This is a genomic window from Acinetobacter sp. BIGb0102, assembly GCF_003815055.1.
Classification (GTDB): domain Bacteria; phylum Pseudomonadota; class Gammaproteobacteria; order Pseudomonadales; family Moraxellaceae; genus Acinetobacter; species Acinetobacter vivianii.
The window spans coordinates 346,029-403,699 of record NZ_RKQE01000011.1 but is presented as its reverse complement, the minus strand read 5'-3'; the positions used below and the strand labels follow the sequence as shown (position 1 = coordinate 403,699).

General features: G+C 40.3%; 47 protein-coding genes, 1 tRNA gene and 2 pseudogenes (2 of these 50 cut by a window edge). 25 read left to right on the top strand and 25 right to left on the bottom strand.

From position 1 onward, the window contains the following. Positions 1 to 1,065, bottom strand: partial view of an acyl-CoA dehydrogenase family protein gene (locus EC846_RS08140; RefSeq protein WP_123774824.1) — the 5' portion only. It extends 90 nt beyond the left edge of the window; only the first 1,065 of its 1,155 coding nucleotides appear in the window; it begins with the start codon at positions 1,063 to 1,065; its stop codon lies off the left edge, out of view. Positions 1,066 to 1,376: 311 nt separating this feature from the next. Between EC846_RS08140 and EC846_RS08135 the strand changes: the two genes are divergently transcribed. The 6 genes and pseudogenes from EC846_RS08135 (at position 1,377) to EC846_RS08110 (ending at position 7,989) form a co-directional block, all read left to right on the top strand. Continuing rightward, on the top strand, positions 1,377 to 2,165 hold the full coding sequence (locus EC846_RS08135) for an enoyl-CoA hydratase (RefSeq protein WP_123774823.1): 789 nt from the start codon (positions 1,377 to 1,379) through the stop codon (positions 2,163 to 2,165). A 29-nt stretch (positions 2,166 to 2,194) separates the two neighbouring features. After that, positions 2,195 to 2,956, top strand: coding sequence for an SDR family oxidoreductase (locus tag EC846_RS08130; protein ID WP_123774822.1), 762 nt, complete (start codon positions 2,195 to 2,197; stop codon positions 2,954 to 2,956). A 61-nt stretch (positions 2,957 to 3,017) separates the two neighbouring features. Then, complete coding sequence (locus EC846_RS08125) at positions 3,018 to 4,541, top strand: 3-hydroxyacyl-CoA dehydrogenase (RefSeq protein ID WP_123774821.1); 1,524 nt, start codon at positions 3,018 to 3,020, stop codon at positions 4,539 to 4,541. A gap of 14 nt (positions 4,542 to 4,555) precedes the next feature. Further along, positions 4,556 to 5,761: a 3-oxoadipyl-CoA thiolase gene (locus tag EC846_RS08120; RefSeq protein ID WP_123774820.1), complete on the top strand. Its 1,206-nt coding sequence runs from the start codon at positions 4,556 to 4,558 to the stop codon at positions 5,759 to 5,761. Between the two features lie 109 nt (positions 5,762 to 5,870). Continuing rightward, positions 5,871 to 6,713, top strand: a complete 843-nt coding sequence (locus EC846_RS08115) for an IclR family transcriptional regulator (RefSeq protein WP_005258328.1) — start codon at positions 5,871 to 5,873, stop codon at positions 6,711 to 6,713. A gap of 63 nt (positions 6,714 to 6,776) precedes the next feature. Next, a pseudogene (locus EC846_RS08110) lies at positions 6,777 to 7,989 on the top strand (MFS transporter). Here EC846_RS08110 and EC846_RS08105 read toward each other — a convergent pair. Both EC846_RS08105 and EC846_RS08100 read right to left on the bottom strand, forming a co-directional pair. After that, positions 7,982 to 8,827: an IclR family transcriptional regulator gene (locus tag EC846_RS08105; RefSeq protein WP_005258332.1), complete on the bottom strand. Its 846-nt coding sequence runs from the start codon at positions 8,825 to 8,827 to the stop codon at positions 7,982 to 7,984. The pseudogene EC846_RS08110 and the gene EC846_RS08105 sit on opposite strands and share 8 nt — an antisense overlap. A 161-nt stretch (positions 8,828 to 8,988) precedes the next feature. Continuing rightward, positions 8,989 to 10,206 (bottom strand): CaiB/BaiF CoA transferase family protein, encoded by a 1,218-nt coding sequence (locus EC846_RS08100; protein ID WP_123774818.1) that lies wholly within the window; start codon positions 10,204 to 10,206, stop codon positions 8,989 to 8,991. Between the two features lie 328 nt (positions 10,207 to 10,534). Here EC846_RS08100 and EC846_RS08095 point away from each other — a divergent pair, with 328 nt between their 5' ends. After that, positions 10,535 to 11,689: an acyl-CoA dehydrogenase family protein gene (locus EC846_RS08095; protein ID WP_123774817.1), complete on the top strand. Its 1,155-nt coding sequence runs from the start codon at positions 10,535 to 10,537 to the stop codon at positions 11,687 to 11,689. Positions 11,690 to 11,745: 56 nt separating this feature from the next. Then, positions 11,746 to 12,996 (top strand): MFS transporter, encoded by a 1,251-nt coding sequence (locus EC846_RS08090; protein ID WP_123774816.1) that lies wholly within the window; start codon positions 11,746 to 11,748, stop codon positions 12,994 to 12,996. Positions 12,997 to 13,201: 205 nt separating this feature from the next. Here the strand turns inward: EC846_RS08090 and EC846_RS08085 are convergent, their stop codons facing one another. Both EC846_RS08085 and EC846_RS08080 read right to left on the bottom strand, forming a co-directional pair. After that, entirely contained in the window at positions 13,202 to 14,353 is a 1,152-nt protein-coding gene (locus EC846_RS08085; RefSeq protein WP_123774815.1) for a winged helix-turn-helix domain-containing protein, read from the bottom strand. 90 nt (positions 14,354 to 14,443) lie between these two features. Then, positions 14,444 to 15,220 (bottom strand): AraC family transcriptional regulator, encoded by a 777-nt coding sequence (locus EC846_RS08080; RefSeq protein WP_004772917.1) that lies wholly within the window; start codon positions 15,218 to 15,220, stop codon positions 14,444 to 14,446. A gap of 150 nt (positions 15,221 to 15,370) precedes the next feature. Between EC846_RS08080 and EC846_RS08075 the strand changes: the two genes are divergently transcribed. Next, positions 15,371 to 16,594: an MFS transporter gene (locus EC846_RS08075; RefSeq protein WP_123774941.1), complete on the top strand. Its 1,224-nt coding sequence runs from the start codon at positions 15,371 to 15,373 to the stop codon at positions 16,592 to 16,594. 68 nt (positions 16,595 to 16,662) lie between these two features. Here the strand turns inward: EC846_RS08075 and EC846_RS08070 are convergent, their stop codons facing one another. Together EC846_RS08070 and EC846_RS18615 are read right to left on the bottom strand one after the other, a co-directional pair. Beyond that, positions 16,663 to 16,869 (bottom strand): hypothetical protein, encoded by a 207-nt coding sequence (locus EC846_RS08070; protein WP_228200673.1) that lies wholly within the window; start codon positions 16,867 to 16,869, stop codon positions 16,663 to 16,665. After that, positions 16,868 to 17,026, bottom strand: a pseudogene (locus EC846_RS18615) (putative toxin); the annotation flags it as partial. The gene EC846_RS08070 and the pseudogene EC846_RS18615, both read right to left, overlap by 2 nt. A gap of 67 nt (positions 17,027 to 17,093) precedes the next feature. Here EC846_RS18615 and EC846_RS08060 point away from each other — a divergent pair. The 3 genes from EC846_RS08060 to xseB all read left to right on the top strand — a co-directional run bounded on the left by EC846_RS08060 (position 17,094) and on the right by xseB (position 20,054). After that, on the top strand, positions 17,094 to 18,452 hold the full coding sequence (locus EC846_RS08060) for an amino acid permease (protein ID WP_123774814.1): 1,359 nt from the start codon (positions 17,094 to 17,096) through the stop codon (positions 18,450 to 18,452). Positions 18,453 to 18,604: 152 nt separating this feature from the next. Beyond that, on the top strand, positions 18,605 to 19,882 hold the full coding sequence (gene xseA, locus EC846_RS08055; RefSeq protein ID WP_123774813.1) for an exodeoxyribonuclease VII large subunit: 1,278 nt from the start codon (positions 18,605 to 18,607) through the stop codon (positions 19,880 to 19,882). Beyond that, on the top strand, positions 19,857 to 20,054 hold the full coding sequence (gene xseB / locus EC846_RS08050) for an exodeoxyribonuclease VII small subunit (protein WP_004772936.1): 198 nt from the start codon (positions 19,857 to 19,859) through the stop codon (positions 20,052 to 20,054). Before xseA ends, xseB begins: the two co-directional genes overlap by 26 nt. A 415-nt stretch (positions 20,055 to 20,469) precedes the next feature. Here xseB and EC846_RS08040 read toward each other — a convergent pair whose 3' ends face one another. Then, positions 20,470 to 21,159, bottom strand: coding sequence for an LrgB family protein (locus EC846_RS08040; RefSeq protein WP_004772938.1), 690 nt, complete (start codon positions 21,157 to 21,159; stop codon positions 20,470 to 20,472). 11 nt (positions 21,160 to 21,170) lie between these two features. Continuing rightward, the gene (locus EC846_RS08035; protein WP_123774812.1) at positions 21,171 to 21,602 is read right to left on the bottom strand and encodes a CidA/LrgA family protein; all 432 of its coding nucleotides are present in this window, start codon (positions 21,600 to 21,602) and stop codon (positions 21,171 to 21,173) included. Positions 21,603 to 21,712: 110 nt separating this feature from the next. Between EC846_RS08035 and EC846_RS08030 the strand changes: the two genes are divergently transcribed. Together EC846_RS08030 and yghU are read left to right on the top strand one after the other, a co-directional pair. Beyond that, a complete protein-coding gene (locus tag EC846_RS08030; RefSeq protein WP_123774940.1) occupies positions 21,713 to 22,630 on the top strand; it encodes a LysR family transcriptional regulator in 918 nt (305 codons plus the stop codon). A gap of 113 nt (positions 22,631 to 22,743) precedes the next feature. Continuing rightward, complete coding sequence (gene yghU / locus EC846_RS08025; protein WP_123774811.1) at positions 22,744 to 23,595, top strand: glutathione-dependent disulfide-bond oxidoreductase; 852 nt, start codon at positions 22,744 to 22,746, stop codon at positions 23,593 to 23,595. Between the two features lie 99 nt (positions 23,596 to 23,694). Here yghU and EC846_RS08020 read toward each other — a convergent pair whose 3' ends face one another. The 4 genes from EC846_RS08020 to ptsP form a co-directional block, all read right to left on the bottom strand. Next, positions 23,695 to 24,843, bottom strand: a complete 1,149-nt coding sequence (locus EC846_RS08020; RefSeq protein WP_123774810.1) for a DUF1624 domain-containing protein — start codon at positions 24,841 to 24,843, stop codon at positions 23,695 to 23,697. A gap of 252 nt (positions 24,844 to 25,095) precedes the next feature. Next, a complete protein-coding gene (locus EC846_RS08015) occupies positions 25,096 to 26,808 on the bottom strand; it encodes a fructose-specific PTS transporter subunit EIIC (protein WP_123774809.1) in 1,713 nt (570 codons plus the stop codon). Beyond that, positions 26,795 to 27,745 (bottom strand): 1-phosphofructokinase, encoded by a 951-nt coding sequence (gene pfkB, locus EC846_RS08010; RefSeq protein ID WP_123774808.1) that lies wholly within the window; start codon positions 27,743 to 27,745, stop codon positions 26,795 to 26,797. Before pfkB ends, EC846_RS08015 begins: the two co-directional genes overlap by 14 nt. Further along, positions 27,738 to 30,599, bottom strand: a complete 2,862-nt coding sequence (gene ptsP, locus EC846_RS08005) for a phosphoenolpyruvate--protein phosphotransferase (RefSeq protein ID WP_123774807.1) — start codon at positions 30,597 to 30,599, stop codon at positions 27,738 to 27,740. Before ptsP ends, pfkB begins: the two co-directional genes overlap by 8 nt. 584 nt (positions 30,600 to 31,183) lie before the next feature. Between ptsP and EC846_RS08000 the strand changes: the two genes are divergently transcribed. Further along, a complete protein-coding gene (locus EC846_RS08000) occupies positions 31,184 to 32,350 on the top strand; it encodes a hypothetical protein (protein ID WP_123774806.1) in 1,167 nt (388 codons plus the stop codon). Positions 32,351 to 32,637: 287 nt separating this feature from the next. On the opposite strand, the gene EC846_RS07995 is transcribed toward EC846_RS08000, so the two are convergent. Together EC846_RS07995 and EC846_RS07990 are read right to left on the bottom strand one after the other, a co-directional pair. Beyond that, a complete protein-coding gene (locus tag EC846_RS07995; RefSeq protein WP_123774805.1) occupies positions 32,638 to 33,927 on the bottom strand; it encodes a class I SAM-dependent methyltransferase in 1,290 nt (429 codons plus the stop codon). Between the two features lie 93 nt (positions 33,928 to 34,020). After that, positions 34,021 to 36,114 (bottom strand): TonB-dependent receptor plug domain-containing protein, encoded by a 2,094-nt coding sequence (locus EC846_RS07990; protein WP_123774804.1) that lies wholly within the window; start codon positions 36,112 to 36,114, stop codon positions 34,021 to 34,023. Positions 36,115 to 36,571: 457 nt separating this feature from the next. On the opposite strand from EC846_RS07990, the gene EC846_RS07985 reads away from it, so the two are divergent. Beyond that, positions 36,572 to 38,662: a TonB-dependent siderophore receptor gene (locus EC846_RS07985; RefSeq protein ID WP_123774939.1), complete on the top strand. Its 2,091-nt coding sequence runs from the start codon at positions 36,572 to 36,574 to the stop codon at positions 38,660 to 38,662. 201 nt (positions 38,663 to 38,863) lie between these two features. Next, positions 38,864 to 40,204, top strand: a complete 1,341-nt coding sequence (locus EC846_RS07980; protein ID WP_123774803.1) for a PepSY-associated TM helix domain-containing protein — start codon at positions 38,864 to 38,866, stop codon at positions 40,202 to 40,204. A 40-nt stretch (positions 40,205 to 40,244) separates the two neighbouring features. Here the strand turns inward: EC846_RS07980 and EC846_RS07975 are convergent, their stop codons facing one another. The 7 genes from EC846_RS07975 to EC846_RS07945 form a co-directional block, all read right to left on the bottom strand. Further along, positions 40,245 to 40,700: a copper resistance protein NlpE N-terminal domain-containing protein gene (locus EC846_RS07975; protein WP_123774802.1), complete on the bottom strand. Its 456-nt coding sequence runs from the start codon at positions 40,698 to 40,700 to the stop codon at positions 40,245 to 40,247. A 37-nt stretch (positions 40,701 to 40,737) separates the two neighbouring features. Further along, positions 40,738 to 42,975 (bottom strand): TonB-dependent receptor, encoded by a 2,238-nt coding sequence (locus tag EC846_RS07970; protein WP_123774801.1) that lies wholly within the window; start codon positions 42,973 to 42,975, stop codon positions 40,738 to 40,740. Between the two features lie 72 nt (positions 42,976 to 43,047). Further along, a complete protein-coding gene (locus EC846_RS07965) occupies positions 43,048 to 43,524 on the bottom strand; it encodes a DUF2946 domain-containing protein (RefSeq protein WP_228200671.1) in 477 nt (158 codons plus the stop codon). Positions 43,525 to 44,034: 510 nt separating this feature from the next. Continuing rightward, positions 44,035 to 44,373 carry a hypothetical protein gene (locus EC846_RS07960; RefSeq protein ID WP_123774800.1) on the bottom strand — a complete coding sequence of 113 codons (339 nt, stop codon included), beginning with the start codon at positions 44,371 to 44,373 and terminating at the stop codon, positions 44,035 to 44,037. A gap of 250 nt (positions 44,374 to 44,623) precedes the next feature. Beyond that, positions 44,624 to 44,713 (bottom strand) — tRNA-Ser (locus EC846_RS07955). 85 nt (positions 44,714 to 44,798) lie between these two features. Beyond that, positions 44,799 to 46,829, bottom strand: a complete 2,031-nt coding sequence (locus EC846_RS07950; RefSeq protein WP_123774799.1) for an NADPH-dependent 2,4-dienoyl-CoA reductase — start codon at positions 46,827 to 46,829, stop codon at positions 44,799 to 44,801. A 200-nt stretch (positions 46,830 to 47,029) separates the two neighbouring features. After that, positions 47,030 to 47,947, bottom strand: coding sequence for a DMT family transporter (locus EC846_RS07945; RefSeq protein ID WP_123774798.1), 918 nt, complete (start codon positions 47,945 to 47,947; stop codon positions 47,030 to 47,032). Between the two features lie 169 nt (positions 47,948 to 48,116). Here EC846_RS07945 and EC846_RS07940 point away from each other — a divergent pair, with 169 nt between their 5' ends. From EC846_RS07940 to EC846_RS07930, 3 genes are all read left to right on the top strand, one after another. Further along, the gene (locus tag EC846_RS07940; protein ID WP_123774797.1) at positions 48,117 to 48,968 is read left to right on the top strand and encodes a LysR family transcriptional regulator; all 852 of its coding nucleotides are present in this window, start codon (positions 48,117 to 48,119) and stop codon (positions 48,966 to 48,968) included. Positions 48,969 to 49,244: 276 nt separating this feature from the next. Continuing rightward, entirely contained in the window at positions 49,245 to 50,588 is a 1,344-nt protein-coding gene (gene argG, locus EC846_RS07935) for an argininosuccinate synthase (RefSeq protein WP_004770443.1), read from the top strand. A 192-nt stretch (positions 50,589 to 50,780) separates the two neighbouring features. Beyond that, on the top strand, positions 50,781 to 51,464 hold the full coding sequence (locus tag EC846_RS07930; RefSeq protein ID WP_123774796.1) for a pirin family protein: 684 nt from the start codon (positions 50,781 to 50,783) through the stop codon (positions 51,462 to 51,464). Positions 51,465 to 52,117: 653 nt separating this feature from the next. On the opposite strand, the gene EC846_RS07920 is transcribed toward EC846_RS07930, so the two are convergent. Beyond that, a complete protein-coding gene (locus EC846_RS07920) occupies positions 52,118 to 52,735 on the bottom strand; it encodes a thiol:disulfide interchange protein DsbA/DsbL (protein WP_123774794.1) in 618 nt (205 codons plus the stop codon). A 615-nt stretch (positions 52,736 to 53,350) separates the two neighbouring features. Further along, the gene (locus EC846_RS07915) at positions 53,351 to 54,283 is read right to left on the bottom strand and encodes a LysR family transcriptional regulator (RefSeq protein WP_123774793.1); all 933 of its coding nucleotides are present in this window, start codon (positions 54,281 to 54,283) and stop codon (positions 53,351 to 53,353) included. Positions 54,284 to 54,382: 99 nt separating this feature from the next. Here EC846_RS07915 and EC846_RS07910 point away from each other — a divergent pair, with 99 nt between their 5' ends. The 5 genes from EC846_RS07910 to EC846_RS07890 all read left to right on the top strand — a co-directional run bounded on the left by EC846_RS07910 (position 54,383) and on the right by EC846_RS07890 (position 57,196). Continuing rightward, complete coding sequence (locus EC846_RS07910) at positions 54,383 to 54,817, top strand: DMT family transporter (RefSeq protein WP_123774792.1); 435 nt, start codon at positions 54,383 to 54,385, stop codon at positions 54,815 to 54,817. A 9-nt stretch (positions 54,818 to 54,826) separates the two neighbouring features. After that, complete coding sequence (locus tag EC846_RS07905) at positions 54,827 to 55,285, top strand: DMT family transporter (RefSeq protein ID WP_047428593.1); 459 nt, start codon at positions 54,827 to 54,829, stop codon at positions 55,283 to 55,285. A 245-nt stretch (positions 55,286 to 55,530) separates the two neighbouring features. Next, positions 55,531 to 56,085, top strand: a complete 555-nt coding sequence (locus EC846_RS07900; protein WP_123774791.1) for a PAAR domain-containing protein — start codon at positions 55,531 to 55,533, stop codon at positions 56,083 to 56,085. An 11-nt stretch (positions 56,086 to 56,096) separates the two neighbouring features. Continuing rightward, a complete protein-coding gene (locus EC846_RS07895; RefSeq protein ID WP_047428598.1) occupies positions 56,097 to 56,711 on the top strand; it encodes a hypothetical protein in 615 nt (204 codons plus the stop codon). After that, positions 56,708 to 57,196 carry a hypothetical protein gene (locus EC846_RS07890; protein ID WP_047428601.1) on the top strand — a complete coding sequence of 163 codons (489 nt, stop codon included), beginning with the start codon at positions 56,708 to 56,710 and terminating at the stop codon, positions 57,194 to 57,196. The genes EC846_RS07895 and EC846_RS07890 overlap by 4 nt, the downstream gene beginning before the upstream one ends. A 143-nt stretch (positions 57,197 to 57,339) precedes the next feature. Here the strand turns inward: EC846_RS07890 and EC846_RS07885 are convergent, their stop codons facing one another. After that, on the bottom strand, positions 57,340 to 57,671 hold the 3' portion of the coding sequence (locus EC846_RS07885; protein ID WP_123774790.1) for a hypothetical protein. It continues 268 nt past the right edge of the window; only the last 332 of its 600 coding nucleotides appear in the window; its start codon lies off the right edge, out of view; its stop codon occupies positions 57,340 to 57,342.

Below are 57,671 nucleotides of genomic sequence, written 5' to 3'. Positions count from 1 at the left end.
GCGATAAAAACGCTCAATGGCATATTCACTGATATAGCCTGCGCCACCGTGAATCTGTACACAGCGGTCAGCAACACGTCCGCACATTTCAGTTGCAAACATTTTTGCGCAAGATGCTTCTGTACTAATGTTTTCGCCATTATCACGGCGACGGGCTGCATCTAGGACCATACATTTGGCCGCATAAATTTCGGCTTTTGAGTCAGCAAGCATGGCTTGAATCAACTGGAAGTTCGCAATGGGTTGACCAAATTGTTTACGCTCAATTGCATAGTGCAATGCATCGTTTAACATGCGCTCAGCAACACCCACGCTATAGGCACCAATGTGCAAGCGCCCTTTATCAAGCACTTTCATGGCCGTTTTAAAACCGACACCTTCTACCCCACCAATCAGTGCAGAAGCAGGCACACGGCAATTTTCAAAAATCACATCACATGTGTGCGAACCCTTTTGCCCCATTTTTTGGTCAATTTTGCCCAACGTGATGCCTGGTGTATTGGCCTCAACTAAAAAAGCTGAAATGCCACCAGACCCTTTAATTTCAGGATTGGTTCGAGCCATTACGGTAAAAGTTGCAGCATGAGGTGCATTGGTAATAAAACGCTTAGTGCCGTTTAACACATAAAAATCGCCATCTTTTATGGCACTAGTTTTTAAAGAGGCCGCATCAGAACCAGATTCAGGCTCGGTTAAACAAAATGAACCAATAATTTCACCACTTGCGTAACGTGGTAAATATTTTTGCTTTTGCTCTTCTGTGCCATCAATCAAAATCGCACTAGAACCAATACCATTATTAGTGCCAATTAAAGAGCGAAAAGCTGGTGAAGTTTGTCCAAGTTCAAATGCAACTCTAACTTCTTCTTCCATGGTGATGCCTAGGCCACCATATTCTTCGGGAATTGTGAGGCCGAACAAACCAAGCTCACGCATTTGCTGCACAATGTCATCTGGAATTTTATCTTTCTCTACCACTTCGTTTTCACGAGGGATCAATTCATTTTTTACAAAATCTCGAATTGTTGAAAGTAACTGTTCCAACATCCCTTCATCACGGATCATCTGTGATCTCCCTTTTTATGTATTTCCATCGTACCCATCAGCTATCTCCAGCTTGTCTGGATACCATGTTTTAAATCTTGTTTACAGCGGATGTGTTTCATAGTACGAGAACAAAAACACAAATTTCAAGCTTTTTTGAAAATTAATTTCGTTAAACGAAATTTAAAAAAATACCAATACGTAATATCAAGTACTTATCTTATTTAATAAATCATAATTGCTCTAATGGACTAAATAAGACTTGAAATAAATTCCAAAATAAGCATCATAAAAGGAATATAATTTTGATATGCGAAACAAGGAATTCAAAAATGAGTGTATTAACAGGGAATAATTTCGTAGAAGTCGACTTTTCTATTCAAAAAATAGCGATTGTAAAAATTAACCGATCTGAAGCAAAAAATGCACTGAATACAGAGCTTCGCAAACAATTAGCACAAGCTTTTACCGAATTAACTTTTAATGATGAGATCAATGCGATTGTGCTCACAGGTGGTGAAGAAGTCTTTGCAGCAGGTGCAGATCTAAAAGAAATGGCAACCGCAACGTCCACAGAAATGTTATTACGTCATACCGAACATTACTGGAACGCGATTGCTCAGTGCCCTAAACCTGTGATTGCTGCTGTAAATGGTTATGCATTAGGAGGTGGCTGTGAACTTGCAATGCATGCTGACATTATTATTGCAGGTAAAGGCGCAATCTTTGGTCAACCGGAAATTAAAGTCGGGTTAATGCCAGGTGCTGGTGGTACACAACGTTTGTTCCGGGCAGTTGGTAAATTTCATGCCATGCGCATGATTATGACGGGTGCCATGGTGAGAGCCGAAGAAGCTTATATCATCGGTCTTGTTTCACAAGTCACAGAAGATGATCAGACGATTCCAACTGCGATTCAAATGGCGCAAAGCCTAGCCAAAATGCCTCCTATTGCCCTGCAACAAATTAAAGAAGTTGCGCTGATGAGCGAAGACGTTCCATTAAATGCAGGCTTAACCCTAGAACGGAAAGCATTCCAGTTGCTGTTTTCTACCGAAGATAAAAATGAAGGTGTTCAAGCTTTTATTGAAAAACGTAAACCGTCTTATCAAGGTAAATAATTTAAAACGATAATAACAAAGGAATGAAAATGTGTAGAAAAGTATTAATTAGTGCAGGTGGTTCAGGGATTGGACGATGCATTGCCGAGGCATTTTTAAGCAATCATGATGAAGTTTTCGTTTGTGATATTAGTGCTAAAAGCCTAGAACAATTTCAACAAGATTATCCTAAGCTGCACATATATACATGTGATTTGGCTGATCATGAGCAAATTAAACTCATGTTTAATGAAGCAGTTCAGAAACTTGGCGGTATTGATATTTTAGTCAATAACACAGGCATTTCAGGCCCGACTGTTGCCGCAGATGAGTTAAGTTTTGAAGATTGGAACACGGTGATTAATTTAAACCTGAATAGTACTTTTTTGATTACCCAGTTAGCCATTCCCTATTTAAAAAAAGCACTAGCAGGCGTGATTATTAATATGTCATCTATTGCCGGCCGCTTAGGCTATCCATACCGATTGGCCTATTCCACTTCAAAATGGGGGCTGATTGGTTTTACCAAAACGCTTTCTATGGAACTCGGTGCAGACAATATTCGAGTTAACGCTATTCTTCCAGGTGCGGTAGATGGTGATCGAGTTCAACGTGTATTACAGGCCCGTGCCGATGTAGCCCATACCTCACTTGAAGAAGTGACTCAAAATGCACTGAAAAATCAGTCGCTCAAATATTTTGTCAATCCAAAGCATATTGCAGATTTATGCCTATTTATAGCTTCAGATAGCGGACGCTCTATTTCAGGCCAAATCTTACCGATTGATGGTGATAAACAATGCTTAAGCTAAATCACCAAACCCTATTTTTCCGTTTAATTTCAAATATAGATTAATCATCAGGATGATCGACATGACTTATGATATTAAAAGCATGGCTGTGATTGGTGTCGGTATTATGGGCAGTGGCATTGCTCAAATTGCTGCGCAGTCAGGTCATACTACTTATTTATATGATGCCAAAGCAGGCGCAGCCGAACAGGCCAAAGAAAAACTGGCTGCCACATTTCAAAATTTAGTCGACAAAAATAAAATTACACCTGAGCAAGCAGCTCTGGCAAATAGCCATTTAGTTGTTGCTCATCAAATTGAAGATTTAAAAAATTGCGACCTGATTGTAGAAGCAATTGTTGAGCGTCTAGACATCAAACAAAGCTTAATGCAGCAGCTTGAAGACGTCGTTTCAGAAAATGCCATTTTAGCCTCGAACACCTCTTCTCTTTCGATTACAGCGATTGCGGCAAACTGCAAAAAACCTGAACGTGTGGTGGGTTATCATTTCTTTAACCCAGTTCCGCTCATGAAAGTGGTCGAGGTGATTCGTGGTTTAAAAACTGATCCACTTATTGTTGAAGCCTTAAACGATCTGTCTCGCGCATTTGGTCATCGCCCTGTTGTAGCGAAGGACACCCCTGGATTTATTATTAATCATGCGGGTCGAGCTTATGGAACCGAAGCGCTCAAAATTTTAAATGAGAACGTCTGTGACATTAGTGAAATTGACCGAATTTTACGTGACGGCGTTGGTTTTAGAATGGGTCCATTTGAATTACTCGACTTAACTGGCCTTGACGTTTCTCATCCCGTCATGGAGTCGATTTATCACCAGTACTATGAAGAAGCGCGCTACAAGCCAAACCCATTAACCAAACAGATGCTAGATGCCAAACAACTTGGACGTAAGGTTAATCAAGGTTTTTATAACTATGAAACCGGTTCAAAAACAGGTGAACAACCTGCGAAGTTTGTAGAGCGTTTAGCGCAATATCCAAAAGTTTGGGTAACGGCGGATTTCCCTGAAGATAAAAAACAGCTTGAAGATTATTTAACTCAGCAAAATATTGCCTTAGACACTCATCCTGAACCACAAACAGATAGTTTATGTTTACTCGCTTGTTATGGTGAAGATACAACTCAAGCGGCTACTCGCCTTGGAGTTAATCCAAAACAAGCTGTTGCTATAGACATGCTTTATGGCACTGCAAAGCATCGTACCTTAATGCCTTCACTCATTACCAAACCTGAATATCGTCAGGCAGCTCACTCTATTTTCAATCTAGATGGAAATCTGGTGAGTATGATTAATGAAAGTATTGGCTTTGTTGCGCAGCGCGTTTTGGCAATGGTCATTAATTTAGGCTGTGATATTGCACAGCAAAATGTTGCCACGGTAGATGACATTAATGCCGCAGTGCGACTTGGTTTAGGTTATCCGTTTGGTCCAATTGAATGGGGCGATCAAGTCGGCAGCAAAAAAATCTTACTCATTCTTGATCGTATAACAGCGCTTACGCATGACCCACGTTACCGCCCTAGCCCATGGTTACAGCGTCGTGTCGCACTTCATTTACCTCTTACTTTTACTCACGAGTCTTGAAAAGGAATTTCTCAATGTTAAATGCATATATCTATGATGGTTTACGCAGTCCATTTGGCCGTCATGCAGGTGAACTTGCCTCAATTCGCCCTGATGATTTAGCCGCAATTGTCATTCAAAAGTTGCTTGAAAAAACTGGTGTACCGGGCGCTGATATTGAAGATGTGATTTTAGGCGACACCAACCAAGCCGGTGAAGACAGTCGTAATGTGGCTCGCAACGCGCTGTTACTTGCGGGATTACCAGTCACTGTGCCGGGCCAAACAGTAAACCGCCTATGTGCTAGTGGTTTAGGGGCCGTAATTGACTCAGCACGTGCGATTACTTGTGGTGAAGGCGAACTGTATATTGCAGGTGGTGTAGAAAGTATGTCTCGCGCCCCTTTTGTAATGGGTAAAGCTGAAAGTGCTTATAGTCGTGATGCAAAAATTTATGACACCACCATTGGATCTCGTTTTCCAAATAAAAAAATTATTGCTCAGTACGGCGGTCATTCAATGCCTGAAACAGGTGATAATGTTGCAGCCGACTTTGGTATTAGCCGTGAGCAAGCAGATTTATTTGCCGCTCAATCACAAGCTAAATATCAAAAAGCTAAAGAAGACGGTTTCTTTGCCAATGAAATTACCCCAATTGAGGTTTTCCAAGGCAAAAAATTACCGCCTAAACTCGTTTCTGAAGATGAACACCCTCGTCCAAGCTCAACTGTTGAAGCACTCACAAAGTTAAAACCGCTATTTGAAGGTGGCGTGGTTACAGCTGGTAATGCCTCAGGTATTAATGATGGTGCAGCAGCACTCTTGATTGGTTCAGAAGCGGCAGGTCAAAAATATGGCCTAAAACCAATGGCAAAAATCTTGTCAGCAGCGGCAGCTGGTATTGAACCACGTATTATGGGTGCAGGCCCTATTGAAGCCATTAAGAAAGCAGTTGCGCGTGCTGGTCTTACTTTAGACGACATGGATATTATTGAAATTAATGAAGCCTTTGCTTCACAGGTTTTATCGTGTTTAAAAGGCTTGAATGTCGATTTTAATGACCCACGCGTAAATCCAAACGGCGGCGCAATTGCAATCGGACATCCATTGGGTGCATCTGGCGCTCGTCTTAGCTTAACAGTAGCTCGCGAATTAATTCGCCGTAAAAAGAAATATGCTGTGGTGAGCCTTTGTATTGGTGTAGGTCAAGGTCTTGCAATGGTGATTGAAAACGTTGCATAAACGTTGAACCCGATATCCATTCATCACAACAGCGCAGTGATGAATGGATTTATTTTGCAGAGCGAAATATAATGGCAAAACTATTGCTTTAATTATATTTGAGGATCGAATGTCTCAAAACATGGAAACTGAAAAACCAATAAATTTTGATGAGATACGTTTAGATCCTATTTCGCATATACATCGGGAAAACAACCCGCAATTTATTGCTTCTTTAGCACGCGGTTTAGAACTTTTAAGATGCTTTTCTGCAAATAATCAGGTGCTTGGTAACCAAGAATTAGCAAAAATGACGGGTTTACCTAAACCGACCATTGCACGTATTACCAATACCCTTGTGTCATTAGGCTATTTAAAACAATTGCCTAACTCAACTAAATACACATTAGACATTGGTGTTTTATCTTTAGGATATGCAGCATTATCTAATATCTCAATTCGTAATATTGCTCATCAATATATGGAAGAATTGAGTCAGTATGTTCAGGCTCCTGTGGCGATGGCAACGCGTGACCGATTAAATATGGTGTATATCGATGTTGTACAAATTGAAACTGCATTAAATATGCGCCGTCCAATTGGGTCAACCTTACCACTCCATAGTAGTTCAATGGGTCGAGCTTGTTTAGCTGCAACTCCTGAACGTGAGCGCAACTTTCTACTCGATGCACTGAAACAAAAGAACCCCGAAAACTGGCCAGCCATAAAACGCTCTTTAGAACGAGCTTTCCGTGATTACCAAGATTATGGATATTGTTTGTCTTTAGGCGAGTGGCATAAAGAAGTGAACTCGGTGGCTGTACCTTTAGTCAGCTCCAAACATGGTCTTTATGTTTTTAACTGTGGTGCGCCAAGTTTTCATTTAAATCCGGAAAAACTTGAAGGTGAAATTGGACCACGTTTAATCCACATGGTGCACAATATTCAAGATGCCTTGAATGAAACGCACTAACAATCGTGCTTAAAACAATCATGGTTGTGTTGATTAAAGTTCCTCTTTCATTATGACTAAGGCATGACGAAAAACGCACTCTATACCCCAACCATTATTTTAATGGCGATTGCCGCAGGCATTTGTACAGGCGGAAATTATTTTAGTCAGCCACTCATTCACTCAATTAGTGTAAGCCTAAATTTAACTGAAACGACTACAGCGTGGGTGCCCACTCTAGCCCAAATCACCTACGCATGTGGCTTACTCTTCTTAATGCCATTAGGGGACATCATAGAAAAGCGCAAGCTACTATTTATCTTTATGTTATTGGCTTCAAGTGGATTACTTATTAGCGGTTTTTCGCACAATATTTATCTTTTACTACTTGGCACCGTCATTACTGGTCTATTTTCCAGTTCAGCCCAACTGTTATTGCCCCTTGCTGCAAGTCTGGTTCCGATTCAACAAAGCGGCCGTGTGGTTGGCTTTTTACTGAGCGGACTGATGATGGGTGTTTTACTCGCCCGTTCCCTTTCAGGGCTGATGTCTACACTTTTCACTTGGAATATTATTTATTTGGTCAGTGGTTTTCTATTACTTGTTATTGCCTTTATTTTGCATCGTAATATCGGGTTATTTCCACCAACCAAATCTGAAAACTATGCGAAAACTATTCGCTCTTTACCACAGATTTTTATTCAAAATCGGCGTTTAAGAAACAGAACCTATATTGGTGGTTTTACATTTGCTTGTGTGAGTTTAACCTTTACCACCATGTCGTTACTACTGGCTCCAGCGCCCTACTTTTTTAGTGACTTTACCATTGGTCTTTTTGGTTTTGTTGGCGTGTTAGGGACTTTCGTTGCTAATTTCTCAGGCAAATTTATTGATCAAGGCTATATTCATAAGATTTCGATTTATTGCGGCATTGGGCTAATTTTAAGTTGGATACTTTTTTCACTGTTACCCTATCATTTCGCCTTTTATATTATTGCTTTACTCATTCTCTACGCCTCGCTTTCTGCTGTTCATGTTACTAATCAAAGTATTGTATTTAAACTTAATCAAGAATTACGCTCACGGTTTAACGCGATTTATATGACAGGTTACTTTGCTGGCGGCGCATTAGGCACAACAGCGGGAAGCTATGCTTGGAAACACTTCGGATGGATAGGTGTCTGTATTTTAGGCTTAATTTTTGCCGTGCTATGTCTTTATTATTGTTTGTGTGATGCAAAAAAACCAGCATAAATATGATGCTGGCTTTTTTAAAATGAAGAACGCGCTTAACTAATTTCGGTACGAATATTATTCACCATATGTAAAAGACGTGGTGCGATATCTTCTTCAAGCTTCTCACGGTTCATAATAAAACTTGGACCGCCACAGTTAAATACCAGTAAACCATGCTGTTCATGAATTAATGGAACAGCAACCGAGTTGACATCTTTATGCCATTCACCCACTGAAAAACAATAGCCAAAATCCTGATAGTCTTTAAAGGCTTTATCTAAATCACGGTTAATCTTGATCCAGTCTTCTTTATGCTTGCTGCGAATCGCATCAAGTAAAAATTCTCGTTCATCTTCAGGCATTGCAGCTAGGCAAGCACGCCCCATCGAACTCAAATGAATGGGTAAATAAGTACCGACCTGACGGCGCATGGTCATATTGCCTTTGCCCTGTACCACATCCAGATAAATCATATTCAGACGATCACGTGTTGCCATTGCAACCGCAGCACCTGCATAGTCAGCCAAATTCTTCATATAAGGATGCGCAATAGAACGAATCGATACATTGGACAGCATGGAATAACCAAAAGCCAAGACACCCACAGAGAGCTGGAATTTGCTCGAATTCGGGACTTGCTTGATATATCCCAAACGAGACAAAGTATGCGTGAGACGAGTAATCGTTGGCTTCGGCAAACCTGTCATTTGTGCCAATTCCTGATTGCCCAGATGCTGATGTTTTGGAGTGAAGCAGCGTAGCAGCTCTAAACCACGAGCTAAAGCCGTAATAAATTGGCGGTCATTTTCATCTTGCATGTCTTCAATTGGATGTAACAACTCATGCCTTAAAGGCGCTAATAATTTTTCTGTTTGTTCTGCATCTACGGCATCATTCATGATTTTACCAATCTAAATATTTGTTTCGCACTGCGAAAATTATAATCTATTTTTTCTATAATAAACAGTTAAAGCTCATCCATGAATATCTAAACAACAAAGTTAAGTACAATTAAAAAGCAAAGTCAAAATACAGATGCATTTTGACTTTGCTATATTCGTTATCCAATAATCCCTTTCAGCTTTAATTCATCCAGTTTTTCCTGAGAAAGAACCCGGGTTAAAATCGTATCAGTATGCTCACCCAATAAAGGTGGCGCAGTCCTATACTCAACTGGTGTTCTTGAAAGTTTGATCGGCGATCCAATCACGGTGAGCTTTTCACGTTGCGGATGCGGCATATCAACCAGCATTTTTCTTGCAATCACTTGTGGCTCTTGAAAAGCCTGCTTCAGATTATTGATCACGCCAACAGGAACTTTGGCCGCATAAATTGCTGCAACCCACTCATCGGCAGTCTTTGTTAAAAAATGCGCTGATAAAATCCCAATAATTTCATCTCGATGCTGAATACGGTCTGCGTTGCGACTAAATCGAGAATCATTCGGTAAATGAGGTAAACCAATACTTCGACAGAGTTGAATAAACTGAGTGTCATTGCCACACGCAATAATAAACTCCCGATCAGCAGCTTTAAATACCTGATAAGGAACAATATTGGCGTGTGCATTACCATAACGCACAGGGACTTTCCCAGAGGACAGATAGTTCATTCCCTGATTGGCCATAGTGGCAATTTGCACATCAAGCAGCGCCATATCAATGTACTGACCTAAACCTGTTGCATGGCGGTTAAGTAAAGCCGCCTGAATAGCAATGGTCGAATAAAGTCCTGTCGCCAGATCAGAAAATGCCACACCTACTTTTTGTGGACCACCTCCTGCTAAATCATCCTTTTCACCTGTGATGGACATCAGCCCACCCATTCCCTGAATAATAAAATCATAGCCAGGCTCTTCTGCACGTGGACCATCTTGTCCAAAACCCGTAATTGAACAATAAACTAGACCAGGATTGATTGCTGACAATGCAGCATAATCCAGCCCATATTTTTTCAGCGAACCAGCCTTATAATTTTCAATGACAACATCCGTATCCTGAATTAAAGCTTTGATCAGTTCCTGTCCTTCAGGAGTGGCAATATCAATTGCAACCGAGAGCTTATTACGATTTGTCGACTGATAGTAAGCTGCTTCTCGCGTGTCATATCCAGTATCATCCTTCATCCACGGTGGCCCCCAAGATCGGGTGTCATCTCCGACCTTTGGTCGTTCCACCTTAATCACTTCTGCGCCCAGATCAGCAAGTATCTGCCCACACCACGGTCCAGCCAGTACCCGACTCAAATCAAGTACACGAATTCCATTTAAAGCGCCCATGTTTATCCCACTCACCTGTGCTTAATTTCTATAGGAAAACTTACTTCACATAAGTTTCGCATAGCGATATATATTTTTAATATACAAACAAGATTTTAAAAAATCAAACCTTAATTTCCCATCAAAAAATATGATTTTTATTCAATAAATATAGATTAATTAAATCAACAGATTAGAAACTACTAACAACAAACAAAATATCGCATTGCGAAATTTATTTTCAAAATATATTGTTTTATGTGATTCCTTTGATTACTATCGCATCAATATTGATGATTTTACGAACATCGTATTTTTGTTTTTAGCTGCTTGTACAAAGGATATGACTATGATTCGAGATCAGGAAACACTGAACCAACTGGTCGATATGATTCGACAATTTGTTGAAGGTGTTTTAATTCCTCGTGAGAATGAAGTCGCTGAAACAGATGAAATTCCAAAAGATATTATTGAGCAAATGAAATCGCTTGGCCTGTTTGGATTAACCATTCCAGAACAGTACGATGGTCTTGGGCTGACGATGGAAGAAGAAGTCTATATTGCTTTCGAGCTTGGTCGCACTTCCCCAGCCTTTCGTTCTCTGATCGGCACCAACAATGGGATTGGCTCTAGCGGTCTAATTATTGATGGTACTGAAGCACAAAAATCTTTTTTCCTGCCTCGTTTAGCACGTGGTGAAGTGATTAGCTCTTTTTGCTTAACCGAACCAGACGCTGGTTCAGATGCAGCAGCCTTAAAAACCACGGCAGTTAAAGATGGCGATTTCTATGTCTTAAATGGTACCAAGCGCTTTATTACCAATGCACCCCATGCTGGCGTCTTTACAGTGATGGCGCGAACCAATCCTGATATTAAAGGTGCTGGCGGCATTTCTGCATTTATTGTCGATAGTCAAACTTCGGGGATTTTTCTTGGTAAGCGCGATAAAAAGATGGGGCAAAAAGGTGCCCATACCTGTGATGTGATTTTTGAAAACTGTCGCGTTCCAGTTTCGGCATTAATTGGTGGAATCGAAGGTGTTGGTTTTAAAACTGCCATGAAAGTTCTAGACAAAGGCCGACTCCATATTGCGGCACTTAGTATCGGGGCAGCCACACGAATGCTGGATGATGCATTGAGTTACGCCATGGAGCGTAAACAATTTGGTCAGCCGATTGCCGAATTTCAACTGATTCAAGCCATGCTCGCTGACTCTAAAGCTGAAATTTATGCGGCCAAATGTATGGTGCTTGACGCTGCGCGATTACGTGACATCGGACAAAACGTCAGTACAGAAGCATCTTGCGCCAAAATGTTTGCCACTGAAATGTGTGGCCGAGTTGCAGATCGCTGCGTACAGATTCACGGCGGCGCAGGCTATATCAGTGAATATGCGATTGAACGTTTTTATCGAGATGTCCGCTTGTTCCGTTTATATGAAGGAACCACGCAAGTTCAACAAATAATTATTGCCCGAAACATGATTCGAGCAGCTTCTTCATGACTCCCAAGCACTTTAAACGACTTAAGGTGCTTTAAATCAAATGTAGGTAATGGATTATGGCTACACTCTACAGTACACCTCGCTCACCAATACAAGCACATACCTGGAAAATTGCTTTTATTTTTGCCTTTTTGGCTTTGCTGGTCGATGGTGCGGATCTTATGCTGCTGTCTTACAGCTTAAACAGTATTAAGGCAGATTTTGGCTTAAGCTCAGTTCAGGCAGGTATGCTCGGTAGTTTTACTTTGGCTGGTATGGCCATCGGCGGGATTTTTGGTGGTTGGGCATGTGACAAGTTTGGACGTGTCCGCATCGTTGTTATTTCTATTCTCACCTTTTCGCTATTAACTTGCGGCTTAGGTTTTACCCAAAGTTTTCTGCAATTCGGAATCCTAAGATTTTTTGCCTCTCTTGGCCTTGGTTCACTCTATATCGCCTGTAATACCCTCATGGCGGAATATGTACCAACACATTATCGCACAACTGTACTTGGAACCTTACAGGCAGGTTGGACCGTCGGATATATTGTGGCGACCCTGCTAGCAGGCTGGATTATTCCAGATCATGGTTGGCGTATGCTGTTTTACGTGGCAATTGTCCCAGTGATTATTGCTGTATTGATGCATATGTTTGTTCCAGAACCAGAAGCATGGCAACAGTCTCGATTAAAACAATACGATGCAACAGCCAATACCGAAAAAACCTCTGCTTTTAAACTGATTTTTCAAGATAAACGCAATCGTAATATGTTTATCTTATGGGCATTAACCGCAGGTTTCCTACAATTTGGTTATTACGGCGTGAATAACTGGATGCCTTCATATCTGGAAAGTGAACTGGGTATGAAGTTCAAGGAAATGACCGCTTATATGGTGGGCACCTATATCGCAATGATTCTCGGCAAAGTTCTGGCAGGCATGATGGCGGATAAATTAGGTCGTCGTTTTACCTATGCTTTTGGCGCGATTGGTACTGCTATTTTCTTACCCTTGATTGTTTTTTATAACTCTCCAAGCAACATTCTATATTTACTGGTGACGTTCGGTTTCCTCTATGGTATCCCTTATGGCGTAAACGCGACCTATATGACCGAAAGCTTTGCGACAGCCATTCGCGGTACAGCTATTGGCGGAGCTTATAATGTTGGCCGTTTAGGCGCAGCACTTGCACCTGCAACCATTGGTTTCTTAGCTTCTGGCGGTTCTATCGGTTTAGGTTTTGTGGTGATGGGTGCTGCTTACCTGATTTGTGGTGTGATTCCAGCACTATTTATTAAGGAAAAACAATATGACCCACAAAATTCTTAAATAAGATATTCCAGAACATCATGGGGTGGCATGAAAATGCATGATGACTTGAATACGCTTAAATATTAAATGTATTCATGCAGGAGAATACTCCTCCTACCCAATAACGTTAGAGTGTTTCTCATTCTTCGATTCAGCTTTTTAGGTAAACCTAGTCCTCTCGAGGGCTAGGTTTAAAAATGAAATCCCCAAATTATTTAACAGCTTAGCTTATTAAATATCTAATCTTCCCTAAATCAACACTTGCACACTGATTAAACACAGCAAAACGTTGTAATTCGATTTCTAAAGCTTTAATAAAAGTCTCTCGATCCTGCATATTATCATCTTCCAAATGCAAACGAATCACCTCTAATCGCTTTTCACGACGATGCACTTTACAATCAATGCGACCAACAAACCGATCTGCATATAACAACGGTAAACAAAAATAACCATATTGTCTTTTCGCAGCTGGCACATAACATTCAATCCGGTAATCAAAGTCAAATAAGCTACTCAAGCGCTCTCGATGAATCACCAGATTATCGAAAGGAGACAATATTTTGAGTTGCGGTTGAATAATGGGTTCATGTTCTAATACCGCACTGGCTGCATAAATCGTTTGTCCATTTTCCAGTTTTAGAACCTTTACTAAACCTGCATCGATATGTTCATCCAATACAGTACGCATCACCTCACGTAACGCTTTTCCTTTTAAATGCAATAACTGCTTCCAGGTAAATACACCGTGTGCGCGTATGTTCATGTTCAATAAATAATGCGCATATTCATGCAACGTCGGTGTACTCAGATCAATCCCTGGTGGCAAACAGCGTTCCGTCAGGTCAAAGACTTTCTCCATCCCATTACGCTCACAGATCATCAAGTCACCTTGCATAAATAACTGCTCAAGCGCCTTACGACTTGGACCCGCATTCCACCAACCTGCTGGGCCTTCCCGCTTCTCCTTCTGCATATTTCGCAGTTGAATTTTACCTTCTGCTTTAACCTGAGCCAGAATCTCATTCATCAAACGCGGATCACTTTTGAAATAGCGACTTTCACCATTTCGTATCGCATTCATCAAGGGCATGGCATAACGATAATCCCGCATCGGCAGATAAGAGGCTGCGTGTGCCCAATGCTCGAAAATAAGCTGATCTTTCACTAACTGATTTAAATGACTCAACTGATAATCAGGCACCCGACTCCACAAAACATGATGATGCGCACGCTCAACCACTGAAATAGTATCTATTTGCACATAACCGAGATGCTCAATCGCGTTCAGTGTTCCAGATCGTCCTTCACCAAATGTGTTATTTTTTTCCAGACCTTGATGGGACAAGGCCAAACCTTTTAATAATGACAGCATAAATTTATCGTTGATCTTATGTTCTCAAACCATACAAATGGTCGTGAAATGAGTGAATTAATTTCATCTCACATTATCACATTCACCGAATTATTTTCCTTGTAAATAAAAGCGCGGAGCCACACCTAAAGAACGTTTAAAGGCCGCAGTAAAGGCGCTACTGCTACTATAACCAAGCTCCATCGCCACACGGGTAATCGGCTGTCCTAATTCCATTCTGGTCAATGCATTCAGTAGACAGGCCTGTTGCCGCCAATGACTAAAACTCATGCCGGTCTGTAGCCGAAAAATTCGGGTGAAATTGCGACGGCTCATTCCCACCTGTTCTGCAATCTGATCCAGATCATGGTCTAAAGTCGGTGCTTTTAATAATTGCAAACATAATGCGGCCAAACGTGGCTCTTGTGGTAAAGGCGCATTCAATGGCAATTCAGGCATCAACGCGATTTCGGCAATGATCAGTTGCATCAAATAATCATCGCGTCCACCCAATTCATATTCGGCAGGCAAATCGACTGCTGTCGAGAGCAACTCATGCAATAACGGCGACACATTAATTACAGCACAATAAATGGGTAAACCTGCTTTGCGCGCGACTTCCGGAAGAATATAGGCACTACGGGTTTTGGTAATACCGCCCATATGCACTTCATGATCAATCCCTGCTGGAATCCATAACGCACGTTTCGGTGGCACCACCCAACTGCCTGTAATGGTGGTTACCGTCAATACCCCAGTTATCGCATACAAACATTGCCCTCTGGCATGACGATGACTTGCGAGAATTTGCCCATCCTCGTAATCATTGCCCGTTGCCATGACATTGCGAGCCACATCCTGATAATCATTGACCTGAATATTACGCATTAGCTTCGTCTCTCAATATGGCCTGAAATCGATACTATCTGTCCCAAATATGATTGTGGGCCGCTTTCAGTTCAGTTTAGGATAAAAATGCTGAAAAACAAACCTTCTTCATTATCTCAATTTAAGCTGATACAACCTGTTGGAGCACGTATGGCAAATCATACAGGGACTCTTGAGACCACCTTTCCACAAGAGCAATTTCCACCAAATGATCAACCACAAAAATTTGTGTTGCGTGTGGTCGGTGCAGTCGCCTTTGCCCATCTATTAAATGACTCTATTCAGGCGGTCGTCACTGCAAGCTATCCCATGCTCAAGGCAGAGTTTTCTCTAAGCTTTGCCCAGATTGGCTGGATTGCGCTGGTGTATCAAATTACCGCGTCATTATTACAACCGTGGATTGGACTCTATACCGACAAACACCCAAAACCATATTTATTGCCTGCGGGTATGTTCGCCACGCTGATCGGCATTGGGTTAATGGCGATTGCAGGAAGTTATCACAGCTTACTTTTTGCAGCTGCACTCATTGGTATAGGTTCATCCACTTTTCATCCTGAAGCGTCACGTATTGCCCGTACTGCATCAGGTGGACGTTTTGGTACTGCTCAATCCATGTTTCAGGTTGGCGGAAATACCGGTTCAGCACTGGGCCCCTTAGTTGCTGCTGCGGTCATTATTCCTAACGGACAAGGTGCAATTGGCTTATTTGTTCTAGTTGCTGCTTTGGCTATTTTCGTTTTATTACGCGTGACCAAATGGCTGGTCAAACAAGCCCCTGCACATCGTCTCGCTAGTCAACGTGCCATTTCAACCTTGACGCGTAAACAGGTGATTCAGGCCATGGCCGTCATCTGTATTTTACTGTTCGCCAAATTTATCTATATCGCTGCCATTACCAATTATTTTACTTTCTATTTGATCGAACGCTTTAACGTTTCAATCCAGACATCACAGCTCTACTTATTTATGTTTTTAGGCGCTGTGGCACTGGGCACTTTTGCAGGTGGCCCAGTCGGTGATAGTATCGGACGTAAAGCCGTGGTTTGGGTGTCCTTTTTAGGTATCGCGCCATTTGCTCTGATGCTGCCTTATGTTGGTTTAACAGGAACCGCCATTCTGGTCATTATTATTGGTTTAGTGATGTCTTCTGCCTTCTCTGCACTTGTGGTGTACGCACAAGAAGCTGTACCCGGTCGGGTTGGCATGGTTGCGGGCTTAATGTTTGGACTGATGTTCGGCATTGGTGGAATTGGTGCAGCAGGTTTAGGCCATTTGGCGGATACACATGGCATTGTCTGGGTTTACAAACTCTGCTCGTTCTTACCTTTGTTAGGTTTTATGACTGCGTTATTGCCAAACACTAAAAAGTAATTTTTATATTCCCTATAAGACAACAGCCACTCTCGACTGTTGTCTGGGTTGAAAAACGTTAAAGTTGTTCAGACTTGATCTTTTTTAATAAAATACACTGATTCACCTGACTGAATCGTTAGCTCTGCAAATGGCACAATGATAATGCAATTGGCAGAAGCAAAACCATCAATTTGAAAAGGTTGTTGTGGAATGATCTGTAGCGAATATTGACCATCTGCTTCAAACTGGTAGCGCCCCCATAATAATGTTCTATACTTTGGATCAGGCTTAATCAGAAAGATACTTTACATTCTTAAACTCAACTAATGTACCGCCATTCCCAAAAGCATCTGGAATAATATTGCTCTGTCCATCTTATTTTGTCTTGACACTAACCATTCGTTAATCAGTGTTGCGTTATATCCCTAACTTACTCGCAACAGTATCTTGCTTTCAACCTAGTCGATCTCCTCGCAATCCATTACAATCACTTCTTTTTTGTTCAGCGCATCTTATTTTGAGTACTTCCTCTCCCGAATTAAAACGTGGGCTTAAAAATCGTCATATCCACCTGATCGCTATGGGCGGTGCAGTGGGTACTGGACTATTTCTAGGTTCTGCTCAAGTGATCCAGTCTGCTGGCCCTTCGATTATTTTGGGCTATGCCATCGTTGGTCTCATCGCATTTCTCATCATGCGTCAAATGGGTGAAATGATTGTTGAAGAACCAGTAGCAGGTTCTTTTAGTTATTTTTCACAAAAATATTGGGGAAGATTTGCTGGCTTTTTATCGGGCTGGAATTATTGGGTCGTCTATATTCTAGTGGCAATGACTGAGCTGACAGCCATTGCCAAATATATTCATTATTGGTGGCCACATATACCTGCGTGGATCTCGACTTTATTTTTCTTTATTGTTGTGACCTGCTTAAACCTAGGCAATGTGAAGTTTTATGGTGAATCAGAGTTCTGGTTAGCCATTATTAAGGTTGTTGCTGTCATTTCTATGATCCTGTTCGGTTTGTATCTATTGCTGACTGCTGGTGCTGATTCGACTGCAAGTTTTACCAACTTATGGCAACACGGCGGATTTTTTCCACATGGTTTCTCTGGTCTGTTTTATATGCTGGCCTTTTTAATGTTTGCTTTTGGTGGCATTGAATTGATCGGGATGACGGCTGCTGAAGCTGAAAATCCAGAAAAAAGTATTCCTCAAGCCATTAATCAGGTGATTTTCCGAATCTTGATTTTTTATGTAGCGTCGCTGGCGATCATCATGTCACTGATTCCATGGAATCAACTGGATTTAGGCGGTCTGGATAAAAGCCCATTTGTGATGATTTTTAGCCAACTTGGGATTGATTGGGCTGCACATTTACTCAATTTTATTATTTTGACTGCAGCACTGTCTGTGTATAACAGCGGCATGTATGCCAATAGCCGTATGTTGTACGGCTTGGCAGTACAAGGCAATGCCCCTAAGATTTTTGCCAAAGTCAGCAAGCAAGGCGTCCCAATGCCTGCGGTGATCTTTTCTTCGATTTTAATTTTTGGCTGTGTATTACTGAATTATTTTGTGCCAGAACAAGCCTTAAGTCATTTGATGTATATGGCCGTTGCCGCTTTGGTTTTAAACTGGGCGATTATTAGCTTTACCCATTTAAAATTTAAACGTGCCGTTCAACAACAAGGTACAACAGTCAAATTCCCGGCCTTATTTTCACCATTTAGTAATTATCTAGTTTTGGCATTTATCGTGATGATCTTATACATCATGTGGACGCAAGGCTTTAAGGAATCGGTGATTTTAATTCCAGTCTGGATCATGTTTATGTTTGGATTATTTAAATTCTTGAGATGGAATAAATCACTCTAAATATCTAACCTACAAAACGCATCTACAGCACTCTATAAAAACTGTGGATGCGTTATTACTCAACAAAAATAAATAAAAACAAGATAGGCCCTATTTGTTATCAGGTTAATCCATTTGCTACTATAGCCCTATCCTATTCATCGTCTGATCCAATGTCTGAACCGCAATTCTCTCTGAGCGATTATCTAGCAACGGTACAGGAAATTATTCGCCTGACCTTTGACGAACCTGTTTGGGTAAAAGCCGAGATTCGGAATCTCAGTATCAAAGGTGGGCATTACTACCTTGAACTGGCCGAAAAAGAACAAGACACAGACAAAGTCATTGCGAGCTGTAAAGCCACCATCTGGAAGTTCACGGCTGCAAAGATTGTGCTGAAATTCGAGCGTGAAAGTGGCATTGAACTGTCCAGAGATTTGAATGTACTGATTAAAATTAAGGCCCGCTTCGATCCTCAATATGGCTTCTCTGTCAATATTGAAGATATCGACTCGAGTTTTACCCTCGGTGATATTGCCAAACGTTATCAGCAGATTCTTGCACGACTCAGCAGTGAGGGTCTGCTTCCACTCAATAAAGCTCTCCCTACGCCGTTTGATATTGAGCATGTGTTGGTGATTGCGCCCGAAAATGCGGCTGGATTAGGGGATTTTAAGAAAGATGCCGATGCATTACATCAAGCAGGTGTCTGTGATTTTGTCTATCACAACGCGACTTTTCAGGGAAATACCGCTGCGAATAGCATCATGGAGGCTTTAGGTTCTGGACTACGTCAATGGGCAGCAGACTACAATTTTCCACCTGACCTGATCGTAATCATTCGAGGTGGCGGTGCAGTCAACGATTTGGCGTATTTAAATGACTATGATCTTGCTGCCCTGCTGTGTAAACGCAAAGTGCCGATTTGGGTTGGGATTGGACATGAAAAAGATCGAACCATTTTAGATGAAATTGCCCATCGCTCCTTCGATACGCCAAGTAAGGTGATTGCAGGTATTCGCAATCTGATTTCAGAGCGTTCTGTAGAAGTCATGGAACATTTTCAAACCATCAAATTGCTGTCCCAACATCAGATTAGCGCTTATCAAAGCCAGAATGATCAATTGATCAGTCGCATCAAATCGCAGTCTGAAAATCAAATCAGTACCAGCTATTTGCAGCTTCAAGTTGCCAGATCAACGCTGCAATATTTTTCCAAGCAACAACTGAAAACCGCTTCAACTCAAATCGAAACATTAATGCGGGAAACTTTGTTGCAAAACCCGAGAAATGTACTGGCTAAGGGTTATGGCATTGTGCGCAGTGAAAATAAAGCGATTCGCTCAATCCATCAAGCGAGTTCATCCCTATCTATTGAAATGCAAGATGGCTATATCCATGCCAAGCTTACCGAGGTGATTGATCATGACGAAGAAAGAATTAAGCTTTAAAGATGGTTATGCTTTATTAAAAAAGAATGCCGAACTGCTCGAAGCACAGGAACAACCTGACATTGATAATTTGATGAAAATCGTCGAAGAGTCAATGACGGCTTACAAAGCCTGTAAATCCAGAGTCGATGCAGTACAACAAGCCTTAAACGAGACATTTAAGGATGACTAGCCATCGTCTGACTATGTTTCATAGCTTGACCTGAAAGGTCAGCTCATTCTTCTGCATTTATATAATACTGCTAACTTCATGATCAATTGGTCTATATTTATAGCGCCATAAGATAAATACTCGGATTCAGGAATATTTTTTTTGATGTAATTCAATCGACTGATATATTCATCAATCCGATCATCCATGAACAAATAGAAGTGATACCCTTCCAATAAACCATGCTCATTGTTTTCTATGATCTTTGACTTCTCAAAATTAATAAACAGCTCATCAGTCATAAAACTTTTCTATATATCATTGAAGAAATGTAGTTCATAAAAAAGATTATTTCATGTGGTTATGACGAACTTATGAATCAGTTCTCATAATTTCTGTTATCCATCGTTCTATCTAAACCCAGTCAACGAGGTGGTTAGAGTAATAACCACAAATGAATGGCAAATGGCCCAACTAGCACCATCAAAATACCTGCAATCACCATGGTTAAGCTGGCAATCACGCCTTCTTCATTATTCCGTTGTTGGGCTCTCGCAGTACCAAAGCCATGAGCAGCATTACCGAATGCAGCACCATTTGCCACAGCAGAACGGATTTTGGTGAATGCTAAGATGGCATCTCCGCAGATCATTCCGACCAAGCCCGTAATCACGGTAAATAGCGATACCAATGCGGCTGAACCATGAATATCTTCGGCTAGAATCATCGCAAAAGGCGTTGAAATAGAACGAGCCATCAAACTGTTGGTGACTTCTGGACTGAAATGAAAGAGTTGTGCCATCTCATAAGCCGACATCACCCCAACGCTCATGCCAACAACAATCGCGATGGATAAAACACCGATATTTTTACGGATGGTAGCGCGATAACGATAAATAGGCACAGCAAATGCAACCGTTGCAGGCCCAAGTAAATTGACGATCCATTGGGTATCTTGGGCGTAGGTCTGATAAGAAATACCAAAAATCGTCATTAATATAATCGTGAGCACTGGCACGCTAATCGCAGGTGAAAGCCATAATTTAGGATGTTTCTGATAGAGGCGTTTTGCAACCACATAGGCGACCAAAGTCCAGATCAGACACAGGATTGACCAGATATTCATGTGAAATGCCTTTAGATATGCTTATGCTGGAAAGGTTTACGTGTTTGCAAATAGCTTTTGAGACGATTGTAATAATGAATGGTTAAGCAGGTGCTCAACATTACCAAGATTGTCCCCAGTGAAATACTCAGTACAATCTGCCAGCCTTCGGTCATAAACAGGGTTTTGTACTGAACCACAGCAACAACCACAGGCACAAAAAACAGCAATAATTCGCCGAGAACAACCGAAGCCCCCATCGCCACCTGATCCATTTTAATAATCTTTAGAAATAGGCAGATCAGCAATAACAACATGCCTAAAATCCCTGCGGAGATCGGGACACCTAATTGCTGATGCAAAACATACCCAATACCCCAAAAAGCCGCCAGAATTAAAATCTGTTTGACCAATGTGAAGAAGCTGTTTGGGGAAGACGTTTCAGAAACGGAATCAGTGCTCATGACAACAAATAAGATGGTGAACTACATCATTATGTTATCCCAGTGCTATTGGCATAATATGAATTATTCATGTTAAAATTATGCCAAAATGGAATAATATTTTATTCATCATGCTTTCATTCAAATCACTGCAATGCTTTGTCACTTTGGTCAAAACCCAAAGCTTTACCCGTACCGCAGAACAGCTCTATCTGACGCAACCCACCATCAGTAAAATCTTGCAGCAGCTTGAGCAACAACTACAGGTGCAGTTGTTGGTAAAACCTGAACATGGCCGCAAGAGACAGGTTGAACTGACGGAAATCGGCCAGCGCATCTATCAACATGCACTCGAACTTTTGCAGGCAGAACAAAATATTTTTCTGGAAATTGAAAACTACCAGCAATTAAAAACAGGCACTTTAAAGCTTGGGGTTCCACCTTTAGGCTCTCAACTGCTGACCACTGCCCTATTTGATTATCATCAACAATGGCCAGAGATCGAACTTTCTTTTCTTGAAGTCGGGTCCAAAGGGATCGAACAGGCTTTACTAAATAATGAACTGGATGTGGGTGTGTTGTTGCATCCTTTCGATCAGCAAATCTTTAATAGCATCGAATTGTGTGATTATCCGTTGATGGTGCTATTACGGAGAGATGCGACATGGGCCACACGCAAGAAAATAAATCTGGAAGAATTACAGCATCAATCCTTTTTAATGTTTCCTGAAAATTTCTCGCTCAATCGTATTATTCTGGATGCATGCCAGCAACATGGTTTCTATCCAAGCATTGCCTGCCGTACCAGCCAATGGAATTTACTGGCAGATATGGTGCTACAGCGTATGGGGATTGCCCTATTGCCGCAATATTATACCGACATGCTCGATCCTGAATTATTTGCAGCCATTCCGCTCGAAAAGCCAAATATTCAGTGGCATCTCGCTATGGCATGGAAAAAGAATCTGCCTGTTTCTCCTGCAGTGCAGGCTTGGCTTAACGTGATTGATCAACACTTTCAGGTGATTCATTCAAAAGCTGGTGAATAACAGAGCCGTGCTATTTATTCAAAATCAGTTAAAGCTTTGCCACAAAAAAACTACCCAATCTTGGATTGGCTGACCTACACTGAATCAATCGATTCGTGACATGGCAAATAATAATGAATGACTCAAACTACATCCCACCCAAAGTCTGGCAATGGACTGGAGACAAAACCGATTTAAATCAGCCAACTTCAGGGAGTCGCTATGAGCAGCAATTACCTGTTGGACAACATCCACTCCAGCTATATTCGCTTGCCACCCCGAACGGGCAAAAAGTAACGATTCTGCTTGAGGAATTACTGGCATCGGGACATACAGAAGCTGAATACGATGCGTGGTTAATTAAAATTGGTGAAGGCCAACAATTTGGTAGTGGCTTTGTTGAAATTAACCCAAATTCTAAAATTCCGGCCTTGGTAGATCATAGCCAAAACCCGCCACTCAGAGTGTTTGAATCAGGTTCTATCCTGCTCTACTTAGCTGAAAAATTTAAGGCCTTCATTCCCACTGACCTTGCTGCACGTACCGAATGTTTGAACTGGTTATTCTGGCAAATGGGCAGCGCGCCTTATATTGGTGGTGGTTTAGGGCATTTTTATGCTTACGCACCAGTAAAAATTGAATATGCCATTAACCGTTTTGCGATGGAGACTAAACGTTTACTGGACGTATTAGACCAACATCTGGCAAAGCACGAATACCTTGCGGGTAATGAGTATAGTATTGCCGATATTGCTGCTTTCCCGTGGTATGGCAGTGTTGTAAAAGGCTGGGTTTATAATGCGGATGAGTTTTTAAGCGTCGATCAGTATAAACATGTGCAACGTTGGGCCGATGCCATTTTGGCGCGTCCTGCGGTACAACGTGGGCGTATGGTAAATCGCACCTTTGGCGATTTAGCTAACCAACTGCATGAACGGCATGATGCCAATGACTTTGAAACCAAAACACAGGATAAGTTGCAATAAAACAATTAAAAACCTCTTAGCCAGCTAAGAGGTTTTTAATATTCAAATGTTTAATCCAAATAGATCTAAAGATGATTGAGGAATCTATTTTTCAAAAAACTAAAAATATTTAAGCAAAGGAATATGCTTATTGCGGTGTTTAAAGGAGGAGAATTTCAGCATCGCTGGATATAACAGAACGCTTAGGATTATCGCAATTCCCCACACTGTAGCCATGTGATCCACGCCATAATAATCTCCATAATTATATCCCCAAATACCTACAGCAATGACATATAACGCTTTAAGCACAAATAAATGCACGATGTAGAAGAACATAGGTACAGAGCCAAATATAATTAAAGGCTTAATCCAGTTTTTGGTTTCAACCTTCTGAAGTAACACCAGAACAATAAGTCCAATACCAACATTCCATAAAATGAAAAATAATGAAGGTGGATATTTGGTCAGGTTCAGGAAACTCATCACTGTTTCACTCCACGTTGGCATCATTTCCCAAGGTTGGTCACCGTAAATGTTGAGCGCCCTTAACACGAGAAATAAAGCAATACCTGCTAGACCAAAATTGATAAGCATACGATTCTTTTGCTGAGTCGTTTTCGGTTTGCCAAAAACAACGTGGCCAAGACAATAACCTAAAGTAATCACGCCAATCCAAGGCAAGACGGGATACGATGTTCTGACCCGTAGCACATCTCCAAAGTTTATCCAGCCCCGCTCATGTAAAACCAACCATATCCCATTCATGACAGAACCCTGTGCAAATGAAATATTGTCCATTAAATTATGACCAAAAATGATCAGCAGACTGATGGCCCACAACAATTTTTGCGGCAAGCCAACCAATAACGCCAAGGCAATCATACTAAAACCAATTGCCCAAATGACTTGTAAATAAATCACATCAGGTGGGAACTGGCCTGTCCATGCGAAATTGACAATCAGCAGCTCGAGTCCAATTAAAAATAAACCACGCTTCAATAAAAATTCGCGCGTCATCGCTAGACTATTGTTCTTGGCTTGATAGAGATAAGCAGATAAACCCGTAAGCACCACAAAAACGGGTGCACAAAGATGGGCCAATACTCGGCTAAAAAATAGTGGTCCTTCTGTTTCAGAAATAACCATCGGATCTGGGACTTGATGATGTAAGTAGAATGTTTCCCGTACATGATCAACCATCATGATAAGAATCACCAACCCTCTGAGCGCATCAATCGCTTGTAAACGTTGAGATAAAGCAGACATAAAATCAAAAAATAAATAAAGATATGTTATATCATAACAATAAATGCAAGATGAATAAAATGCTATAGAGAAAATTAAAGATTAGATTCAAAGTATTTACCTAAAATATAGGCTGAAACGTATTTGATGACACAATGGGATTGATTGTTTTAAGCACTTTCTCCTGCAAATACAATGCAATTCTTAATAAAAAAGGTAGATCATTGTGCCCAACAATCTACCTTATATATTTTAACGGATAGGAAGCAACACCTAGGCAGCCTGTACCTCAATCACTTCACGGCGTTTTAATAACGCATAAATTACACCTGTAATGCAGCTTCCAATCGCAATGGCTGCAAGATAAAGCCAGGCATGACTAATCGCATTTGGAATCAGCAACACAAAGATCCCACCATGCGGTGTCACCAACTCACAATGGAACAATGCAACCAATGCACCAGTCACTGCCCCACCTGCAATACACGCTGGAATAACCCGAATCGGATCTTTGGCAGCAAATGGAATCGCCCCTTCAGAAATAAAGCATAGCCCCAACACAAAGGCAGCCTTACCTGCATCTCGCTCACTTTGGTTGAACTTTTGTTTAGCCAATAAAGTTGCAATCGCCATCCCAATCGCAGGCACCATTCCCCCAGCCATGGTCGCAGCCATCGGCATATATGTATTGGTGGTCAACAAACCAACGGTGAAAGCATAAGCGGCTTTGTTAATCGGGCCACCTAAATCAATACACATCATTGAAGCCAGCACAATCCCCATCAGCACGGCATTGGTGGTTCCCATATTGTTGAGAAAATCTTTCATCATCTCAAAAATTTGCGCGACAGGATGTCCCACGACGTAGAACATGATCAGACCGACCGATAATGTTCCCAACAAGGGCACAATTAAAATCGGCTTCAAGGCTTCCAGACTGGTTGGAAGCTTGATTTTTTTGGCAAGGAATAAAGCGATATAACCCGCTAAAAAGCCAGCAACGATCCCGCCCAAGAAGCCCGCATTTAATTGAGTTGCGATGAGGCCACCAACCAGACCCGGCGCTAAGCCTGGACGGTCAGCAATTGAATAAGCAATATAGCCAGCCAGCATCGGTACCATTAAACTAAAAGCAGCCGCACCAATTTGCTTTAACACAGCGGCCAGACTTCCAGCCTCCTCAGCCGCATTCAGTCCAAAACAGAGGGATAGCGCGATGAGCAAACCACCCGCCACCACCATTGGCAACATAAACGACACGCCAGTTAAAAGATGCTTATAGACACCTGTTTTTTCTTTATTGGTGTCTTGATTGGTCTTTTGGCTATTTTGTTTAGACGATTCTAAGACCTTGGCTTCCGTCATTGCTTCTGCAAAAGCCTTATCGGTTTGTTTCAGTGCAAAGCCTGTCCCGCAACGATAGACACGTTTTCCGACAAAGCGATCTGTATTGACCTCAATATCCGTGGCTAAAATCACAATGTCCGCAGCAGCAATCGCCTCATCGGTCAGGATATTTTTAGCACCGACTGAACCTTGCGTTTCGACTTGAATGCGATAACCTAATTTGGCTGCACCCTGCTGTAATGCTTCCGCAGCCATAAAAGTATGCGCCACACCCGTAGGACAAGCCGTCACCGCAACAAAATTCTGTGCCTGACGCTGATCATTGGGTTGTGTTGCCAATTGTGCAACCGTCGTGGGATTGCTCAAAGCCTCCTGTAAAGACTGCTCGGCATCATCCATCGCTTGCTGCAGTGAAATGGTGGCAACTGCATAATCATTGAAAGCATCGAGTTGTGATGGTGTCTGCCCAATAAAAACAACCGTATCAAAATCTTGTTCAGGAAGCTCATCCTGCACAGAAATGATCGCGCTGTCATAGCCTTGCTGTTGCGCAATCTGCGCCAGTTTTTTTGCCAGAATCAACGCATTGACATACTGTTGCGAATTGATCACAAATAAAAGAGATTTAATTGTTTGCATCAGATTTATCCAGAGTGTTGATCATGGTTTGTTGTTTTAGCGCTTCCAATCGCTCAGGTTCAGGTACACGAAAGCCGATTTGACTCACCGCATGACTGGCAATTGCCGTAGCAGTTTTTAAGGTTTGCTCAGGTGTCATTCCACTTACTAGACCATGCACCATGCCTGCCAGTAATGAATCACCGGCACCCACGGTACTTTTTACGGTGACTTTAGGTGGGCTGGCATGCAACACCAGTGCGGGATTGATCCAGTTGACCCCTGCTTCGCCCATCGAAATGACAATATGTTGAATATGACAATTTAAGCGCTGGAACAAGGCAATTTGCTGGGAAAATTGTTCTACAGACTCACCAAAACTTTCCTGTAACTCATCCGTATTCGGTTTAATCATCCATGGATTCATTTCAATCGCAGCAACCAGCGCCTGTCCGCTGCTATCAATTGCAACGTGCTTTTGCTGTTTGTGTAAGATAGAAATTAAAAACTTGAAATCATCTATGCTAAAGCCCTGTGCAAGGCTCCCAGCAATCACCACATAATCAACGTATTGGCAACATGCCTCAATACGCGCAAAGAAGGCCTGTTTGTCATGTTCAGACACCAGAAAACCTTTCGCATTAATATCGGTCATTCGTCCAGACTGTTCTGCAATCTTGATATTCTGGCGGGTTTCACCCTCAACATAGACAAATTGGTTATCAAACTGCATCGCTTGAAAATGCTGATCAAACAAAGCCCGATTCTGTTTTCCCAAAAATCCTGACACAATCAGGTCATGCCCCAGATCATGCAGCACTTGTGCAACATTGAGCCCCTTACCCGCAGCATGATATTGCACCTGTTGCTGGCGATTAACCTCACCCAAGCGCAATTCATCTAGTTCCAGCGTGACATCAATTGCAGGATTTAAAGTAATTGTTAAAATTTTAGCCATGCTTCAACTCCACCAAATCACGGACTGCTGTGGCACTTTCACACTGTAAAGCGCGTTGAGCAAGCTGCTGGCAATTATGATAATTCAAGGTACGAATTTGTGCTTTCACCAATGGAATGCTGGATGACGACATACTCAGTTCATCGACGCCCAATCCAAGTAAGATCGGGACAGCCTTTGGATCAGCGGCAAGTTCTCCACACACGCCTACCCATTTCTGATGAGCATGCGCAGCCCGAACGGCTTGATCAATCAATAATAAAATACTTGGATGCAAACCATCGGCTTCGGTAGACAATACGGGATGTCCACGGTCAATTGCCAGCGTATATTGAGTTAAATCGTTGGTGCCGATACTAAAGAAATCCACTTCTTTGGCCAATAATGGAGCCAGCAAGGCCGCTGAAGGCACCTCAATCATGATTCCCACTTGAAGATTTTCACATGGATATTCGGCTAAAACCTCATCCAGAATATGTTTGGCTGCCCGCCACTCTTCAATTCGCCCAACCATTGGGAACATAATCCGTAAAGCACGACCATCCGCTGCTTTTACTAGAGCAATCAATTGTTGACGCAATAATTGTGGTTTCCGTAAGGTCAGTCGAATTCCGCGTAAACCAAGGAACGGGTTTTCTTCGGCAGCAATAGGCAAATAAGGTAGAGGTTTATCACCACCAACATCCAGTGTCCGTACTACCAATGGACGCCCTGCAAGGGTATCCAGCACATGACGGTATTCTTTTTCCTGTGTAATTTCATTCGGTGCCTGACGATGGGCCATAAACACCAGTTCGGTCCGCAATAAACCAATCGCCTCTGCACCATGATCGACAGCTTTTGCGGTATCCAGAATCTTACCAATATTCGCTGCAATCTCGACCTGATGCTGATCTACGGTGACAGCTGCTTCCTGACAATGGCGTTCCGCTTCCTGACGTCGCAGTTTCTGTTGCTCACGCTCGCGAATCGCTTGTTCGATCTGCTCAGGCGTTGGATCAATATCAATTGCGCCTGTATCCCCGTTAATCAGTACCGTGGTTTGTGCCTCAATATTTAGAATCTGCTCACCCGCACCAACAACAGCAGGAATTCCCAATGCACGTGCCACAATAGCACTATGTGCTGATGCGCCACCCACTGCTGTTAATATCCCAGCAACGCGGTCTTTGTCTAAACGTGCCACATCCCCGGGCCCAAGATCATGCATCACCAGAATATAAGGTTGCTCAGGTTCAAGCTGCATGACTTCATCACACAGCACACTTAAAACCTTGTCGCCAATATCTCTTAAATCGGCTGCACGTTCTGCCAGCAGCGGATCATTCAGCGCTGCCTGCGTTTGTGCGGCCTGTTCAATATAGTCATGCCATGCAGCAGCAGCCGTTAGGTTCTGATTTAAACCCTGATGCACCTGCTGGATCAGATCTGGATCATCCAGCATTTCCAGATGTGCCTTAAAGATCTGTCTGATCTCATCAATTTCGGTTTTTAGAATCAGTTGGTGAATGGTGTTTTTGACACTATACAGAGCGATTTCCAACTTTTCTTTTTCTGCTTTAACGTTGTGTCCAAAACGTTCATATTGAAACTTTTTCGGTTTAATCACATGCGCTGGACCAAAGGCAAGCCCCGAAGATGCAGCCGTTCCCTGCGCAGGCAAATCGGTATCAATAATTTCTTCCCACGCAGTTTCTGCTTGAACAAGTGAAGCTGTTTCAGATTGCTCAAGCGCTTCAACCTCTTCGCCCAAACCATTTTTAACAGCTTGTACAATCGCAGTTAATCCTTCTACGGCATCTGTGTTCGGCTCAGCAATAAAGGTCAGGGTCTGTCCATATTGACAGCCCAAAGCCAATAATTTGGTCAGACTTTTGGCAGATACATAAGGCCCACCGTCTACCGCAACCTGAATGTCACCTTTAAATGTTTTACTAATATTGACCAGTTGTGTGGCAGGACGAGCATGCAAGCCATGCTTATTGGCAAGCACCACAGGTTGATAAGGCCAGTCTGGAATAATTTCTGCACCAATCAGCTTGGCGATTTCATGACGACTTTGTTCAGATTGAAGTTGCTGTTGAATATTTGACTGAAATAGAAGATCAATTAAATGATTCAACTGTACGGTATCAAGTTGCTCATGCTGGGCAATACAGATTAGAGTTTGTATTTGCCCCTGTGCAAAATTCAGAATCTGATCAGATTTCACAATACTGACGGCGGCTTCTGAAACGTAATTTTTTCCTGAAATCGTCCAGATAGCGTCCTGAATCTGAATCAGGTTTTTAGGATCTAACTGGCTAATGAAACCCGCTTCAACCAGTTTTTGTTGTTTTAATAACTTGGTTGCTGCCCAGAAAAAATCATCAATATCTTCAACATGCGCCTGCGTCTGGATTAAATTTTCGTGCAGAACCAAAGAATCTGGGCGAACTTGCAAAATATCAATAATTTGCTCAGCCGTGGTTGCCGTTTGCACCTGAACACTAACATCGTGATTTAAAGCACGAGTCAGAATTTGCAGAACCTGTAAATGTTCATCTGATTTTGCAGCAATTACCACAGCCAAATAAATTTTATGTTCACCGTCCCACACCACGCCTTCTGGAAAATGCGCAAGTCGGATCCCTGTTTCTTTAATAAACTCACGCGATTGAGGAGTACCATGAGGAATGGCGATTCCTTGCCCTAAATAAGTTGCGCCCTGTGCTTCACGAGCCTCTAAGCCAGTTAAATATTCAGCCGTCGTTAATTGATCTTCAACCAGAATATTAACTAAACATTGTAGTGCTGTTGCCTTATCCTTGGCACGCAGATTCATATGTACATGCTTTGGCTCAAGTACAAACATAAAGTGTCCTTCAAAAAGTTGAAACCGTTGTTTTTAATTCAAGATGAATAAAGGAAATATAAACCAAGCCCATCCATTTCCCTACATTCTACAATAAGGTTTTTGATTCTAGTTTTAACAGTCACAAATCTTATGAGAAATAGAATCAATTACAGATTATTTTTAGACCAATTTTGTTTGGCTTCCACTCTGTACAATAAGTCGAGGTCTCAAATAATAAAATTTTAGTCAAGGTTCATAGATTGAAATGGAAAAGAAAACCACTCAATCTACTTCCGTCACAAATGCCAGTTCAGGCTTAGCCCCTTCAATTCTCAATCAATGCATTTGAAAAGCGACAGACCTGTATCCGACAACAGAAAATTAAGCTTAAAAGATTAAAACTCCAGACTAGCCAACTGACTAAGTTTTCACCTAACCCCGATATTTTTAGGCTTAAAAACGCCTTTATGCAGCCCCAAATTCCCTACAAAAACTAGACCATTCGGTTGTGAACAATTACCATAAAACGCCTTGAGACGTTTCAACATGTATTTTCTTTTATAGAAAATTAATTAACTTATTGAATAAATACGGATAATATTTTGGAAAAAATCTACGCAACATCTGCTTTAAGCTTTTTATTCTTCACAATCTCTTTACCAGCCACTGCTGGCGTTACATTGGGCGATGCGCAAAATCAATTGGGTGCCTTAACCATTTCAGGAACATTACGCGCCAACTATCAAGATAAACACTACGGCGAACCAGTTTCCGATCAAAAGATTAAGTTCGATGCTGCCATTTTACGTTTAGATTATGAGCGCCTAGACTGGTTTGGAAAGCTGGAATATCGTTGTTATCAATATGATAATCTTTGTGACTTTTCAACGTTGGTATATGGTTATGCAGGCTATCGTTTAAATGCCACGGATAATATTACTCTGGGCTTGCAACCCATTCCTTTTGGTCCGGGAAGATTTTGGGATAGTAGTTTTTATGCCGGCATTAACAATACCATGGGGCTGCAGGACGCGACCAACTTAGGGATAAATTATCACGTTGAATTACCTTCTTTAACCAAAATAGATTTAGCCTATTTTGCCAGTGATGGAGGAAACTATCATGGAGCAAGTCAAGATTCAGCCCGTTACACAGCTAATGTGGTTCACTCTTCTGATCCATTCAAAACCAATTTAAATGAAAAAAATATGTGGATGGCGCGAGTAGATCAGGCGCTTTTAAGCCGTGATGATCTCAATGTATCGGTGGGCGGAAGTTATTGGTACTCAGACATTGAAAATAAAAAGAATGCAGCTGACGGTTCTAGAAATACTTGGGCATTGTTTAACCGTATTCATTATAAAAACCTGAATGTGGTGCTGACAGGTGGCAAACAGTCAATTCGCAATAAAGATGCCTTAAGTCCGCATCAGTCAACTTTTGGCTCATTTGATAGCGAATATGACATTGCCAACAAAGGTTATTTCTATACGCTTGATACCAGCTATGTATTTAAAGATGTGATGGAGTCGCTTAATGTAACCCCCTATCTTGTATTGAGTGGTTTTCATAAACAGGAACAGAACTTTGATGACTCTCAAAGAAATATTTTAGGCGTTAATTGGGGATACAAGAATATATCTTTAAATACAGAATATGTTATGAGTAAAAATGATCCCTTTGTTGGCGGAAACAGCAGTTCACTCGCTCAAGGAGACGATGGTAAATGGAATAAATTAGTGAACGTCATGTTCCAGTACCACTTTTAATTTACCTTAGACACATATTGATGGAGCTGCAATCTGATTTGATTGCACTTGTTCCCAAACTATATCTGTTTATTTGCGATTCATTATCGCATAAATAAAGTGTGATTCTGTGTAGCCAATCGTTTTGCGCATGCCACTTATACGACTCAGTTTGAATTAAATACAATCTATATTCTTATGTGGGTTTCAATATGGGATAAAATACCAGACAAAAAATAAGCCCTTACAATAACAAGGGCTTATTAAATTTATCGTAGCCGTATCAACAGTAAGAAATCATAATTTGCTTATATTTGAATCGCTGTACCATATTTTGCCAGACAGACCCAATTCAACTGTTGATCTGATAGCCATTGATTCATAGACTGCTCAAACTTAGGCTGAGTTTCACTGTGTTGACACGGATGAATATAACCAGCCCACATCAAAACCAATAAAATTTCTGTAAGCTGTTTTGAAGATAAATTCTGTTTGAGCAGGCTGGACAACTCAAGCGTTGAAAGCGCCTGTTTATTAAGTAGCTTAAGTATCTTTTCAAATATCTGGATGGCATCTTTTATTCTACCGAGCTTGGCATCCAGACTTAAATCCTTTCCAACTGGAGCCGCAGGTAATAGTCCAAATTTCACCGTTGAATAATAGTTTTCTAACTGTTGTTGATTAAGTTGAGTTCTATTTTTTACATAGATATCTTGTCTCTGCAAGGTATAGCGCGCAATATCCTTAACGGTCTCTTGTAAAGTAATTAAGGGTAAGCTTTTTACCACTTTTTGAACTTCTGGTGGCAAACTGATCTTATCTAAATTTTCAATAATCCCAGCTCCCCCCACATAACAAAGTCCCAACTTTCCAAAGCGTTGGATCATATCGGCAGAATGTTGAGGTTGCCAATGTTCCGATAAAAAATCATGGGCAATATAGTTTGGCTTATCTTGGGCAAGTTCCGATAACTCTTGATTCAAACCTGGAATTTTTTCAAATAATCCACTCTTCGCTGCACCAATTTGACGGACTAAATTCAGGCTTTGGATGGCTTTGGTAGCTGAGTCGCCTTGCAAATTCTTAGACGTTTCCAACATTAACTTTTGCACTGATACCAAAGAAGTGGCACCAGGATGACTCATATAGCTACAGTATAAAACCCCGTCTTTTTTTAAAAATTTATCAACAATTTGCGCAACAATATTCTGGTTCTCAGATGAGATCCAAGACCAAACCCCATGCGTTACAATAAAATCAAATGGCTCTATGTCAGCATTTAAAAAGCTGTCAAAATCCGCATGAATAAATTCAATATTATCAATACTGGTCGTTTCTAAACCTTCTTGTGCAACCATCAAATGCTGTGGATTAAAATCGACGCCCACAAAATGTCCCAAAGGATTTGCAGCAGCTGTGAGGTGTAAATGAATTCCCATTGCACAGCCAAGTTCTAAATATCGATAGGGTTTTACAAGATCAGGAGCACAAAAGCCTTTTGATTGAACAACCATATTCAGCCACAACGGCATCGTTTGTCTATGTACAAATGTTGGATAAGGTACATCTACAATATAACCGTCTTGCGAAGAACTCATTCAATTTACCTAAGCAGAATAATCTAATAATTCAAAAAATAGATCAGCCCATTACTGAAATAAGCTGATCTGTTTCATGACTCAAATATCGATCTAGAATCGGGTGGTGAAACCTACGTAATATGTCGCTGGCGGAGCATCGCCATAATCAACACTTCCCTTGTTGACTTTGTCACCACCGATATTTTCAACGCCCGCTCTCAAGCTGAGTGAATCACTATAATCAAAATTCACACCCACGGCTCCCGTTGTTGTGGCATTTGAGAAGTATAACTCTTTACCTGCTGAGCCTGATCCTGCAACAAGATCAGCCTCTGTAAATGCTTGTTTACCGAGATATTGTACACGGGCAAATGTATTCAGACGATCTGTAACATCCCAATATACCGCCAAGTTGGTAGTAAATTCAGGAACTTGAGCCAATGATTGTCCTGTTGCTTTATTTTCTGACTCTATCATATAAGTGGCATTACCCGTCACTCGTAGATAATCATTCAATGGGAATTTATAAGTCAGTTCCAGTCCACTTGTACGCGCCTTTTCAACATTCGATTGGCGTGTATACCAGATACCGTTAATTTGCCCGTAGAAGTTGTTTACGATCATATCTTTGTAATCACTGAGGAAGTAAGTGAAATCAACGCCATAACCATCTTCTTCGTAACCAAAACCAATTTCATAATTGGTACTGGTTTCTGGATCAAGATCTGGATTACCTAACATGTAGCATGATTGACCCGGTTGCCAATCCGGTATACTTATACAGCCCATTCCCATTGAACTTGTGCCAGATGAACCTGAACGTTCTTTTAAATTTGGCGCTCTGAAACTACGCGAAACACCACCTTTGACAGTCCAGGCATCTGTTGGATGATAGACCCCGTAAATACGTGGACTAAAGTTAGGATCATAATCATTGCTGCCATCAACACGGCCGCCAAGAGTTAAAATAAAATTATCTTGTAGATGGATTTGGTCTTCGGCAAACAAAGACCAAGAATAATCATCTGGGTTCTTATCTGGTGTCTGGATATTGCCATTTTCATCAGGAACCAATTGATTCCCGATGTTTGATGCATTAGAGACCTGTTCATATTTTCCTTGTGCACCAAGGGTCAGATCATTTTTACGGCCCCAAAGATCTAAAGGTTTACTGGCTTTTAGATCCAGAACTGTTTCACTACTTTTAGAACCGCCGTCTACAGCAAATGCAGGTGTCTTATTTTCATATTGATTATAGTAAAGGTCTGCATTGGTGACTAAACCATCAGCAAAACGCCCTTCATGACCAATACCAACATTGTAGTGCTCCATTTTGTCAGCACCAAAATGTTCTGTACCTAATTCAGCTTGCTCAGCCTCACTCAACTGTGGATTCTTCTCAACGCCGTAACCTAGATCAAAGTTAAAATCTTGGTTATCAGAAATTTTCCAGTTTAAACGGCTGGAGATATTTTGCTCTTGATTCTCGCCAGTACCATTCTGAATACCTTCATCGGCATTTCTTTTTTTAATGTTGCCGCCAAGTCTAAAACCTAAATTATCCGTAATTGGCCCTGCAATGTTTGCAGCTACATTAATGGTATCACCTCGAGAGCTACCATCAGGCTGGCTATAATCAGTTCTTAATGAACCCGTAAGCTTATTGGGAATTTTCTTGGTAATAATATTGATCACGCCACCCGCAGCTTCAGAGCCGTAAAGTGTTGACATTGAACCTCGTACCACCTCAATTCGCTCAATCATTTCTGGAGAAATCCAGTCAATATCTTGCGAAATTGTATCAGGACGATGGCCTAGCAACGATGAGTTACCAACTCGCTTACCGTCGACCAGAATTAAAGTATATTTGTCAGGGGCACCACGAAATGCAATTTTTGAACCCGGCCCAACATTTGAATAACCACCCACTGCCCCTGGTAATTCACCGAGTAAGTTCGCAATACTAGAAACAGGACGTTTTGCTATTTCTTCAGCGGTAATTACACTAATCGAAGCGGGAGCATCTTTAACATTAACGCCAGATCCACTCGCAGTCACAACAATCGTTTCTAATTTAACAGTTTCATCTGATTTATCGAGTGGTTTACTCTCTTCATTTGTCATTTCAGCAGCATGGGAAAAGGCCATCATACTGCTTAAGACTGAAACTGCGAGTAGAGATTGTCGAGCTATGTGTTTGGCCATTTTCCCACCTAAAATCAGACTAATATTAAAATTTGCTTAAAAATGCACGTGAATTTTAACAAAAGTTAAATAAAACACAATCAAAATGATAATTATTATTGTTTATATGGTTTATTCAATCTTTTGCTTTGAAATTTTACAGCTTATGGGCAATACGATTTAAGTTACTTTCTCTTACCGCTTCATAGATGTCATTATCAGAATTTTTACACTTGACGCTATGTAGAGGAAGCTCTTACATATCTAGCAAAAGCCATATAAAGATATATGTACGCTGGCTTTGTGTTCTACGATTCCCTCTTTACATCACTCTGAACTTTAATTCTTTTCAAATTCGGAATGGAAAGTGGCAATCAAAACTAATCACTTCCAATCTTCTGAAATATTTAAGAAATAAAATGCAAAATACAATTTAATGTAATAATATAACATTACATTTGATTTATATATGCTTACTATGCTTTCCAAATTTTATCTAATATCTTCATGTTCATTACTGTCAAACTTTGTCTGGGCACAAACATCTGATTCGACGACATCCCTTCCAACAATCGTCATACAAGCACAAAAAACAGATCAAGATGTCTTAACAACATCTGCATCAACTAAATTTACGCATGATGTACTTGATACCCCTTCCAGTCGTAGCTTTCTTTCTCAGGAAGTTTTAAAACAGCAAGATGTACAACGTATAGATGACGCTTTAAATCAAGTCAGTGGCGTGTTCAGCCAAACTAATTATGGTGGTGGCTTCTGGGATAATTTTTCATTCCGTGGATTTAGTACAGATCCGAATATCGGGCCACAAATTATCCGAAATGGATTAAGTGTGAATCGGGGTCTCAGTGCATCTCGGGATATGGTCAATATTGAATCTCTAGAGTTTCTCAAAGGCCCAATGGCTGCACTATATGGACGAGGAGAAACGGGTGGTTTACTCAATATCAATACGAAAAAGCCAGCATGGGAATCATCTAGTGAAATCAATTTGCGAGCGAATAGCCTAGAAAAATATCGTGCTAGCTTTGAGCATACCGCCCCGATTAACGACCAATTAGCATATCGTTTTGCTATTGCACATGAAGATAATCAGAGTTTTCGGGACTATGTGAGTAATTCACGCTGGTTTTTTTCTCCGCAATTAAGCTGGAAGTTATCCGATCGAACTCAATTGGACTTAGACACAGAATTCACTCGTGTAGAAGGATTATTTGATCGTGGTATTAGTGCTTATCAGCAGAAAATTGTGATGAATCCAAAAACCTATACAGGTGAACCAAGCGATGGAGATCATTTACAAACTGATAATTTTTATCAAATTCGGCTCACGCATGAGCTAAATGACGATTGGAAAGTCAAAAGTGCTGTGAGTGTGAAAGATAGTTTGTTAAAAGGTTTTTCTAGTGAACCTCGTCGTATACAAAGCGATGGTCGTACTTTAGAGCGGCAGCGACGTTATCGGGATAATAAAAGTGATGATGTGTTATTCCAAACAGAAATGTTAGGCACGATCCAACAAGACTGGGCAAAACATGAAATATTGTTGAGTGCGGAAATGGGACAAATGAAATATCGCCAATTGCAGCTACGGCGTAATCATAGTTCAGATATACCCAACACCATTGATATTTACCAACCTGCTTATGGAACATATTTACCAGACCTTCCTCTATTTATTGACACTGAGGATCGACAAAAATACTTCGCCTTCAATGTCCAAGATCAGATATTTTTAAATGATCAATGGAGTGTTTTACTTGGTCTACGCTTTGATCATGTCACACAAGAATTTGTGAATAAGATTGCCACGACCTCAAATCAAAAAGACTTACAACAAACCAGTCCACGTTTTGGTTTGAACTATCGTTTGAGTGATGCATGGTCAGTCTATGCCAATTATGGCCAATCATTTGCAATTAATAGTGGAATGGATCGCAATAATCAAACCTTTGACCCAGAAAAAGGTCAAAGTTATGAGATCGGCAGTAAATACCAACTCAACCCACAAAGTCTGATCAGTGTTGCATTATTTAAAATGGATAAGGAAAATGTGCTCACAACAGACCCAATAGATAACAACTTCCAGATAACCGCGGGAGAAGTCTCTAGCCAAGGGATAGAGCTAGATGTCGAAACACAACTGAATGACCAGTTATCGCTCCGCGCCAATTATAGTTACACCGATGCTCAGGTTGAGAAGGATCAAACACTTGCTAAAGGTTCGCGCTTAAGCAACGTTCCCAAACATAGCGGTTCAATCAGTACAAACTATGAATGGATGCTATCTGACAACTCAAATATAGGCGTTGGGGCAACAGCTGTTTATGTTGGGAAGCGTAGTGGTCATAGCACTGATAATGGATTCAATCTTCCTGAATATACATTAATTAATTTAAATGCTTACTATGAGCCAAGTGAACAAATACGTTATCAATTCAACCTGAATAATCTTCTCGACAAAACCTATTACACGGCAAGTTATAGTGAGATGTGGATACAGCCTGGTGAACCGTTGAATGCATCATTGGCAGTGCAATGGAAATTTTAAAAAATGTTTGAATGAATGCGTTAAGGCTAGCTAAGCTGATACAGCCTTAACCATTAAACTTATGAAAGTGTAAACATATTGTCAGCATCGAATATAACCGCCAACCTTATAATAAGCATTAACATTACCTTGTCGTGCTATAGGGTTTAAACAGTTATAATTTCATCACCCCCAATCGCTCATCATTAACTTCTGATTGCCATGCCCCAACAACCTTCTTATTGGCGAAATCTATTCCGCTTAGTCCATATATATGCAGGGATATTTGTTGCGCCATTTATTTTTATTGCCGCATTTACGGGTTTTCTATATGTCAGCAGTCCGCAATTAGAGCAATATATTTATAAGGAGCAGTTGTATGTACACAGTGAAAATCGCCCTCAACAACAACTGAGTCTGCAAGTTCTTGCAGCTCAATCTGTAATGGCAGAATCAGCAAGAATTACTGAGCTACGTCCAGCACCTGCATCGGATCAAACCACCCGGGTTATTTATGCTGATCCAGAAAATAAGCTGAATAACCAAGCAGTTTTTGTGAATCCGTATACATTAGAGGTTATGGGGCAACTACCTGTTTATGGTACGAGCGGTGTACTTCCTTTAAGAACGCTAATCGATCAATTCCACAGCAATTTACTACTGGGTGACGTTGGAAGACTCTATAGTGAGCTTGCAGCAAGTTGGTTAGCAATTCTCAGTCTGTCAGGACTTTATCATTGGTATATACGTAGAAAACATTTTAATCAGAGCAAGACCGTCCGAAATAAAGTTTTAAAATGGCATAGCTCAATTGGAATAGTCTTGCTTCCATTATTACTCATTGTTGCGATTACAGGACTAACTTGGTCTAAATGGACAGGAGAAAATATCCGCATACTTCGCCAAGCCTTGAATTGGCAAACACCAGCTCTCGTTAGCTCTATTACAGGTACGCATTCGGTTGATAGTCATGCACATCATCATAGCGATATGAGTCAAATGAACCATCAGCCATTCATAAAAGCAGAAAATTTTGATCAAGTGCTACAGCTTGCCAGACAAAATGGTATTCGCAGTGCTGAACTTCAAATAAAACCACCGACAACGATAAATACAGCATGGACAGTTTCTGAAATACGTCGTCGTTGGCCTACAGAAGCAGATAGTATCGCTATTGATCTTAGAAATAATAAGGTTATTGATCATTTACACTTTAAAGATTTTCCAATCGCAGCAAAACTCACACGCTGGGGTGTTGATGCGCATATTGGTGTTTTATTTGGTTGGGTCAATCAAGTGATCCTAATGATCTACGCACTTGCTCTATGCTTTCTGATTCTTTTGGCTTTCTGGCTGTGGAACCGTACATTTAATTTAAAACAGACAACCTCCAATTTCGTAAAGCAGAGCTTACAACTTTGGGCAACCGGCAACATAAAACAGAGATTTTTTCTTCTTCTCTCTCTGGTTATTCTTCTAATTTGTTTGCCAACCTTAGCAATCAGCATAGCCGTGGCTATTGCTTTCATCATGCTTAAACAATATCAATCCAGATTGTTATAATTGGTTGGCTAGGCACTAAAAATAGTGCCTAGCAACTCTATTAGGCAATTTTATCGAGTTGGAAATCTTCAAATAGCTGATAAGGTAAACCCGTCTTCGTCTCTAAAACTTCAACATAACCATGACCTAAAATTAGCTGATTTCGCTCTTTCACACTTTGTAATTGGATTTTTACTTTCCCATTATCTAAGAAACTAAAATTTCCTGCATACAGCTCATATTTATTATGATCACTATTAATTGTCCGCTCCAACCGAAAAGTCTGATCTGCATAAATTTTTAAATCTACATTCATACCGTCACAGCCTTCACAAAATGCCGAACATCCCATACATGGAAGTGCGCCTTCATAATGCCCTACCCATTTTTGCAGTTGGGCATCAAAATTTCTTTTAACTTCCGAATTTGCTTTCTCATCCTTCACCGCCTGATCATGCTGACCACAGCCCATCATTACACTGGCGAAAATGAAAGAACTCAATAATCTTTTCTTCATCACTGTTCAACTTAATCTGTTTAATTTCGCATAAAAATCAGAAAGACCAATCAAAGCGCAAGGTCGCTTTCAATGGTTCGCCAGGCTGTACCCAGAAATTTGTATAGCTCGCAACGTAATAATCCTTATCGAAAAGATTATCTATATTGAGTTGAGCTCGCAGATCAGGACGGATCTGTAAATAGCCACCAATATTCACTACCGTAAATTCAGGTAAAGTTGTTCCATTATCAATATAGTTCGCGCTACGTTGTCCGTAATAGTTAATGTTTCCAACTAATCCAGCCTTACGTCCAAAAACATTCATTTGATAATCAGCACTAAGATTTGCTGTATGTTTAGGAATATTTTTAAGTCGGGATCCAGTTTCATCTACTTCACTTTCAATGACAGAAGCATCCGTGTAGGTATAATTTGCATTCACCCGCAGGTTATCATTAAATTGATGTTGAAGTTCAAGCTCAACGCCTTTGCTTTGCACATGACCATTATCAACATAACTATCTGTAATACCTTCCGTGAGTAAATGACGCTTATCTAAATCAAAAAAAGTTAATCCAAACCAACTCTGCGGTTGAAATTGATATTTTGTTCCAACTTCCCAGCTCGTTGTCTTTTCAGGTTCATAGAGGTCATTATCCTTATTCAACCCAGTGTTTAGTTCAAAGCCCTTCCCCCAGTTACTGTAAAAAGACAGCTTTTCTGTCGCTTTAAAATTAATAGCAGCTCTTGGTGTAAATGGCATAAATAGCTGTTGAGATGATTTTCCTGTTTGATGGTTTTCAATTCGCTGCTCTAAACGATTAAAACGACCTCCCAATAATATATTCCACTGATCATTCAAGAAAATCTGATCCTGAATGTTCAGTCCCAGCATATCCTGAGTTTCCGTAGTGTCTTTAGTGATTCGGGTCAAAGGCAAAAGATTTTCACCGTAAATCGGATCATAAATATCTATTGGGCTGTTAGTGCCGACAGCATTCCGAAGCTGAGTCTGATCAATCGTATAATGCCCAGCTTCCACATTGGTTACCAATTCATGTTGAAGCGAGCCAGTACTAAACTTACCTCGTAAAATTGACTGAAAATGTGTTGTTTCCGTCTCAAATTGACGAGCTCGACGGAAACGATTTGCTGTTCTGCCATCTTCTGCAATTGAACCAATCTCAGTTGATGTACCTTCACGCTGCCCATGGTTGTAGGTAATTGCAGTCGTATTATTCCAATTATCGTCAAACTCATGATTCAAACGTAACTGGTACATCTGATCTTTAATTTTAATATCACCATCACTTGGTTCTCCCAAGAACGTTTTTTTATTTACCGTAACCCTGTCATCAACCATTGGAATACCACGATCAAAAACACCTTGGTATTCAGCAAACTCCGTATCAAGATTCAACTGAGTTTGTTCTGAAATTTTCCAAGCCAATTGTGGTGCAAGATAATAGTGCTGGTTATCTACATGATCTCTAAAACTCTTATTATTTTCATAAGCAGCACCTAATCGATAGGCAAGATCATCACTGATTGCATTGGTTGTATCAAGCGTGAACCTATATTCATCTAAAGTACTGCCACTTAAACTTAAAGTATTTTTAGGCTGCCATTCAGGTTGTTTAGTAGTGATATTCATAATACCGCCAATTGCGCCCTGCCCATACATCGCTGCCATTGGCCCTTTTAAGAAATCAATTGCTTGAATACTTATCATGTCTCGTGGAGTATGGATCCCACTCACCGAACTTAAACCATTACGCATATAGATCGTTCCCATATTTGGGTCAGTACTAAATCCTCGAAATGAATAATTATCCCAAAACCCACCACCGTAACTGTCTTGGTAGACCACACCATTTACAAAGGCCAAGGCATCACTAATACGTTGAACATTATGGTTTTGAATATCTTCTCCCGACACATGAGACTTGGTAAAAGGTACTTCTAATAAGTCATGATTAAATTGTGTAATCGCCTGAGAGGAAGTATGCCTCTCATCCTGTTTCTCAGCCGTAACCGTTATGGTGGGTAACAACTCTACTTTAGGATTTACACTCAATTCACCTTCTGCTGCAATCACAGTTGTTGAAAATTGAGGGGCTTGTTGTAAATCATCTGCGGCAAATGTAGTTGAACCAGATATTCCATAAGCGAATAACGTAATACTCAAACGATAAGCAAAGCTAGCATTTATCAATTTTATCTGTGGTACGACATAATTTGGGACAATAAAACTGTTCCCATTTAAGAATGGGTTTAACTTGAATTGAGACATTTCAATTCCTTTAAAGCATAAATTTCCGCTAAGACATTGCAGGAATGTCCATAAATATAAAAACTTTGGAATTTAGGCAAATAAAGGAGGTGCTCTACCCTGTGGAAGTAGATATAAACGTTGTAAAGCAAAATAAATATGCTGAAAATGATATTCAAATGCCAACATCCGCACAAAAAGGCGGTCAAGTACCTGATCAAGATTAAAGTCCAGACCTGTAGTTAAATTAGCAAAAACCATACAGTATGGACATTCATGTCCAGCTTCATGCTGGTGGGTGCTTTGCACAGTCTGAACTTTTTGATCTTCCTTCATTATATGGTGCTGATGAGAGTGATCAGATAAATGATGGGAACTATGTTGTTGAGCAGCACTTATAGTATTGGAAAAAGCATCAGAAATAGTGACACAGACCAGCGCAATACGATATTGTTCTGGTAAAAGTGGTTGTATAAATACAACGGATTGCAGGAACATTGCCATGAGGGCAAAGACTAGAGCAACTCTCAAAATAGGCTTTTCAATATTGAAACGATGGCAATTTAACATAGCCCGCGCAATGTGAGCAATTGTTAATATCTTCATTGGATTTAGGATTTAGCCCTACTCATAAAATAATGTGAGACCACCGCCATCGTGAGTCATCTAAAGTGAAACAGAATCTTCCTTATGGTTCATATAAGCTATTGAATCATTCGGACTATGTTTAAAACATATCAAACCACTTTTCTATAAACGGAAACGAGCTAAATCTCATGGATAAGTGCCTTCAGGTTGAGAGTAGAATTTCAATCTAACCATTAACTTTTCCTCTTTATTCTTTTCTAGTCCTATCCCATGTAATTCAATCCAAGTTTTTATATGGGTTAAGTTAAAGTATAAATTTCAGATAAAAATAATCCCATGTAATAACAAATATTTAGCTAGACATTTAGCGGAAGCGATGATACTCAAATTAAAAAACAAACTGTTGATTAAAAATTTTAAAATTGCATGACTTTATTTTCCTAAAAGACATTAACCTATTATTTTTAGAGCACTAGGTATTTGATAACCATATTAACGTAATTTCATATCTGCTTCTGATAAATAGGCTTTCTTGGTGGTCTTATTCCACAAACAAAGCTCTTGGCCCGTTCTGTTTTTCATGTGCGCTTGCGGATATTGACCTTGAATCAGAAGTGCAGAATATCCAACGCGATCATCAAACAGCATGACATTGCTCGCTGGCTTGGCATTTTTAAGCTGGCTGGCTTTTACACAGGCCGATTTGATATCCCGATCATGCTTTTCCCAAGCCTGCTCCGAACTGGCGAACGTCACACTTGTAATGACAGAGCTTGCTACAAAACCCAAAACAGAAAGATATTTTAAAAAGATACGATGCTTCACTGCCATGATCCTTGTCCTGTAAAGTTGAATGCCTTGATCTATACTGAAACAATCTTATGCAGGAATCTAGCAATTTATACATGTTGTAACAGCACATCTTCAGGATTACACATATCTCTGAACAGCGATTTGAACACGAAATGGAATTCATTTTTTTGTTATGCCAAGGCTATGAGATATTTGAAAAGAATCACATTGAAGGATTTTTGCAGACAAAAAATAAGCCCTTGTAATAACAAGGGCTTATTTAGATATTTGGCGGAAGCGGTGAGATTCGAACTCACGGAGGACTCACACCCTCGTCGGTTTTCAAGACCGGTGCATTAAACCGCTCTGCCACGCTTCCATGTGCGTAAGAATACAAAGCTTGCCCTGTTTATACAAGAGAAATTTAACTGCAATGTATTCAAATGCATATTGTTTCATCAATTTTACAGTTTAGCGGCTAATTCAGCACCATCTCGGATCGCACGCTTCGCATCAAGCTCTGCTGCAAGCTTCGCTCCACCAATAATATGATAGTTTGCTAAAGTGTTTTCACCTTCTTTTGGCATCAAATCTTTGACCGATTCCTGTCCTGCACAGACCACAATGGTATCTACGCGCAACAATTGATCATGCCCATTATGTTCAACCCATAACCCTTCATCGGTGACTGCTTTATATTGCACACCACGCAGCATACGTACGGCATGTTTTTTAAGTTGCGCGCGATGTACCCAGCCTGAAGTTTTACCTAAGCCGATACCCAATGGTGTAGTTTTACGTTGTAGCAAATAGATTTGACGAACTGGCATTTCAACTTCTGGACGCTGCATCCCACCTTCTGAAATATAATCAGGATCTGGATCAACGCCCCATTCACGCTGCCACTCTGCTAACGGTTGTGGCTGAGGTTGATGTGGAGGTTTTAACAGAAACTCTGAAACATCAAAGCCAATACCACCCGCACCGATCACAGCAACTTTATGTCCTACTTCTGCACCACGTAAAACCTCTGCATAAGACAGGACTTGTGGTGCTGTGCTGCCTTGAATCTTTAAGGCACGTGGTACCACACCTGTTGCCACTACAACTTCATCAAAGCCTTCTCGCTCTAACTGTTCACGGCTAATCCGTGTATTTAAACGTACATCAACACCAGTCTGTTTCAATTGCACTTTAAAATAACGAATGGTTTCATGGAACTCTTCTTTACCCGGAACCACTTTTGCCAAATTAAACTGACCGCCGACATCCTCATTTGCTTCAAACAAAGTCACGGCGTGACCACGGCTTGCAGCTACAGTCGCAGCCGACATGCCTGCAACACCACCGCCAACGACTGCAATGCGTTTTGGTTTCTTGGTTTTGATATAAACCAGTTCCGTTTCAAAACATGCCTGTGGATTGACGAGACAAGTGACACGCTGGTTTTTAAAAGCATGATCTAAACACGCCTGATTACAAGCGATACAGGTATTAATTTCATCGACACGATTGGTGGCTGTTTTATTGACCCAATACGGATCAGCTAAGAACGGACGCGCCATTTGCACCATATCGGCCTTGCCTGAAGCAATAATTTCTTCAGCAACATCGGGCATATTGATACGATTCGATGCAATCACAGGCACCGACACATGCTGTTTCACAGCAGCGGTATAGTCGACAAATGCTGCACGCGGCACAGAGGTTACAATCGTAGGTACACGCGCTTCATGCCAGCCAATGCCTGTATTTAACAGTGTAATCCCAGCTTTTTCTAATGCCTTGGCAACCACAATCACTTCCTGCATGGTATTGCCATCATGCACCAGATCCAGCAATGATAAGCGGAATGCGATAATGAATTTCTCACCAACTTTGGCACGGATTGCCTTAACAATTTCTACAGGAAAACGCATACGGTTTTCAATATCGCCGCCCCAACGATCGGTACGTTTATTCACATGGCTACTCAGGAACTGGTTAATTAAATAGCCTTCTGAGCCCATGATTTCTACGCCATCATAGCCTGCTTTTTTGGCCAGACTTGCGCAACGTGCATAATCGTCAATGGTTGCTAAAATCTGTGAATCAGACATTTGACGTGGTTTAAATGGATTAATCGGTGCCTGAATTGGAGAAGAAGATACCGAAAAAGGATGATAACCATAACGCCCAGAGTGCAAAATCTGCATAAGAATCTTTGCACCATGCTTATGTACTGCATGCGTAACCAGACGATGATGCGGAATATCTGCCAGACTATTCATCGTGCCGCCTGCAGGTAACAACCAGCCTTGACGGTTTGGAGAAATCCCCCCAGTAATGATTAAGCCAACACCGCCCTTTGCACGTTCACCAAAATAAGCTGCAAGTTTAGGATAATTAAAAAAACGATCTTCTAAACCTGAATGCATCGAGCCCATCACGACACGGTTTTTAATTGTAGTAAAACCCAAATGTAATGGTTTTAAGATATTTGCATAGCTAGTCATGGTATTCCTTCTTTAATTTTGGCTTTGCAACTTGTTGCATAGTACTTTAATACTTTTTTATTGATTTGGGATGACTGTAAATCGAATTTTAATGGTTGAAAGTGTCAATTTAGCTTAAACCCTTTCAATATTCTTCAAGGCAAACACATAAAAAAAGCAGCCATTTAACTGACTGCTGTTCTGATATTGAAAATGAAAGCTTAATGCTGTTGATTACCTGAATAGGCCAAATGACTTTTTGGCTTTTTCACTTTGAGCGAACTCATCACAATCCCCAAACAAATAAATGCCGCACCAATCAGGATATTCAGCGTTAAAGGTTCATGCCAGATCAAAAAACCAAACAACAAGCTGAGAATTGGAATACACATGATCGAGATCGAGGCAATAAAAGTATCCACTTGACTCACGATCCAGTTCCACAATACAAACGCAAATCCCGTTCCGATCACTGCAATATAAAATAAGGCCGATTCATTTAAAGGATTGAGCCAAACTTGGACATCTACAGGTTCAAAAGCTAAAGCACCGACAAAAATAACAGCTCCACCCAGTAATAGTTGCCAAATGGTCAGCTTAATTTTGTCATACGTCGCAAAATTCTTTTTGATAAACACCGTCGATAAGGCCCAGAAGAAACCAGAACCAATTAACAAGATTTGCCCAAGCAATGAGGTATTCATATGGATATGCTGAAGTTGCGGCCAAAGAATAGCAATCAGTCCCAGCGTCCCTAAAATAAGTCCGATGCCTTTTTGGCTATTCAAACGCTCATTTAAGAAATAATGAGCCAGCACACCAATAAAAATTGGCATGGTAAATACCAGCACTGCCGATAATCCCGAATCTACAAATTGCATAGCAAAAGTTTGCGTTGCATAGAAGCCAAGACAAATCAGCAAGCTTAAAATGATGAGCGGTTTCCATTCAGCCTGTTTGGGCAAAATCGATTTCTTCAAAATTCGTTGTACAACCATTAAGGTCAATGCAGCCAGAATCAAACGCGTAGAGATAAACAGGAATGGTGGAAATACCTGTAAACTATGTTTGACCAAGCCCCACAAAGAACCCCAGACCAAACATAACAACGCGATTGCGCTAACGACTCGAATATTCACGTGTTGTACTCAACCCTTGGAAAGTCATGTTAGTGTATAAAATAAATGACATCATGAATAATGCTATGTTTTAATAGATACATCATTTTTTTTGATGCCTATTCAGCGACCTCTCCTTTTTGATTTTTATCTGTTGGAATAGATGAGCTGGAATGATTGAGGAATTGCCGTGAATATTGATATTAATGATATCCGATCTTTTGTTACTGTGGCCGAGCTTAAGAGCATTACGGCGGCGGCGCATAAGCTCAATTATTTACAATCCAATATGACTGCAAAAATCAAGAAAATTGAAAATCATTACAAACGCCAGTTATTTATTCGTAGACCTAAAGGCGTTGAGCTGACTGAATCAGGCATGAATTTGTATACCCAATACAAAAAGATGATGTTCACTTGGGAAGAAACTGAAAATAAAATCTATCAACAAGAAAGTGTCTTACGTTTTGGAACCAATACCAGTCTCGGCGGGATGCGTTTTCATCCTTCATTTAGCAAATTATATGAAGCTTATCCAGAGCTATCCATCACTATGAAAACTGGCTCTACAGGCTATATAGAAGATGAAATTCTAGCGGGCAATCTGGATATGGCCTATGCACTGGGGCATCCCAAACAAAAGAATCTGCAATATATAAAAAAGGCGGATGATCAACTGGTGATTATTGGCAAAAATATGATTAACCATGACAATCTTGAGGAATGTCTGAATCACCAAAATATCTTGCTGGCCTCTGAACAATGCTGCTATGCCACAACTTTAGATAGCATCTATACAGACTACAATCTCATCAAAGGTGAACTCACTCATATTTACGATCATGAAGCTTTAATTCACTTTACCCAGTTGGGTATGGGTATTTCCATGATCGCCAAATCTTTGATCGAGAAATACAAGATTCAATATTATCGGGAAACCCCTGAACAATATCGGGACATAGGCTTATACCTGATTGCACGCAATGACCATGTCTTTACACCGATCGAGAAGCAATTTATTGGCTTAAATGATTCACTTTAAGATCAATTTGAACATTAGCGATAAATTTTACAGACTTTCTCCCACTTCGCCTCCCTTGGCTTATGAAAGCCCATCAAGAGATAATGCCTTATGATGAATACTTATCGTAAAACTTTATATTTTTCTGATGTTAATCTATTTTTCAAATGAAAAAAAAAGAATTCCTTTCCTAACACAAAAAAAATCGATTTGAAAAGTGATATAGTACGGGACGTATAAATTCTCTTTGGTCACCGATGTATTAGGGTGCCTATTTCGAAATAGTTAGGACTAGCAATGACTGATAATGCAACGATCTTGCAGAATGTACCAGTAGGTAAAAAAGTTGGGATTGCCTTCTCTGGTGGTTTAGACACTTCAGCAGCTTTATTATGGATGAAACAGAAAGGCGCAGAGCCTTATGCATATACTGCAAATCTGGGTCAACCTGATGAAGATGACTATGATGCTATTCCAAAGAAAGCTGAACAGTACGGCGCAGTCAAAGCTCGATTAATCGATTGTCGTTTACAACTTGCGCTTGAAGGTATTGCAGCGATTCAATGCGGTGCATTCCATATCAGTACGGGTGGTGTTCCTTATTTCAATACCACACCTTTGGGTCGTGCAGTGACAGGTACCATGCTTGTTACCGCAATGAAAGAAGATGACGTCAACATTTGGGGTGACGGCTCAACTTATAAAGGTAACGATATTGAGCGTTTCTATCGTTATGGTTTATTGACCAACCCTGCTCTCAAAATCTATAAGCCTTGGTTAGACCAACAGTTTATTGATGAGTTAGGTGGTCGTGCCGAAATGTCGCAATTCCTGATCGACAACGGCTTTGACTATAAAATGTCAAAAGAAAAAGCGTATTCAACTGACTCAAATATGTTGGGTGCGACGCACGAAGCAAAAGATTTAGAATACTTAAATGCTGGTATTAAAATCGTCGATCCGATCATGGGTGTTGCATTCTGGAAAGAAGAAGTTGAAATTCAACCAGAAGAAGTGAGCATTACTTTTGAAGAAGGTATGCCAGTTGCATTAAATGGTCAACGTATCGAAGATCCAGTTGAATTCATTTTAGAAGCAAACCGTATTGGTGGTCGTCATGGTTTAGGCATGTCTGACCAAATCGAAAACCGTATCATCGAGGCGAAATCTCGCGGTATTTATGAAGCACCGGGTATGGCTTTGTTACATATCGCTTATGAGCGTTTGGTTACTGGTATCCATAACGAAGACACGATTGAACAATACCGCATTAATGGTTTACGTTTAGGTCGTTTACTTTACCAAGGTCGCTGGTTCGATTCACAAGCGCTCATGCTTCGTGAAACTTCACAACGTTGGGTTGCTAAGGCAATTACAGGTACTGTGACACTCGAATTACGTCGTGGTAATGATTACACTATCATGAACACTGAATCTCCTAACCTCACTTATGAAGCTGAGCGTTTAACAATGGAGAAAGGTGATTCAATGTTTACACCGATGGATCGTATCGGTCAGTTAACTATGCGTAACCTTGATATCACAGATACACGTGCAAAACTTGGTATCTACACAGAAACTGGTCTACTTTCTGTAGGTCAAGGCTCTGCGATTCCACAGTTGGAAAACAAATCAAAATAAGCGTTTGATACACAGGTATCAAATTCTGAAAAGGCTGAATATTTGATTCAGCCTTTTTTTGTGGACATCAAAAATAAACGCTTTCAATCATTCCATTTATAGAACAACACGTCGCATTAAAAGACTATTTATCCCTATTATGAATCGATAATATAAGCATCAAGCAGAACATAATAATTTGGGAGATGAAAGATGAATGCTTATCTACATCGCAGTGAAAATCGTGGTCATGTCAAAGCTGGCTGGTTAGACACCTATCATAGCTTTTCATTTGGTAGCTGGTACAATCCGAAATACATGGGTGTCAGTGCCCTTCGCGTAATTAACGACGATACGGTTGCCGCACATAATGGTTTTGGGACTCACCCCCATGACAACATGGAAATCCTGACCTGTGTACTGGATGGCACCATTTCCCATAAAGACAGCATGGGCAATGAAGGCCAGATCAATGCCGGTGAATGGCAGTTGATGAGCGCTGGAACTGGGGTCACCCACAGTGAAATGAATAAGCATGATAAAGCGGTGCATCTGTTACAGATCTGGATTCAACCAAATGTACAAGATGCTGAACCAACCTATCAGCAAATTCAGCTCAATCCAAAAGACCATCCAAACCAATGGCACTTGATTGCAGGTGATGAATCTGCACCGATGTCGATTCGTCAAAATGCTGAAGTAAAAACTGCAGTGATTGAAAAGGATCAACATCTAGAGATTACAGCACAGAAAAAAGTGAACTATGTGCATGTCATTTCAGGTGAAGTGATGATTGCAGATCATTTAGTGAAAGCTGGTGATGCCTTGCTATTTGATGAAACAGCAACCATTACCGCACTACATGACAGTCAGATGATTTGGTTTGATCTACCTTAAGCCCCAGTTTAACTCGTACTCCTCCCTCAGGGGTACGGGCTTTTTAATCACTACTTCCCCCACCATCACAACTACCCGAATCCGAACTACTACTGTCGCTTATACTACAGTGATCTATATGTCTGGAATCATTAGGTTGAGATGTATCATTGATATAAGGTGTTGGCGAATATGAATGGCTCGAGTCAGAAGAAGCTTGCCTAGCACGCGTTTTCTTTACCAAGAAAATGAATAAAATCAAGCCAATGACAATAAATACAATAATAAATAGCAGCATTAGAAATCTTGAGTACCCTGCCAATCTTTAGAAACGACTATATCTTGAGTCTATGTTTAAAAAAGGATAGACATTAAAAAAGCCCGATTAACGGGCTTTTCTACAACCTTGAACATTTTTAAAAACAATCTAAATTGTTTCGTTCGTTGTTAGCTGTGTATTCAGGTCATCATATCTTTTTGCATTTAGGCAAGATTTCTCTTAAATCCCAAATAGTATATGACTTCCTTATTGATTAAATTAGCACCAATCTCGAACGGGGTCAAGCATCCTTTTAATGCTTTAAAAATAGAGCCAACAGACCTAGACCACGTTAAATAAAACTTTCTGGTGGCTGACTGCAAATCAAAATAATGTCGTCGAGAAAACGTAAAGATTATTTCTTTTTGCGTTCTTTATCTACAAGATATTCAACGACCTGAACCACTTTTTCGTCCCCACCCTGTACAATATATTTGCCATTTACAACAACCGCTGGCACACCTGTAAGTTGGTATTTACGGGCCAATTGATTAGATTCGGCAATTTTTGCAGTGATTGCAAAAGAATCGAACATGGTATTAAATTTTTTCTCAGGCACACCATATTGGGTAAAAAATTTAGCAAAAGCATCCTTCTGCAAAACTTTTTGGTTGCCTGAAAAATTAGCATGGAATAACGGTAAATGTGTACGTTTACGTACCCCTAAGGCCTCACTCGCATAATATGCACGAGCACCTTGTTCCCACATGGGAGTCATTGCTGCTGGCGTACGAAGAAAATACACATCATTTGGAATTTTCTTTAACCAGCTTTGCATATGTGGTTCTAATTTAAAACAATAGGTACACCCATACCAAAAGAACTCACGTACCTCGATTTTATCGGGCACGGACGTTTTTTCTGGATTTTGTACAACCGTATAATCTTTACCTGCAACAAAATCAGCAGCCATCGTATGTGTAGAAAAGACTGCAAAAATTACAGCTACACTCTTTAAAATAAAATTTTTCATTAATTTCGCTATCCTCACAGCGCTTTTTAGTGCGCTTGAGTCTTTATAAAAAAAACACAATTCCGAGACGTTATCGTAGAATCTGTTCACATCCTTATAACAGGAGAATTAAGCTACGACATTAATATTTTACAGGGGAAATAGTTCACAATAGGCAAGATTTATAATTTTCTCATTAAAATCAAAAATTAAACTACAAAAACACAACATCTTCACAGGTTATATTATTAATTTCGCCTATCCCTATCGACTCTTTTGTCGGTGTACCCAAGCTTGTTTTTAATTTCTTAGATTCTCAAATGAAGTGCAACACCATTCCATATAAGAACGTGAACTAGTTCCCCCAAAACGCCCCCAAACAAAAAACCGCCGATTAAGGCGGTTTTTTAAGTTGCTGATTTATCAGCTAATCTTGGTAGGTATATCCAGACTCGAACTGGAGACCTCTACGATGTCAACGTAGCGCTTATTCAATAAATTCAATTACTTAATTCTAATCGGCGCCCTGTTTTAGCCCGTTATTTTTGTTACATTATTCGTTCATATTTTGAACATCACTTTATTTTTACTGATTGCAGATTTCATCATATTTTTCAATACAGAAAAAAGATTACCTTATTTCTGCCAATAAGGTGGCGAACCATAGACTTCTGAAAAATAATCAATTATTACTCTAATATTGAGTGGAGGATGTCTAACATTCGGATAAATAGCTGCTATATGCTGTGCTTGTGGCTTAATTGACACTTCATACTGAGGTAAAAGCTCAATAAGTCCCCCTTCTTTTAAAGCCTCTCCAATTAGCCAGTCAGGAAATAAAACGATCCCCATACCACCAAGTGCTGCTTTCATTAAGCTTTCAGCGTTATTTGAAGAAAATACTGGTGCAACTGGATAGTGTATCCATTCATCTTTATGCATTTTTACTAGCCATCTATTTGGGCCTTCAAACCCATTATATACCAAACATTTATGCTCATTTATTTGTGCAGGGCTCTCTAAAATTCCATATTTTTTAATATATTGAGCAGAAGCAGCCAAATGGTATTTTTGTGTTCCAAAAATACGTGCATGAAAGGAAGAGTCAGTAAGCGTTCCTATACGGAAAATGAGATCAGTACTTTCCCGAAATGGATCTATAAATTCATCAGTCTGTATCAATTCAATCAATAATCGTGGGTAACGTTCTGATAGCCCAGGCAACCAAGGAGCGATATGTCTTTGCCCAAAAAAAACAGGAGCATTAATTCTTATCAGGCCAGATGGTTCAATGGTTTTATCATGTAATGCTTTTTGAGCTTCATCAAACTGTTCTATTATTTTTTTTGCATATTCAAAAAATAATTTGCCCGATTCTGTTGGCGTGATAGCCCTTGTATTGCGATAAAAAAGTTGCTGCCCCAGTGCATCTTCAAGTTGCTGGATTGTCCTGGAAATCATTGAAGCAGATACATCCACTTTTCGTGCAACAACAGAAAAATTTTGAGCATTATAAACACTTATAAAAAAGCGCAGGGTTCGGATATCAATTGAATTTGCAAGATTCATTTGTGCAATTTCTGCAATAGTGATTAATGAATTATGCTATTTTTCTATTCAGTTAACCACTCTAATATTTATTGCCTTCACCAGATAAGGCAATATTGAATGCAAATTTTATTATTATTTCTAGCTATTTTAGGCGGAATGGGGCTGTCCGTAGAGGCTGGATTATTAGGCCCCTTAGGCACAGAAGTTGGAAAATTATGGGCTACTCTTAGTATTTTTGGTGTAGGAGCTGCTCTCACTTTTTTATTAATGTTATTTTTTAGCCCACGCAATAGCCCTTCATTTTTCTCTCTCCCATCTTGGCAGTTATTAGGAGGTGTTATTGGTCCCATCTACGTCATTATCCTTACTACTACCGCACCGATCATTGGCGTAGCCCTGACTATGATTGGTATTTTGGCTGGCCAAGTCTTTAAAAGTCTTATTATTGATCATTACGGTTTGCTGGGTAATCAGCAAAGAAAAGTTGATCGTAAACGACTTTTTGCACTGATTTCGATTGTGATCGCCCTTTTACTAGTAGCAAAAGCTTAGGAAAATAATATGACTATTTTAATGATCTTATTAGCCGTGGTTGGTGGTGCACTTCTTAGTGTTCAGGCTGCAATCAATGGGCAGCTTGGAAGCAAGGTTGGTGTATTTCGTAGCGCCTTTTTAACTTTTTCTGTAGGGGCTTTGATTACAGCATTATTGATTTTTTATTTTGAACCCAAGCAAACTGTAACACTTTTAGAAGTGCCCAAATGGCAACTATTAGGTGCGATGTGTGGGGTTCCTTACATTGTAATTATGGTATTAGCTGTACAAAGAATTGGGACTGCCTTAGCCACTATTGCTGTAATTTTTGGGCAGCTTTTAATGAGTATGCTTATTGATAACTTTGGTTGGCTTGGTAATGCTGCGCTACCCTTTTCCACATATAGATTGGGAGCACTTATTTTCTTAGGTTTTGCATTATATCTAATTTATTCAAGTAACAAAATTAAAGAAATAAAAGTATAAAATCTACTACGCCTAAGTCTATTGGATAGTCCTTGTTATTCGAAGAATGAATCAAAACAAATGGATCCCTATCCAATTACGTTAGAGTTTCCATAATTTTAAGAAGCCCTCATTTGAGGGCTTTTTCTATTTCAATCCATGCATCCGCTTTTGATTGTTAGTCATTAAAAAAACTAAACAGTATGTTCTGTACAGCGACTGTTATTATTCCCTCACAAAAATTAAACAGAGGGTAAAAACTAACGATGGCGACACCATATATTGTGGTTGGCTGCCCTACTACAGGCGGCGGGCAAGTTATATCAGGCAACAGTATGTTCCTGATCGAAGGCATACCCGTAGCATGTGTGGGAGACAAGGCAACATGTCCCAAGCATAAAACGGTCGCAACGATTATCTCTGGCGATCCCTACATGCAGATCTTTGGTAAAGCTGCTGCACGAGTCAATGATTCTTTATCATGTGGCTGTAAGTTACTACCTAAGCAGAGTCTGGTCGTTCAAGATAACGGTGGAGGCGTTGGAAGTGGCCAAAGCATTGCCCCTGCCGTGGCCCCAAATCAGGATAGCTTTGTTAAGGAAAACCCCGATAAAGAATATGAGATACAATTCCAATTAAAGGATGAACAGACGCAGAAAACGTTTAGTGAAATTCCATATTCGATCATCTATAAGAAGAATGGGAAAGTAGAAACTGGATGGACGGACGCAGAAGGTAAAACTCACATTATCAATGCTAACTCACCTGATGAAGTTGAGTTTCAAACAATTGATGCCTCAAAACCGTTACCACCCTTATAAGGATCTAAAATATGACACAAGATAGAATATTTTCGCCTACTCTAATCCCATCCTTAGATAATGAAGTCAAAGTCTGCCATGCAGATGAATTATTAGATCCTTTACTTTGTAATAGTATCGTTAAAGTACTTAACTATCATACAACGGTACCTTACACTTTTATGATGAACCAAGCTCAATGGGACTGGGTAAAACAGAAATATCCCTTTGAGCATGATTTAGCTATTCGGTTTGGACTTGAGTATGACTTGCGCCAGTTTAGCGATACGGTATTAGAACGCTATTCTTTTCATACAATGATGTATTTAAAGTTCACCTTGTATGCACAAAAGCATTCAAGAAATAAAGGGGCAGAAATGATCTTAGAATTAGCAAAAGATTCTTTTTCTGCTCGAATGGCAATTGCTAAGAAAAATTTTGGTGAAATCATTGATTTAGCATTATCGAATGCAAGCAAGCCTGTTCTTGCAGCAAATGCTCTGGCAGTATTTACCAACAATGGCCCTTTTGGAATTAATGAATATATGTATCAAAATGTCTTTGGACGTTCATATGATAGAGCAACAGTTTCTCAATATATTCAAAACTACAACTACACTCCACCTAAAAACCGTTTTTCACTATGAAAATGACATTAATCCCCGTACTAGCTATTTCATGTTTATTCTTAACATCTTGTAAAGCATCATCTGATAAAGATGATATTGATCAATTTGTAAAAGTAGATCTGAAAAACTATGCAACTGATAACTACAGAGTTTTTATCGAAGCTAATAAGAACTTCTCTAATGATCCTGCATTAAAAGAAACGCTTTTTAATAATACATACGTAAAGCTGGAAACTGCTCGTAGTCTTTTAAGTGAAGAGTATCCTGATTGGGTGGAAGGTTTAGACCACAATGGTTTCGATTATGCAGATCTCAATACGATATGCTGGATGACAGTCTATATGGAAAACTATGTAGGCAAAATTGGTGAGAAGTATAAAAAAGATCTTAAAGTTGAAACTCTAAGTGATGTACATCGACTCTATGAAGAAAGGGAAAAGGTCATCAAATTAAGAGATAGTAAAGAGCAAACCGCTAAAAATTTTGTTGAAGTCTGTACATAACACTCTAATCACATCATTTAAAGTAGCTACAATATAATGATGTAAAAGAATGCCAACTTAGATTGGCATTCTTTAAATATTTTACAACTAATTAAGATGATAGCTGCGTGTGAAATATGCCTAGTAAAATACACAAAACTCCTTTAGAAAATTTCTGTCAACTCCATCTTTAGTAATCCCGCTTTATACAAGAATTCTATACCAACAAATTCGGGCTTATAAAAATGATCATTCTCATCATCTCCATGTTGCGCAATAACTGCGCCTTCCCACTCTTTTATTCCACACACATATGACAAAGTAGTTGGTAGTGTAAAATCTAAAATCTCGAGAGTAGGTAGTGTTAGCCAAACATGAATATTGGTCGGTTTCGTAATATCGCGTGGTTGACTAAAATATGTAATTCGTTCCTCCATAGGTTCGTAAAAAGCTTTACCTCCAACTTTTCTTTCAATATGGCCGATTGTTAAAATAC

Coding starts and splice junctions, on each gene's coding strand:
- EC846_RS08135 (WP_123774823.1), top strand. CDS start 1,377: ATGAGTGTATTAACAGGGAATAATTTCGTAGAAGTCGACTTTTCTATT.
- EC846_RS08130 (WP_123774822.1), top strand. CDS start 2,195: ATGTGTAGAAAAGTATTAATTAGTGCAGGTGGTTCAGGGATTGGACGA.
- EC846_RS08125 (WP_123774821.1), top strand. CDS start 3,018: ATGACTTATGATATTAAAAGCATGGCTGTGATTGGTGTCGGTATTATG.
- EC846_RS08120 (WP_123774820.1), top strand. CDS start 4,556: ATGTTAAATGCATATATCTATGATGGTTTACGCAGTCCATTTGGCCGT.
- EC846_RS08115 (WP_005258328.1), top strand. CDS start 5,871: ATGTCTCAAAACATGGAAACTGAAAAACCAATAAATTTTGATGAGATA.
- EC846_RS08105 (WP_005258332.1), bottom strand. CDS start 8,827: ATGAATGATGCCGTAGATGCAGAACAAACAGAAAAATTATTAGCGCCT.
- EC846_RS08100 (WP_123774818.1), bottom strand. CDS start 10,206: ATGGGCGCTTTAAATGGAATTCGTGTACTTGATTTGAGTCGGGTACTG.
- EC846_RS08095 (WP_123774817.1), top strand. CDS start 10,535: ATGATTCGAGATCAGGAAACACTGAACCAACTGGTCGATATGATTCGA.
- EC846_RS08090 (WP_123774816.1), top strand. CDS start 11,746: ATGGCTACACTCTACAGTACACCTCGCTCACCAATACAAGCACATACC.
- EC846_RS08085 (WP_123774815.1), bottom strand. CDS start 14,353: ATGCTGTCATTATTAAAAGGTTTGGCCTTGTCCCATCAAGGTCTGGAA.
- EC846_RS08080 (WP_004772917.1), bottom strand. CDS start 15,220: ATGCGTAATATTCAGGTCAATGATTATCAGGATGTGGCTCGCAATGTC.
- EC846_RS08075 (WP_123774941.1), top strand. CDS start 15,371: ATGGCAAATCATACAGGGACTCTTGAGACCACCTTTCCACAAGAGCAA.
- xseA (WP_123774813.1), top strand. CDS start 18,605: ATGTCTGAACCGCAATTCTCTCTGAGCGATTATCTAGCAACGGTACAG.
- xseB (WP_004772936.1), top strand. CDS start 19,857: ATGACGAAGAAAGAATTAAGCTTTAAAGATGGTTATGCTTTATTAAAA.
- EC846_RS08040 (WP_004772938.1), bottom strand. CDS start 21,159: ATGAATATCTGGTCAATCCTGTGTCTGATCTGGACTTTGGTCGCCTAT.
- EC846_RS08035 (WP_123774812.1), bottom strand. CDS start 21,602: ATGAGCACTGATTCCGTTTCTGAAACGTCTTCCCCAAACAGCTTCTTC.
- EC846_RS08030 (WP_123774940.1), top strand. CDS start 21,713: ATGCTTTCATTCAAATCACTGCAATGCTTTGTCACTTTGGTCAAAACC.
- yghU (WP_123774811.1), top strand. CDS start 22,744: ATGAATGACTCAAACTACATCCCACCCAAAGTCTGGCAATGGACTGGA.
- EC846_RS08020 (WP_123774810.1), bottom strand. CDS start 24,843: ATGTCTGCTTTATCTCAACGTTTACAAGCGATTGATGCGCTCAGAGGG.
- EC846_RS08015 (WP_123774809.1), bottom strand. CDS start 26,808: ATGCAAACAATTAAATCTCTTTTATTTGTGATCAATTCGCAACAGTAT.
- pfkB (WP_123774808.1), bottom strand. CDS start 27,745: ATGGCTAAAATTTTAACAATTACTTTAAATCCTGCAATTGATGTCACG.
- ptsP (WP_123774807.1), bottom strand. CDS start 30,599: ATGTTTGTACTTGAGCCAAAGCATGTACATATGAATCTGCGTGCCAAG.
- EC846_RS07995 (WP_123774805.1), bottom strand. CDS start 33,927: ATGAGTTCTTCGCAAGACGGTTATATTGTAGATGTACCTTATCCAACA.
- EC846_RS07990 (WP_123774804.1), bottom strand. CDS start 36,114: ATGGCCAAACACATAGCTCGACAATCTCTACTCGCAGTTTCAGTCTTA.
- EC846_RS07985 (WP_123774939.1), top strand. CDS start 36,572: ATGCTTTCCAAATTTTATCTAATATCTTCATGTTCATTACTGTCAAAC.
- EC846_RS07980 (WP_123774803.1), top strand. CDS start 38,864: ATGCCCCAACAACCTTCTTATTGGCGAAATCTATTCCGCTTAGTCCAT.
- EC846_RS07975 (WP_123774802.1), bottom strand. CDS start 40,700: ATGAAGAAAAGATTATTGAGTTCTTTCATTTTCGCCAGTGTAATGATG.
- EC846_RS07970 (WP_123774801.1), bottom strand. CDS start 42,975: ATGTCTCAATTCAAGTTAAACCCATTCTTAAATGGGAACAGTTTTATT.
- EC846_RS07965 (WP_228200671.1), bottom strand. CDS start 43,524: ATGTTAAATTGCCATCGTTTCAATATTGAAAAGCCTATTTTGAGAGTT.
- EC846_RS07960 (WP_123774800.1), bottom strand. CDS start 44,373: ATGGCAGTGAAGCATCGTATCTTTTTAAAATATCTTTCTGTTTTGGGT.
- EC846_RS07950 (WP_123774799.1), bottom strand. CDS start 46,829: ATGACTAGCTATGCAAATATCTTAAAACCATTACATTTGGGTTTTACT.
- argG (WP_004770443.1), top strand. CDS start 49,245: ATGACTGATAATGCAACGATCTTGCAGAATGTACCAGTAGGTAAAAAA.
- EC846_RS07930 (WP_123774796.1), top strand. CDS start 50,781: ATGAATGCTTATCTACATCGCAGTGAAAATCGTGGTCATGTCAAAGCT.
- EC846_RS07920 (WP_123774794.1), bottom strand. CDS start 52,735: ATGAAAAATTTTATTTTAAAGAGTGTAGCTGTAATTTTTGCAGTCTTT.
- EC846_RS07915 (WP_123774793.1), bottom strand. CDS start 54,283: ATGAATCTTGCAAATTCAATTGATATCCGAACCCTGCGCTTTTTTATA.
- EC846_RS07910 (WP_123774792.1), top strand. CDS start 54,383: ATGCAAATTTTATTATTATTTCTAGCTATTTTAGGCGGAATGGGGCTG.
- EC846_RS07905 (WP_047428593.1), top strand. CDS start 54,827: ATGACTATTTTAATGATCTTATTAGCCGTGGTTGGTGGTGCACTTCTT.
- EC846_RS07900 (WP_123774791.1), top strand. CDS start 55,531: ATGGCGACACCATATATTGTGGTTGGCTGCCCTACTACAGGCGGCGGG.
- EC846_RS07895 (WP_047428598.1), top strand. CDS start 56,097: ATGACACAAGATAGAATATTTTCGCCTACTCTAATCCCATCCTTAGAT.
- EC846_RS07890 (WP_047428601.1), top strand. CDS start 56,708: ATGAAAATGACATTAATCCCCGTACTAGCTATTTCATGTTTATTCTTA.